At 38.3% G+C, this 57,671-nt stretch carries 46 protein-coding genes (2 of these 46 cut by a window edge); 33 read left to right on the forward strand and 13 right to left on the reverse strand.

Annotated elements, in window-relative coordinates; all coding sequences use genetic code 11:
• The 14 genes from H7U17_RS03820 to H7U17_RS03885 all read left to right on the forward strand — a co-directional run.
• Positions 1-385, forward strand: the 3' portion of a protein-coding gene (locus H7U17_RS03820; RefSeq protein WP_186755037.1) for a PepSY-associated TM helix domain-containing protein. 1,268 nt of this gene lie to the left of the window's left edge; the window shows 385 of its 1,653 coding nt (coding positions 1,269-1,653); the start codon falls outside the window, past its left edge; its stop codon occupies positions 383-385.
• Positions 386-732: 347 nt separating this feature from the next.
• Entirely contained in the window at positions 733-1,590 is an 858-nt protein-coding gene (locus tag H7U17_RS03825) for a COG1470 family protein (protein WP_186755039.1), read from the forward strand.
• 5 nt (positions 1,591-1,595) lie between these two features.
• The gene (locus H7U17_RS03830; protein ID WP_230981256.1) at positions 1,596-2,567 is read left to right on the forward strand and encodes an ABC transporter ATP-binding protein; all 972 of its coding nucleotides are present in this window, start codon (positions 1,596-1,598) and stop codon (positions 2,565-2,567) included.
• A complete protein-coding gene (locus H7U17_RS03835) occupies positions 2,564-3,568 on the forward strand; it encodes an ABC transporter permease (RefSeq protein WP_186755041.1) in 1,005 nt (334 codons plus the stop codon). The genes H7U17_RS03830 and H7U17_RS03835 overlap by 4 nt, the downstream gene beginning before the upstream one ends.
• Positions 3,569-4,779: 1,211 nt before the next feature.
• The gene (locus tag H7U17_RS03840) at positions 4,780-5,331 is read left to right on the forward strand and encodes an RNA polymerase sigma factor (protein ID WP_186755043.1); all 552 of its coding nucleotides are present in this window, start codon (positions 4,780-4,782) and stop codon (positions 5,329-5,331) included.
• Between the two features lie 263 nt (positions 5,332-5,594).
• A complete protein-coding gene (locus H7U17_RS03845) occupies positions 5,595-6,143 on the forward strand; it encodes an RNA polymerase sigma factor (RefSeq protein ID WP_186755045.1) in 549 nt (182 codons plus the stop codon).
• 248 nt (positions 6,144-6,391) lie between these two features.
• Positions 6,392-7,444 (forward strand): FecR family protein, encoded by a 1,053-nt coding sequence (locus tag H7U17_RS03850; RefSeq protein WP_186755047.1) that lies wholly within the window; start codon positions 6,392-6,394, stop codon positions 7,442-7,444.
• Positions 7,445-7,580: 136 nt separating this feature from the next.
• A complete protein-coding gene (locus H7U17_RS03855) occupies positions 7,581-10,997 on the forward strand; it encodes a SusC/RagA family TonB-linked outer membrane protein (protein ID WP_186755054.1) in 3,417 nt (1,138 codons plus the stop codon).
• 28 nt (positions 10,998-11,025) lie between these two features.
• On the forward strand, positions 11,026-12,552 hold the full coding sequence (locus tag H7U17_RS03860) for a SusD/RagB family nutrient-binding outer membrane lipoprotein (protein WP_186755056.1): 1,527 nt from the start codon (positions 11,026-11,028) through the stop codon (positions 12,550-12,552).
• Between the two features lie 30 nt (positions 12,553-12,582).
• Complete coding sequence (locus tag H7U17_RS03865; RefSeq protein ID WP_186755057.1) at positions 12,583-13,638, forward strand: metallophosphoesterase family protein; 1,056 nt, start codon at positions 12,583-12,585, stop codon at positions 13,636-13,638.
• 16 nt (positions 13,639-13,654) lie between these two features.
• Entirely contained in the window at positions 13,655-14,119 is a 465-nt protein-coding gene (locus H7U17_RS03870; protein WP_186755732.1) for a collagen-like protein, read from the forward strand.
• Between the two features lie 16 nt (positions 14,120-14,135).
• Complete coding sequence (locus tag H7U17_RS03875; protein WP_186755059.1) at positions 14,136-14,636, forward strand: hypothetical protein; 501 nt, start codon at positions 14,136-14,138, stop codon at positions 14,634-14,636.
• A 59-nt stretch (positions 14,637-14,695) separates the two neighbouring features.
• Positions 14,696-15,217 carry a collagen-like triple helix repeat-containing protein gene (locus H7U17_RS03880; RefSeq protein WP_186755061.1) on the forward strand — a complete coding sequence of 174 codons (522 nt, stop codon included), beginning with the start codon at positions 14,696-14,698 and terminating at the stop codon, positions 15,215-15,217.
• A 7-nt stretch (positions 15,218-15,224) separates the two neighbouring features.
• On the forward strand, positions 15,225-16,004 hold the full coding sequence (locus H7U17_RS03885; protein WP_186755063.1) for a glycerophosphodiester phosphodiesterase: 780 nt from the start codon (positions 15,225-15,227) through the stop codon (positions 16,002-16,004).
• Between the two features lie 178 nt (positions 16,005-16,182).
• On the opposite strand, the gene H7U17_RS03890 is transcribed toward H7U17_RS03885, so the two are convergent.
• The 7 genes from H7U17_RS03890 to H7U17_RS03920 form a co-directional block, all read right to left on the reverse strand.
• On the reverse strand, positions 16,183-18,957 hold the full coding sequence (locus tag H7U17_RS03890; protein ID WP_186755064.1) for a TonB-dependent receptor: 2,775 nt from the start codon (positions 18,955-18,957) through the stop codon (positions 16,183-16,185).
• 18 nt (positions 18,958-18,975) lie between these two features.
• Positions 18,976-20,061, reverse strand: coding sequence for a phytase (locus H7U17_RS03895; protein ID WP_186755066.1), 1,086 nt, complete (start codon positions 20,059-20,061; stop codon positions 18,976-18,978).
• A gap of 192 nt (positions 20,062-20,253) precedes the next feature.
• The gene (locus H7U17_RS03900; RefSeq protein WP_186755068.1) at positions 20,254-21,855 is read right to left on the reverse strand and encodes a tetratricopeptide repeat protein; all 1,602 of its coding nucleotides are present in this window, start codon (positions 21,853-21,855) and stop codon (positions 20,254-20,256) included.
• A gap of 201 nt (positions 21,856-22,056) precedes the next feature.
• The gene (locus tag H7U17_RS03905) at positions 22,057-22,584 is read right to left on the reverse strand and encodes a TlpA family protein disulfide reductase (protein WP_186755070.1); all 528 of its coding nucleotides are present in this window, start codon (positions 22,582-22,584) and stop codon (positions 22,057-22,059) included.
• Between the two features lie 21 nt (positions 22,585-22,605).
• Entirely contained in the window at positions 22,606-23,022 is a 417-nt protein-coding gene (locus tag H7U17_RS03910; protein WP_186755072.1) for a sulfur reduction protein DsrE, read from the reverse strand.
• Positions 23,019-23,426, reverse strand: coding sequence for a DoxX family membrane protein (locus H7U17_RS03915; protein ID WP_186755074.1), 408 nt, complete (start codon positions 23,424-23,426; stop codon positions 23,019-23,021). Before H7U17_RS03915 ends, H7U17_RS03910 begins: the two co-directional genes overlap by 4 nt.
• Before the next feature lie 654 nt (positions 23,427-24,080).
• Positions 24,081-24,698, reverse strand: a complete 618-nt coding sequence (locus H7U17_RS03920; protein WP_186755076.1) for a LysE family translocator — start codon at positions 24,696-24,698, stop codon at positions 24,081-24,083.
• 102 nt (positions 24,699-24,800) lie between these two features.
• Between H7U17_RS03920 and H7U17_RS03925 the strand changes: the two genes are divergently transcribed.
• Complete coding sequence (locus H7U17_RS03925; protein WP_186755078.1) at positions 24,801-25,694, forward strand: LysR family transcriptional regulator; 894 nt, start codon at positions 24,801-24,803, stop codon at positions 25,692-25,694.
• 154 nt (positions 25,695-25,848) lie between these two features.
• Here the strand turns inward: H7U17_RS03925 and H7U17_RS03930 are convergent, their stop codons facing one another.
• From H7U17_RS03930 to H7U17_RS03950, 5 genes are all read right to left on the reverse strand, one after another.
• Positions 25,849-26,076: a hypothetical protein gene (locus H7U17_RS03930; RefSeq protein ID WP_186755080.1), complete on the reverse strand. Its 228-nt coding sequence runs from the start codon at positions 26,074-26,076 to the stop codon at positions 25,849-25,851.
• A 35-nt stretch (positions 26,077-26,111) separates the two neighbouring features.
• A complete protein-coding gene (locus H7U17_RS03935; protein ID WP_186755082.1) occupies positions 26,112-26,537 on the reverse strand; it encodes a VOC family protein in 426 nt (141 codons plus the stop codon).
• 19 nt (positions 26,538-26,556) lie between these two features.
• Complete coding sequence (locus tag H7U17_RS03940) at positions 26,557-27,006, reverse strand: SRPBCC domain-containing protein (protein WP_186755084.1); 450 nt, start codon at positions 27,004-27,006, stop codon at positions 26,557-26,559.
• Between the two features lie 67 nt (positions 27,007-27,073).
• Positions 27,074-27,487 carry a VOC family protein gene (locus H7U17_RS03945; protein WP_186755086.1) on the reverse strand — a complete coding sequence of 138 codons (414 nt, stop codon included), beginning with the start codon at positions 27,485-27,487 and terminating at the stop codon, positions 27,074-27,076.
• 29 nt (positions 27,488-27,516) lie between these two features.
• A complete protein-coding gene (locus H7U17_RS03950; RefSeq protein WP_186755088.1) occupies positions 27,517-28,056 on the reverse strand; it encodes a dihydrofolate reductase family protein in 540 nt (179 codons plus the stop codon).
• A 356-nt stretch (positions 28,057-28,412) separates the two neighbouring features.
• Between H7U17_RS03950 and H7U17_RS03955 the strand changes: the two genes are divergently transcribed.
• The 5 genes from H7U17_RS03955 to H7U17_RS03975 all read left to right on the forward strand — a co-directional run bounded on the left by H7U17_RS03955 (position 28,413) and on the right by H7U17_RS03975 (position 36,828).
• On the forward strand, positions 28,413-29,393 hold the full coding sequence (locus H7U17_RS03955; protein WP_186755090.1) for a GlxA family transcriptional regulator: 981 nt from the start codon (positions 28,413-28,415) through the stop codon (positions 29,391-29,393).
• A 287-nt stretch (positions 29,394-29,680) separates the two neighbouring features.
• Positions 29,681-30,274 carry an RNA polymerase sigma factor gene (locus H7U17_RS03960; protein ID WP_186755092.1) on the forward strand — a complete coding sequence of 198 codons (594 nt, stop codon included), beginning with the start codon at positions 29,681-29,683 and terminating at the stop codon, positions 30,272-30,274.
• Between the two features lie 170 nt (positions 30,275-30,444).
• Positions 30,445-31,440, forward strand: coding sequence for a FecR family protein (locus H7U17_RS03965; RefSeq protein ID WP_186755094.1), 996 nt, complete (start codon positions 30,445-30,447; stop codon positions 31,438-31,440).
• A 132-nt stretch (positions 31,441-31,572) separates the two neighbouring features.
• Complete coding sequence (locus H7U17_RS03970; RefSeq protein ID WP_222439131.1) at positions 31,573-34,932, forward strand: SusC/RagA family TonB-linked outer membrane protein; 3,360 nt, start codon at positions 31,573-31,575, stop codon at positions 34,930-34,932.
• Positions 34,933-34,953: 21 nt separating this feature from the next.
• Positions 34,954-36,828 carry a RagB/SusD family nutrient uptake outer membrane protein gene (locus tag H7U17_RS03975; protein WP_186755096.1) on the forward strand — a complete coding sequence of 625 codons (1,875 nt, stop codon included), beginning with the start codon at positions 34,954-34,956 and terminating at the stop codon, positions 36,826-36,828.
• Between the two features lie 190 nt (positions 36,829-37,018).
• Here the strand turns inward: H7U17_RS03975 and H7U17_RS03980 are convergent, their stop codons facing one another.
• Positions 37,019-37,459, reverse strand: a complete 441-nt coding sequence (locus tag H7U17_RS03980; RefSeq protein WP_186755098.1) for a hypothetical protein — start codon at positions 37,457-37,459, stop codon at positions 37,019-37,021.
• 313 nt (positions 37,460-37,772) lie between these two features.
• On the opposite strand from H7U17_RS03980, the gene H7U17_RS03985 reads away from it, so the two are divergent.
• The 13 genes from H7U17_RS03985 to H7U17_RS04045 all read left to right on the forward strand — a co-directional run.
• Positions 37,773-39,431 (forward strand): sulfatase family protein, encoded by a 1,659-nt coding sequence (locus tag H7U17_RS03985; protein WP_230981257.1) that lies wholly within the window; start codon positions 37,773-37,775, stop codon positions 39,429-39,431.
• A gap of 246 nt (positions 39,432-39,677) precedes the next feature.
• Positions 39,678-41,561, forward strand: a complete 1,884-nt coding sequence (locus H7U17_RS03990; protein ID WP_186755100.1) for a glycoside hydrolase family 2 protein — start codon at positions 39,678-39,680, stop codon at positions 41,559-41,561.
• Positions 41,562-41,630: 69 nt separating this feature from the next.
• Complete coding sequence (locus tag H7U17_RS03995) at positions 41,631-42,692, forward strand: family 43 glycosylhydrolase (protein WP_186755102.1); 1,062 nt, start codon at positions 41,631-41,633, stop codon at positions 42,690-42,692.
• Positions 42,689-44,098 (forward strand): sulfatase family protein, encoded by a 1,410-nt coding sequence (locus H7U17_RS04000; RefSeq protein ID WP_186755104.1) that lies wholly within the window; start codon positions 42,689-42,691, stop codon positions 44,096-44,098. Before H7U17_RS03995 ends, H7U17_RS04000 begins: the two co-directional genes overlap by 4 nt.
• Positions 44,099-44,130: 32 nt before the next feature.
• Entirely contained in the window at positions 44,131-45,519 is a 1,389-nt protein-coding gene (locus tag H7U17_RS04005) for a sulfatase family protein (protein ID WP_186755106.1), read from the forward strand.
• Entirely contained in the window at positions 45,519-46,649 is a 1,131-nt protein-coding gene (locus tag H7U17_RS04010) for a family 43 glycosylhydrolase (protein WP_186755108.1), read from the forward strand. Before H7U17_RS04005 ends, H7U17_RS04010 begins: the two co-directional genes overlap by 1 nt.
• 149 nt (positions 46,650-46,798) lie before the next feature.
• Complete coding sequence (locus H7U17_RS04015) at positions 46,799-48,433, forward strand: arylsulfatase (RefSeq protein WP_186755110.1); 1,635 nt, start codon at positions 46,799-46,801, stop codon at positions 48,431-48,433.
• 406 nt (positions 48,434-48,839) lie between these two features.
• Complete coding sequence (locus H7U17_RS04020) at positions 48,840-51,881, forward strand: SusC/RagA family TonB-linked outer membrane protein (RefSeq protein ID WP_186755112.1); 3,042 nt, start codon at positions 48,840-48,842, stop codon at positions 51,879-51,881.
• A 91-nt stretch (positions 51,882-51,972) separates the two neighbouring features.
• The gene (locus tag H7U17_RS04025) at positions 51,973-53,499 is read left to right on the forward strand and encodes a RagB/SusD family nutrient uptake outer membrane protein (protein ID WP_186755114.1); all 1,527 of its coding nucleotides are present in this window, start codon (positions 51,973-51,975) and stop codon (positions 53,497-53,499) included.
• A gap of 205 nt (positions 53,500-53,704) precedes the next feature.
• Positions 53,705-55,216: an arylsulfatase gene (locus H7U17_RS04030; protein ID WP_186755116.1), complete on the forward strand. Its 1,512-nt coding sequence runs from the start codon at positions 53,705-53,707 to the stop codon at positions 55,214-55,216.
• 219 nt (positions 55,217-55,435) lie between these two features.
• Positions 55,436-55,972 (forward strand): RNA polymerase sigma-70 factor, encoded by a 537-nt coding sequence (locus H7U17_RS04035; RefSeq protein ID WP_186755118.1) that lies wholly within the window; start codon positions 55,436-55,438, stop codon positions 55,970-55,972.
• 81 nt (positions 55,973-56,053) lie between these two features.
• Positions 56,054-57,073, forward strand: a complete 1,020-nt coding sequence (locus tag H7U17_RS04040; RefSeq protein ID WP_186755120.1) for a FecR family protein — start codon at positions 56,054-56,056, stop codon at positions 57,071-57,073.
• 111 nt (positions 57,074-57,184) lie between these two features.
• Positions 57,185-57,671: the beginning of a SusC/RagA family TonB-linked outer membrane protein gene (locus tag H7U17_RS04045; RefSeq protein WP_186755122.1), read on the forward strand. It continues 2,801 nt past the right edge of the window; the window shows 487 of its 3,288 coding nt (coding positions 1-487); its start codon is at positions 57,185-57,187; its stop codon lies off the right edge, out of view.

Genomic DNA, 57,671 nt, shown 5'->3' on the forward strand with positions numbered 1-57,671 from the left:
ACATGATTTCGGTCCAGAGCGAATGACGGATATTTATCACATTTTCTTTTATAGTTGGCTGGCTTTTGCTGCTTTTTTTGTCTTTAAGCGGGACAATTATTTTACCAATAAGTATTCACTCATATCTGGAGCGCTAATAGGTTTATTGGTGCCATTAGCAAATGGAATTATTAGTGGAAATTGGCCATGGATAACTTTTCCAGCAGGTTATTATCACATTTTTATAATTGATGTTTTTTGGGTGCTGATTTCAATAACTGCATTGACTATAGGCTTGAGTCTTAAAAGAAAAGCTGCTGAAAAGTCGCCTGTTAAAATAAGAACCAATAAATCAAATGTCAATAAAGATGTTGGAGCTGACACTTTATCAGTGGGGGATCTGTAAGGTGAAGTCTCTTAACATTTGATTTTTTTCATCGTATTGAAAAGGTTTTTAGTAGGTTAAGGTTTGGGTAGGGTCCTCCTTTTGAAGGAGAGAGATGAAAAATGAGGTGCTTGTTACCAAAAAGTATATTCTTGATGCTAAGTGCTTGATAATTGAAAATAGGTTGTCCCACTAGGTATTAGGTCATTTTAATGAAATAATAGAATTGTTAAAAAAAGTTAATTTCTTGTAAATATTTTTCTTTCACTATAAAATTGAAGCCGTAATTCTTAAAAAGCTATCATACGATAAATAGGCTAGGATTTAACATTATTCATTTAATTTATAAATTTCACTTATTTATTATTATGTCAGTAAATATTATTGTCAAGAAAAGCCCCAGAAGAGGGTTTAGCCATCTTTTTACACTATTATTGGCTTTTGTTTTATACTTCAATTCATTGGAGGTATCTGCACAAAATTCAGCATCAACTTCTTCTTTTAATGCCAGGTTAATTAATATTGAAGCGCCAGTCAATGAAACCTTTCGCTATCAAGCCACGCTTCAAAATAATTCAGGGAAGTCCCAGCGCTATAAGCTAGAGGCAGAAACCCCAGATGGGTGGAGGGTAATATTTAAGGCCATGGGAAGCCAGCTGACTTCCATTAAGTTGGATGCAGGTAAATCGGAAAATGTTAGCATTGAAGTGCGTCCAGCCTATGGTGCTAAACCATCAAAGTACAATATTCCGGTTTACGCTGTTACTGAAAATGATTCCTTGGAACTTAAGCTTGAGGCCGTTGTGGAAGGAAATTATGATTTACAACTTACCACGCCTTCAGGCAGGCTAAGTGGAGAAATTACCGAGGGGGAGAAATCAGAAATCCACCTAAAGGTCAAAAATACTGGTTCCTTGTCTTTAAATGAAATATCCCTATCATCCAGTACGCCTCCAAAATGGGATGTGACCTTTTCTCCTTCAGAGATCAAAGAGTTGGCCCCTGGTAAGACTAAGGATGTTGTCGCTACTTTGACTGTGCCCGATAAGACCCTGGCAGGCGATTATGTGAGTAAGTTTACGGCAAAAAATGCTTCAAGTACAAGTACAGCTACCTATAGGATGACCGTAAAAACATCCATGCTTTCAGGAGGAGTGGGCATTCTGGTGATTATTATTGCCGTTGGTTTTGTGGTTTACCTTATCAGAAAATTTGGTAGAAGATAAAAAGTATGATGGATAACCCAATCATAAAATTGGAAGGCCTGACAAAATGTTATGGGGCTTTCAAGGCTGTGAATGGCTTGGACCTCAGCATCAATAAAGGAGAGATTTTTGGATTGCTAGGACCAAATGGAGCAGGAAAGACGACTACTATCCTAATGATGATGGGATTGACTGAACCTACGGAGGGTAAGGCCCATGTTTGTGGATTCAATGCAACAAATGACCCCATATCTGTAAAGAGACTTGTGGGCTATATGCCAGATAGTGTTGGTTTTTATGATAATATGACGGCACTTGAAAACCTGATGTATATAGGGGAATTAAATGGGATTCCAAGGGACGAAGTGAAGGGAAGGGCCCTTGAAACTATGGAAATGGTAGGACTCGAAGAGGAGGCGATTCATAAAAAGACAGCTGCTTATTCGAGAGGTATGAAACAACGTTTGGGTTTGGCCGAAGTGCTTATCAAACAACCTCAGGTTATCATTTTGGATGAACCCACATTAGGGATAGACCCAAGCGGGGTCAAGGAATTTCTCCAGCTTATCATGAAGTTGAGCAGGGAAAAGGGACTGACCGTTTTGCTTTCTTCTCATCACCTTCATCAGGTTCAACAGGTTTGTGACAGAGTAGGAATTTTTGTGAAAGGAGAGCTCTTGGTGGAAGGTAATATAGATACTTTATCAAAGCGTCTTTTTGAGGAGAAAACATATGAAGTGAATATTACCATAGAAGATGATGTTAAGTTCCCTTGGAAGGATGAAGAAGAGGTTCTTAAGTTGGATTTTGTTCAACATGTATCGGCAAAAGGTCAAAATATAGCTATATCGAGTAGCCGTGATGTGACGCCTGATATCGTTCGGTTTTTTGTGGAAAAGGAATATCGTGTAAATGGTGTTCAGAAGAAATCCTATGGACTGGAAGATATTTACCAAAAGTATTTTGATAGTAATTTAAAGAAGCAAATTGATCAATGAAAGCATTCATGAATTCGTTGGAATGGAGTTCTTTCTTAACAGTAGAAGGCCAACCTAAACCATTTTGGATTTTGGTGAGAAAGGAAATAGCCGGCCATATTCGTAGTTGGAGATTTGTTATTTTATTGGTGCTTATTGTACTTACATTTTGGGGTGCTACTTCAGTGGCCATGGGCAACTTAAGGGAAGTAGTAGCTAAAACAAAAGATGTTGATAAGCTTTTTGTGTATCTTAAAATGCTGACAACTACTGCTGGGACGCTACCTCCTTTTCATGTTTTTCTCAATTTTCTGGGCCCTTTACTAGGGATAAGCTTGGGGTTTGACGCCATTAATTCAGAACAACAAAATGGGACTTTGACAAGGATTATGGCTCAACCAGTATATAGGGACAATTTATTATTGTCAAAATTTGTGAGTTCCTTGATTTTGGTGGGGGCCTTACTGTTTTCTTTGTCCCTTTTGATGATCGGAGGGGGAATGGTCATTACTGGGGTTCTTATAGAAATAGAAGAGGTACTTAGAATTATGAGTTTCATAATTCTATGCACTATTTATGTTGGTTTTTGGTTGGGGCTATCTATTTTGCTGTCCATAGTTTTCAAGCAGGCTTCAACCTCGGCGCTAACGACCATCGGTGTTTGGTTGTTTTTTACCGTGTTTTACCAAATAGTCATCAATATTGCTGCAAAGACCTTTGCCCCAGCTGCCAATGAAGTATCACAAATGGAAATGCTGCATTTCAATGAATTAATACTGAATCTCTTAAGGCTGGCACCAAGTCAGCTCTATACGGATGCCACCACTACTTTACTTATGCCATCCGTAAGAAGTCTAGGACCGGTTACCATGGAACAGATGGCAGGAGCGATACCTTCTCCGCTTCCTTTTAGGGAAAGCTTGATGATTGTGTGGCCCCAGTTATGTGGCCTGATAGCAGCTACATTGATGTGCTTTGCGCTGTCGTATTATTTGTTTATGAGAAGAGAGATAAGGACTTGATAGTAGGGATTAATATAGATTTTGAAATTATATGATCAAGTGATATTTCTTTCATTAACGTTTTAGATCAAGCCGTTTTTGCTTTGAAGTTTAGGTATTCATAATAATTAATCTGTATATCCACTATTTCGCTGGTATACCTTACTCTTCATAATATTCTCTTAAAACAGTACAGATCTCATAGAAATGATTAATTAAATCTGTCCGCCGGCCAGCTTGGTCTGTGGGACCCCCGCGGTGGGCGGACAGGCTTTGAGAAATCAGGTTAATGGTATGAAAATGCTCCATATTAATGAATGTAACCTTTTTGACCTTCCTTCTTTAACCCCGCATTTAACCCTTAGTTAAGCCGTGTTTATCCCGTGTTTTAGCCGTGTTTCTCTTATCAGGGACTTAGGGTAGTCTATACCTTAAGTCCTCAAAAAGCAAGGAGACACACCTTTCAATATTTTGGCTATAGGAAGCTTCAAAACCCTTCTTGCCATCATCGCGATCAGTCAACATTTTTCCAATTATTTAGGCGCTGAATGGTTGATTTGATTTTCCGAATTGTTGGGGAATCAAATTGTTCAGATAGGATTTTCTTTCATGTAACAGATTTCCATGGACCCAAAGGTTTCAATCCTCACCTGGTCAAATTGTGGTAATGTGCTTTAATAAAGGTACTCTGAAGGAATAGCTATATTGTAAATGCTTGAATTAATCCATTAAACATAGGTTATTTTAAGGTTAAAATAGCTGTTATAATTAATATTAGGCTAAAGTACTTTTTTGGGTTTTGATTATTATAAAATATACATTTGAAATGCTATAAGGAAAAGAGCCTAATCAATAGGCCTTCAAAACAAATGATAGATATTAAAACCTATCAACCTATTAAAATAAAAGCAGATGAGAATTCTCGTCTGCTTTTGTTTTCAGCGTTTATTCTGATTGATTTAGAGAAGAAGTGAACATGTTAGGATATCAGATGGTTTGTAAATTGAGTTATAAGATCTGATAGTCAAGCATTTTTCAAAGAGTAGTGAAGTGGAGATGCTTTTGAAATCTATCCTAGGAGCCTCAATTTTTTCGAATATAAGATTATGTATTAAAAAAAATATTATTTACGAATGTGCATGGTGAATGATAATGATTTCATAAACAATATCATGGTGAAATCATTTTGACTTTTTCTAGTTTTACTGTTTTATCGTAAAAAGGAGATAGTGATGATTACTGATCAAGCGGATAATGCGTTGTTTGAAAAAGTACGATTGGGTGACCATATAGCATTTAATAATTTGTATGATAGGTTTTGGGAGCTAATGTATGGAGCAGCCTATGCAAGAGTGAAGTCTTGTGATTTGGCCAAAGATATTGTGCAAGAGATTTTTGTTGATATATGGAATCGGAAGAAAACGATCAAAATTAGATCCACTGTGAAGGTATACCTGCTTACCGCGGTAAAGTATAAGGTTTTTAGAGTAATAGATGAATTGGCCAAGTTGGAGCAATTGGACAGGGAAAATGGCGATTTGACTTATTATAATAGTAATGATTTACTAGATTTTGAGGAGATATATAATTTGATAGCGTTAAGTTTGGACAAGCTTCCAGACCACCACCGTGAGATATTTACTTTAAGTAAATTAGGTGGGCTAAGTGCCAAAGAAATCAGCCTCAGAGTAGAATTGGAACCTCAATCAGTCCATAATATTCTCTCCAAAACTTCGAAATTTATGAGAAAAGAACTCAAAGATCATTATTCGATTTTTCTATGATATTATTTATGTGATTTTTGTTGCTGTAATATGTTTGTTGTTTTGTTTTTTAGTATTTTTCTTTATTGTTTTATGTTTTTATTATTGTATTTTGGTTTTTTATTTTGAATTAATCTCCTTTTATGGAACCTTGTGAATGTTTGCTTTAAACGAACTCCGTCTTTGGAGAAGGTAGGTTATATTCATTTCCTGAAGGAAATATTAGTTTGCAAAGTGTTTTTGCGGTTATTTAAAAGGCGGCAAGTAGACGTTCAAGAAAAACAATGAAGGAATCCTCCATAGATATAGGACTTTTCGAAAGAGTGAGAAAAGGAGATAAATCTGCTTTTGATGCTTTGTATTATAAATATTGGGAACTATTGTATGGTTCAGCTTATGCAAGAATAAAGTCTGTGGACCTTGCTCAGGATATTGTTCAAGAAATTTTTATCGATATTTGGAACAGGAGGAATAAGCTTGTGATTATGTCAGATCCAAAGGTGTATTTACTGACTGCAGTGAAGTATAAGGTCTTTAGGTTTATTGATAAGATGAGGAGACAAGAGACTTTACAGAATAGTAGGATTGAACTGTTAAGCGAGGAGAATAATCTGTTAGAGTTTGAGGAGATATATGAACGAATCGAGGTGTGTCTGGAAAAGTTTTCAGAGACACATAAAACAATTTTTCGACTTAATAAATTAGAGGGATTTAATGCAAAAGAAATTGGACTTCAAGTGGGCATGGCCACGCAGTCAGTGCATAATATTATTAGCAAAACAACCAAGGTGGTCAAGAAGGAGCTGAAAGGCTATTATTCTATTTTTTTGTAAGGCTTGTCTTTTGTTAAGCTGATTGCTCAGTTTAAGATAGTTCTCTTTCGATTATTTACTCATGATTTTTTTTAATCTTTTTTCTTTCTGAAAAAAGATGTTTTAATAATTTTTTAATTACTTATAAATTGCTGACTATTAGTTTTTTGTGATTTTAAAGTTACCCGGTTATTAATAACTCCTTTTAATAGATAATATATAAATAACATGCTCTGAAAGTAAGATTGCGTACCGAGCTGTACTTATATATGATGACAAGAAAAAACGAACATATTCCAAAGTATATAGAAGAGTCAATAAGAAAGCTATTAAGGGGAGGGGGGATAGAAGCAGAGGAGCTTGAGCGACTAAATAATTGGTATGATAGCCAAATGGAGCAAGGTCTAGAGATTGATTCTATATTGACAAAAGAGGAACTAAGGGAACTGATGCTCTCAAATATCCATAGGCACTTGGAGAGAGCTGATGGACATGGGGCTGATCTGAATGTAAACCACAAGGTCACTAGAGAAAAGAATGAAGAAACAATATTTAGGCGTCTGGCTAAAAGTACTTTAGTGCGGGCTGCAGCAATTTTGTTGATTTTGATAGGTACTGTAGTAGTTCTTAGTCTCGATCGCCAAGCAGATACAGTAGCAGTAAGCCAAGAGCAATGGACTGTACATGCAAATCCAAAAGGGCAAAAGAGTAAAATGAAGCTGCCCGATGGTTCTACCGTAATATTGAATGCAGACAGTGAAGTTAGATATGTATCTGATTTTGGACAAAACAGCAGGGATATTTTTCTTAAGGGGCAGGCATTTTTTGAGGTGGAAAAAGACAGCATCCCTTTTAGGGTAATGAGTGCAGGGGTGGTTACAGAGGCATTGGGGACTTCCTTTGATATCAAGTCGTTTGAGGGGCAAGCACCACTAGTTCGTCTGACAACTGGTAGGGTTAAGGTATACCAACAAGAAAAAAATGATACTCAGGTCATTTTGGAACCTGGCGAGGAAGTCAGAATAATAGCTGGAGCCCTGACGGCAGTTGAGAATTTTGACATAGAAAAAGCAATTGGATGGCAAAAAGGGATTATTGTCTTTGACCGGGTAACTTTCAGTGAGGTATTTGAGGTTTTGGAACGCTGGTATAATGTGGAGATAGATATTGAAAATCTTCCAAATGCAGGTAAACTGGTGTCTGGAGAATTTAAAAAGGCTATGCTGGTAAATGTGTTAGAAAGTTTGTCTTATTCTTATGGGTTTGATTATCAGGTTTATAAAGATAAAAATAAAGTAAATGTTCAATTTAAAAAACCATAATACTATGTGAAAAAAATAAAAAAAGAAAAGCCAACAGGTAAACTGATGGCTTTTGAAAAGGAGAATAGATGAGTTTCTCAGGCCAATCTATTCGCCAACGTTTTAATGTCTCTTAACACCAAAACATTTCAAATTTATGAAAAAAATCTTACATGCGATCTGTATGATAGGCAAATTCTATTTGTATGGTTTTTTCGTACAGCTATTGTTTTTCAACTTGTTGTACGCAGAATCATCGAATGCACAAGGAGCTTTGGATATTAGCAAAGTTCAGTTAGATCTCGACATGGATAAGGCTACTTTAGAAGAAGTTTTCAATGCCATTAAGTCTAAAACCGAATTCACTTTTATTTATGATGAAATTCTGACAGAGGAAGCACCACCAGTTTCTATTAAAGTGAGAAATAAATCCTTAGAGCATATCCTTTTACAACTTTCCCGTTCTCATAGTTTGTCGTTTAAGCAGGTAGACGATCGTATCAGTGTAAAGACTTTGGATAGAGGAACGTTTACAGAGGTAGTGAAGGAAGTGGCTGTAAATGGCACCGTTGTGGACAAATTTGGGGAACCCATTCCAGGAGTGACAGTGGTCATCAAAGGCACAACGATGGGCGTTTCTACTGATATTGATGGAAAATATTCTTTGTTAGTGCCAGAAGAGGCCTCTTTGGTCTATTCCTTTGTTGGCTTTGTTTCCCAAGAGATTAATGTAGGGGATAAAAGCCAGATTGATATTATATTACTAGAAGATCTTACATCATTGGATGAAGTAGTGGTAACTGCTTTAGGAATTGAAAAGGCAGAAGCCAGTTTGGGCTATGCTGTCCAAGAAGTAAAAGGAAAACAATTTGAAAAAGTTAAAAGTGATCAATTCCTCGATATACTGAACGGAAAGATAGCCGGTCTAAGGGTAAATAGTCGTTCAGGCTTATTACAAGACCCTGGCATCTCCCTCAGGGGAAGGACGCCCCTCTACGTAGTAAATGGGATTCCTATTCGAAATTCTTTTAGAGGGATTGCACCTGATGATATAGAGAAGATTACTGTGTTAAAGGGGCCTCAGGCTTCAGTGTTATATGGATCTAAAGGTAAAGATGGTGCGATAGTGATTACCACAAAGAGTTCAGGGGAAGAGGAATTACTACTTTCAATTAATTCTTCAACCCAAGTTTCAACTGGATATCTTACAATACCTAAAGTACAGACGATTTATGGACAGGGTGAATTTGGCCAATACGCCTATGTAGACGGAAAAGGAGGGGGACTCTATGATGATATTTGGGTTTGGGGACCAAAAATGGATCAATCCGATCCTAATACTGAAAGTGGATATTGGGAGACCCCGCAATATAACAGTCCAGTTGATCCAGAAACTGGTGAAAGAATCCCAACTCCGTGGAGATCACATCCTGACAACCTCAAAAATCTATTAAGGAATGGACTTGTAACCAATAATAATATTAGCGTTTCACAAAAAATAGGTAAGGGAGCATTCAATATAGGTTTGAACCAGATGTATCGAAAGGGGATGATCCCTAATACTGATGTAAATCAGGTTGGAGTTAATATGGGTGGTAACTACGAGGTTACTGATAGACTTACCTTCGCAGCGAACCTAAATTATAGTAATCTTTTTACCAATAACTATCCTCCTGTAGGTTATGGAAATGATCAGGTATATTATAATACGGTCCTTTATATGGGAGCCAATAATGATATAATGGATTTAAAGGACTATTGGGTAGAGGGGCAAGAAGGATATTTGCAACGAAACTATAATTATGCTTGGTTTCAAAATCCGTGGTTTTTGGCATATGAATATCTTCGTCCATATTCCAAAAAAAGAGTTATTGCCTCTGCTTCCTTGGATTATAAGTTGGGAGAGGAGACGAGTTTATTGCTAAGGCTTGGGAACGATTACCAATTTACAAATAACGAATTCAAGAAGCCTTATGCATGGGTGAATGGAGAGACTGGGTCCTATTCCAAAAACACTTATGATGAATCTTTATTGGATGTCACGGCTATTATTAATAGTAAGAAGAAGTTTGGAGACTTCGGTTTTGATCTAATGGGAGGAGGAAACTGGAATGAAGAATTGACAAAAAGCCTTTCAGGAACTACAGTGGGAGGTTTGATCGTGCCAGATGTGTACAACTTTTCCAATTCCAAAAAACAAGCAACGGTAGAAAACTGGACAAACCATAAACGTATGTTTGGATTATTTGGGTCAGCTACTGTTTCTTGGAAAGAGTCCTTATTCTTTGGGTTTACAGGTAGAAATGACTGGTCATCAGCGTTGATACAAGGAAACCGGTCTTATTTCTATCCTTCAGTATCTTCCAGTATAATTGCTTCACGATTGATCAGGTTGCCAGAGCAAATTAGCTTCCTTAAGTTTCGCGGTTCCTGGGCAAGGGTGGGTAGAGATATGAGCCCATATAACTTGGCCAATTATTATTATCTCTCTAGGGTTTGGGGAAATAGTCCTTCGTTTGCACCAGTGGATAGGGCGATTGATCCAGATATCAAACCAAGTATGACCGATTCTTACGAGTTAGGCTTGGACTTAAGGCTCTTCGATGATAAGGTAAAAATCGATTTTGCCTACTTCAATACTTTGGATAAAGCTTGGATTCAAGAAGTAAGCATTCCTTCCCCTTCCGGATATGGAACGATGTTGACAAATGGAAACTCTTATTTAAGAGATGGCTTTGAAATAACATTGGGATTAAAGCCAATCCAGAGTAAGGATTTGGACTGGAATATTTCAGCGAATGTTTTCAAGTTTAAAACAGTCCTTTACGATATCTACAATGACCAATATAAATATGGTTATCTAAAAGTAGGGGACAGAACAGACTCGTTTTTTGCACCAGTATATCTAAAGCAACCCGGTACTGACAACTTTGTAGTAGATAATAATGGCTTGCCAATAGTTGATAATTTCAATAGAAATCTGGGAAACAAAGACCCAAAGCTGGAAACTGGGCTTAATAATTTCTTGAGGTATAAGAAATTATCAGTTGATATGCAGTTTACCGCTAGGTTTGGAGGTTTGATTTATTCACAGTTGAATGCAAGAATGATTGAGACAGGAAAAGATCCTAGAACAGCTACTCCTCTACGAGAAGAAGATTGGGATAAGATTCCTTCTTATATCCCTGAAGATGCAGTGGTGGTTACTGAAGGGGAAATCATATATAATTCCCAAGGGGATGTGATTAGTGACACCAGGAAGTTTGCCCCAAGTGAAATCCCTGTAATGTTCAAAGACTGGATGAGGAAAATGGGAAGCTTGGGAGGAAGAATGACGGAAGGGTGGAATGTGTATGATGCTTCTTTTATCAAACTCAGAAGTGTGTCACTGACTTATGATCTATCTGATTTTGTAGAGGAAACAGAATGGATAAAGGGGCTTGACGTGTCTTTGATAGGACAAAATTTATGGATGTGGAAAAAACTTCCACATGAGGACCCTGATGGAGCAGTAACAACTTTGGGCTATCCAACAGAACGGTATGTGGGGCTTAACTTTTCTGTAAAATTCTAACATTACAAATTGAAACAACATGAAAATCATGCAATCTATAAAAGGGTATTGTCTTATCGCTTTATTGAGCTTATTGGCTAGTTGCTCAATGAGTTTGGATGAGGTGAGTGAAAACCCAAATCGCTCAGAGGTGACCAACCCTGGAAACCTTCTGACTTATGTGTTATTAGATACTTTTGGTCCAGTATACTATGGTTACAATCGACAGATTGATAACTATTATATAGACTGGCGATTCGGCGGGTCTCATTTGAATTGGAATCGAAGGTCTTTTACGGCGGATTACCGTAGGCTTACTATCATAGATTTGATGAAGGAGGAAGCAGAAAGAGTTGATTTAAAGGCATATATTCCAATTGGCCAGTTTTTGGAAGCTTATTGGATGTTTAATATTACTAGGCTATACGGAGATGTACCTTTTTCTCAGGCCAATAAGTTAGACGAAGGACTTTCCAATCCTAGCTATGATCAACAAGAGGATATTATTTATTCAATTTTAAAAAAATTGGAAGAAGCTAATAATGGACTAGCTTCCTTGGGAGGAGAGCAAATTCAAGGTGATGTTATTTATGACGGAGATCTTGCAAAATGGCGAAAATTGGTAAACATGTTTCGATTAAGGGTCTTGATCAATCTAACCACAAAGACTAGTGTAAAGGATATTGATGTTCAAGACTTGTTTGCTCAGATTGTGGATGACCAAGCCAATAATCCATTGATGGGCCAATTGGATGACAGCCCAATACTCTATGAAGAAGATAATCCTGATAATTATTATATCTACAGTAACAATAACTTTATTTCGGGAATCAGAATCACCCAGTTTTTGGCGGAATATATGAAGGATCACCGGGATGTAAGGTTGATGGAGTTTGCTCAGCCAACTATATATGCGGAAGAAAATGACCTAGACCCAGATGATTTTAATAATTACTATGGGACTAATCCTTGGCCTAAGCAGTCAAATAATTCCAATTATCCCTTAGAGGATAGTAAAAAAGTTTCCAGGGTAAATAACAAGTACCATCGAAACCCTGTGGGACCTCCTACCATGGTAATAGGCTATCCAGAGCAACAGTTTATACTTGCAGAGGCGGCATTGAGAGGTTGGATTCAAGACGCACCTGATACTCATTTTGATCTTGGAGTTAGGGCTTCTTATGCTTTTTTTGGGATTGGAGAATCAGAGGCAGAAGCTTATTTATCTCAAGAAAATGTAAAGCTTTTAGGAGATGAAGAAGAGATGTTCGAGCGGATCATTTCTGAAAAATATCTTAATTTCTTTATGCAAGGAGGTTATGAGCCCTACTTTGAAATTAGAAGGACTGGCTACCCCGACTTTGGGAAGTATGTAGAACCCGATATTTCAACATTATATAATAATGGAAATCTTCCTTTGAGGTATTTGTATCCATTGGGTGAAGTTACTGATAACCAGTCTAACCTGGCACAAGCAGTGAGTCGCTTGGATCAAGGAGATAATATTTTTTCCAAAATGTGGATGATCCAAGGAGAAGATATACTTAAAAATCCTAGCCCATTTCCCTATCACTAGCCTCGTCTTTTACTAATATTTATTTATGTCATGAATAGAAAGAAATTTATTGCTAGGTTATTCGATTTAGCAGGAGGAATAATTGTGTTCCCATCTATACTTAGCTGCGTTCAAGATTCCGAATTGGATAAGGATTCAGAAAATAAATCAAATAGTCCGGTGTTGACAAGTGGTACGGTTAGGTTTGGAGTGATTACAGATGTTCATCAAGATTTGATACCCGATGCTGAAGATCGTTTAGGCAAGTTTATTACGGAAGCAAACAAATCCAATCTAGACTTCATCATTCAGCTAGGGGATTTTTGCTTTCCTGTAATAAAAAATTCAAATTTTCTTGAGATTTGGAACAGCTTTATTGGAGATAAGTTTCATGTTTTAGGCAATCATGATTTGGATGTAAACAGCAAGGAAACTTTTCTAAACTTTGTTTCCCAAAGTGATAGGGGAGCTTATTTTTCTTTTGACAAAGGAGGTTTTCACTTTGTGATATTAGACAATAATTATATCAAATCTGGAGAGGAATTCCTGCCTTATTCCCATCAGAATTACTACGATTATAGTAATAGTGAAATTAATCAGGTTTCACCAGAACAATTGGTGTGGCTGGAGAAGGATTTAGCACAAACTGATAAGCCTACCATAGTGTTTTCTCATGTCCCAATCAACAAACTAGTAAGTAATAGAAATGATGTGCTTGGGATTTTTAGAAAAGAAAATGAAAAAGGAAAGAAAGTAATTGCTGCCTTTAGTGGTCATCAGCACCTAAACTGGCATTTGGAATTGGATGGTGTAAATCATGTTCAAATCAACAGCGCAAGTTATAAGTATTCAGGAAGGGACCATGAAAAGGTTTTTGGAAGATATCCAGAAAGTGTGGAAAAAGAGTATCCCATCCTTCCCAGTGCGGATCCATATGATGATTCACTTTTCGCAATAGTTGAAATCAATGGAAATGTCAGACAGATCAATATCCAAGGAAGAGAGGCCAACTTTGTCCCGCCATCTCCATACGATCTAGGATATTATGAGTATACCGATCAAATGAGTCCATCATCAAAGATCGATTCTAGAAAAATCAAGTTTTAAATTAAACTTTAATGAAATGAAAACAATAATATATAAAATCATATGCCTTCTTGTAGTCACGCTATCCCTTAATAGTTGTATTTACAAAGAAGGCGAGGTGGGACCAAAAGGAATTCAAGGTGAGCAGGGTCCTCAAGGAGAAGTTGGAGAACTAGGGCCAAAAGGAGAAAATGGAGAATTGGAAAGTTTGAATGTATTTTACTCTGATTGGAAAAGTAACGAATTCATAGGTGAAGGAAGGGAGTGGAAATCTGAAATCTTGGCTCCAGAGATTACGGATGAAGTACTTAATTCTGGGGTAGTCAATATGTACTACTTTTTATCTGGAAAGTATATCTATAAAATGCCTTATGAGGGAACCTATACTTCTACAAATAAGGTGACCTACGAATTGTATGAGGGCAAGGTGGTTATTATAAGTACAGTTAAGTTAAATCCTAACAGTGCAAAGTTTAGGTATGTTATTTCTTCTGGAATCTAATTTAAATTAAAGTATTATGAAATATTCAATATTAATATTGTTGATATACGCGATTAGTTTTTCAAGCTGTGTTGTAGAGGGGCCTGAAGGACCTCAAGGCTTACAGGGCGAGGTAGGAGACGCTGGAGAGAAAGGAGAGCCCGGAGAACCTGGAGAACCTGGGGTAGGAATTACTGAGGGAGTGGTCGCATCTGAATGGATGACTATAGCGTTTTCAGGAGAAAACAGGACCTGGGTAGGGATCATGGAAAACCCATCAATAAGTCAGGAAGTCTTGGATAAAGGAGACGTTTTGGTTTACTATAAAACTTCTTCTGGTGCCGTGAGGGAACTGAATTTTTTCTCCGATCAAGATAATATCACACAACAATTACGACTTGGAGAAATAATTATCAGCAGCACCTTTGACGCGTCTGAATCCGAGTTTCGGTATATTATATTAAACAGTGGTGTTTCTGAGGCCATTGGAGCAAACTTGAATTACAAAGAGATTACCAATGTACTGCATATAAAATAATGGATGAGTTAAAGGTTAACAGAAGACAACCATATTTTTAATTTTCTAAAGATAATAAGATGAAAAAATCGATAAAATTATTATATCTATTCATAGTAACTATTTTGATGTTTACAAATTGTAGAGAACCAGAGCTCCCTGGGCAAATGGGAGAACGAGGGGATAAAGGAATAGTTGGCCCCAAAGGAGAAAAAGGCGAACAGGGAGAAAAAGGTGATGGTGGAGGACTTGATAATGTCTTTTATTCAGAATGGAGTAGATACTCTTTTGTAGGTTTGTCCAATGGTTTTTGGAGAACACAGATTCAGTCAGATTTCATAAATACTTCTATACTTGAAAAAGGTAAAGTAATAGTTTATTTCAAAAGGGGAGAAGATGTATTTAAGCTAGATTATGTAAAAGATGACGAAAGTATTACTCAGCGATTAGACGTGAGTTCTATTTGGCTTTATAGCAGTTTTGATCCAAGTGCTGTTCAATTTAGGTATATAGTTGTTCCGGGAGACATTGATAATAAAGTTGCATCAAGAATAAATTTTGATGACTATGATAATGTCCTTGAAATATTCTCAATTAAATAAAGCTGGCATGATTATAAGAAGAACATGTGTGCTTCTAATTTTTATATGGGTGTGTATTAGTTGTAATAGAAAGGAGAATAGTACCAAAATCATTGCCCATAGAGGGACCTGGGATGAACATAATGCACCCGAAAACTCGATAGCCTCTCTTAAAGAATCTATTAAGTTGGGACTGGATGGGTCAGAATTTGATGTTTGGATGACAAAGGACAGTGTATTGGTGGTAAACCATGCCCCTGAATTTGCTGAAAAATATATTGAAACAGCAACCTACGAGGAGTTAGCTGTTTATAATCTATCAAATCTGGAGAAGTTACCAAAATTAGAAGATTATCTGAAAACAGGTGTGGGACAAAATAGAACAAAACTTGTTCTAGAAATTAAAACTCCAAAGATCAGTCATGAAAGAAAAGGTTTTATAGCTCAGAGATGTGTTGAATTAGTTGAGCAGTTGGGGCTAGAAGACATTGTGGAATATATCTGCTTTGACTTTGATATTGGATTAAAAATTATAGAGTTAACCAAAAAATCACCTGTAAGCTATTTGGGGTGGAAGTTAGATAGGGAGTTGTTAGATCTGAAAAATGCAGGCTTTAGCGGAATAGATTTTCATATAAAAACCTATAAAGAAGATACAGCACTTATTGACAGAGCAAAGGCTATTGGTCTGGAAACAAATGTATGGACAGTTAATGATGAGGCGGATATGATTTGGTTTTTGGAAAAGGGAATTGATTTAATAACCACTGATAAGCCAGCTTTACTTAAGGAAGTTATGCAGAGGTGAGTTGGTTTGAGATTAAACAGAAAAACTTCTGGTCAGTCCTTTCTTTGAAATCATGAGGGAATACTTGATATTTCGAAGAACTTTCTGATAGTAGGTGAAGGGAAGATTGTTGAAATATGATAAGGGCATCCAAAACCTTGGTTTTGGATGCCCTTTATCTTTTTGATTTGTCTGAATTTTAATCAAATAAATCGAATTTTACTCCAAAGTTTAACCGTGCATTATAATATTCTTCTTGCATTGTTCTTGAGCGAATTCCTTGATAATACCTCAATGGCTGATTGGTCAAATTATTGCCTTCGAAGAAAAGTCTCCATTTAGGAGTGAAAGCATAGGAAGCATTGACATCCAAAAACAATTGCTCATCATAATACCTGTCCTCAAACTCATCGCCACCAAGTTCATCCAAATAATCTCCTGCATAATTTAAGGAAGCTCTCAAAACCAGTTTTTTTGTTTCATAAGAAAGAGAAGCATTGAACATATGCTGGGCAGTACCGGGGAGTTCTAGTTGGTCATTTTCTCTACCTTCTATGCCTGTGGTTTCAGATTTTGTGAAGGTGTAATTTAAATAAATCCCAAGTCCTTTCCATACTTGCTTCTGGATGGATGTTTCCAAACCATATACAGCCGCTGTACCACCATTTTCAGGTCTGGTATATTCCAGCCCATCACCAAATACTGGATCGTTATAGTTTAGGTCTGTTTTTTCATAGACAAATTGGTCAATGTCTTTATAGAAACCCCCAAAGGAAATTAAGCCTACATTATTAAAATACTTCTCGGCCATCAGATCAAAATTCATGGCAGTAGTAGGAACTAGGTCAGGATTTCCCCTTGACAGCTCATCGTCCTCTGCTACATATTCAGCATAGGGAACCAAGTCATAATAATTTGGCCTTGCAATGGTATTGGTCCAAGCAAATCTGAAGATGGTATTTTGATCCGCATCGTATTTTAAATGAACTCCGGGCATAAAGTTAGCATAGCTGTCCTGCTGACTGGTTGTGCTAAAAGTCTCATTGTCCACATCATAAAGGTTGCCCGTATAATCGATTTTTGTATGTTCCCATCTTAAACCAACAATTGTCGAAAGCTTTTCGGTTAATTGGTGGTCGGCCATTGCGTAGGCTGCGGTAATCGTTTCATTTGCTGTATAGTTACTTGGCAAAAACTCTTCATAAATCAATTCTCCCTCAAATTGACTTGCATCATTTAGGTTCAGTGTGCCCAAGAATTGAGGAGTAGCAAATGTTCCTATTTGGTATTGGCTGCCAGGTAAAAAATTGGGGTCAGATTGGTCAGCGTAAGTTATATCCCCCAAGGTGGCACCAAATGCATTTTCATCCAAAGGAGCATATTCATAATAGTTGTTGCTCCTATTTTTGTATTTTCCTCTGAAACGACCGCCAAACTGTAATATCCCTTTGTCATTGTAAGGTAATTTAAAGTCTAATTTGGCATTAAGGTCCTCATCAAAGGTGTATTGATATTCTTCAGAAAGGTTATCTAATTCAAAGGATAAATTATCTGATAAGTTAGACAAGGCTGCAAAAGGCTTTCGTGGGTTCCTGATATCAATGCTAACATTTTGATCTTCTTGTCGGTAAGCAATATATCTTTCATTAGGTCGCTCTTCAGATGCTTTGGCATAAGTTGCCGACCAATCCATTTTTAGTTTGTTGAATAAATGGTCTCCGCCCAATGTGAAATTCTGTACCCTTTGATCTTCTAATCTTCTAGCTTTGTTTCTGTTGGAATCTATCCCTCCTTTGGTCTCATATTCTACCCGTGCACCGGACGAGGTGAAAATTCCTTCTGAGATTTCTTCAAAATTACCATCATCAAAAACATCATCTAACTTATCTACCTTCATCGCAAAGCGATTCTCCCAATCATCACGGTGATTGTACATACTTGAGAAAAGGAGGGTGTGGTTGGGGTTGATTTCAAAATCCAGGGCTAATGATACCGATCTGCGTACCCTTTGCACCAAGTATTTTCTCATTTCAAACTCCTCAAGCGCCACGCCATTATCGGAATCATACCAAGCTGATTCGATGTTTTCCGAACCAAAGTTGTGGTTGTTATAAGAAGCCGAGACTATCGCTCCTAATTTCCCCCCTAAAAAACGGTCTCCAATGATCATTCCCCCAGTCCAAATAGGTTTATCGGATAATAAATTCACTCCTGAACCGGCTGTGCCTGAAACCCTCAAACCATTAGGAGCCTTTCGGGTCACCAAGTTTACGGATCCACCTATAGCATCCGCATCCATACTGGGTAAAACTGCCTTATTAACTTCGATGGTTTGGATCATATCTGATGGGATTAAATCCATCTGCACTCTTCTATTATCTCCTTCTGCGGATGGAATTCTTTCACCATTTAATGTTACTGAATTTAAATGAGGAGCCATTCCACGAATGATAATGTCACGTGCTTCACCTTGGTCATTCTGCATGGTTATACCAGGGATTCGCTTTAATGCATCACCTATATTTGCATCTGGAAACCTTCCAATCTGATCTGAAGAAACAATATTGGTGATATTTGAATTGTTTTTTTGTTGGTTCAAGGCTTTTGCTTGTCCTTTTAACCTATCTCCCATGACTACAAATTCCATACTTTCTATGGTCTTTTGATCTAGCTTAAAATTTAAGACGGTCGTTTTTCCATCTTCGATTTTAGCAGAATGGACAATAGAGCCATAGCCCAAATAGGAAACGGATACTTCGTAATCACCCGCAGGTAAATCCACAATTGCATAATCACCGGTTTGGTCGGTCACTGTCCCCATAGTGGTTTTTTGTAAGATCACATTGGCTCCAGGCATAGCGAGGTTTTGGGCATCGATAACCCTACCGCGGAGTATTCCTTGTGCTAGCACAAACTCGTAATCTAGGCAAAAAGCAGCTAGCAGAATAAAAGTTCTCAGTAATAATTTTTTCATAATTGTGAGATTGAAAGATTAGTTTTTTGATTTGAGGATGTCTTTGGCCATGTCTTCCCATTTGTATATTTGGAAGGTTCTGTCATCTGACATGGCTATAAAAATTCCCTTAGGAAAATCAGGCCCCAGGGCTATACTGCTGGTTTCAGAGCCGTCACTGGAAACCGTGCTGGTGGCTATTTTTGTGATTAATTTGTGCTCATGAGGGTTAGAGGGAGATCCTTCTCTTGGGAAAACATGGAATAGATTGGCTTCTTGATCAGAAACTAGAATATATCCTGATTGGCTATCCAGTTTGTAAAGGCTGATTCCTTCGTGGTCTTTGGTAAAGCCATCTGTAGCAAATAGTGCCAGTTGCTCATTGCCCTTTTCTGGATCTGCATGGTATTTACGAACTCCCACTCCCTCATCTGAATAATAGATATACCCCAGTTCATTATCCACAGCAATAGCTTCTATTTCCTTTTTCCCACTGAAGTCGCCAAACTTTCGGACTAAGTCCAGGCTTAGCTTGCCCTCCAGGCTTTTGATTTCATATTGCCATAAATAGGTGCCATCCTGAGGTCCGTTTTTTCTACCTGCTATTACATATTGTTTGCCGTTTTTAGGATTTTGATAGGTGGCTACACCCATCAAATCTCGATATTCGGGTCCATCTTCATTATGAAAGATTTCTATACCATCCGCATGCATCTCTTTCATGTCGGGAAGACTGAAAAATCGGAGTTTCGATGTCATGCGCTCTCCAGTTACAGCAAAGTCAACAGTCCTATCTCCTAATTTTAGGCCATAGCCTACATCTACATTATTGGGGCGTTGAATATTCCTTACGATTAGTGAATCGATGGCTTTACCTTTCAAGTCAAAAACATAAAGTGCACCATCAGCGTCTTTGTCTGTTCCGATTATCAAGCTTTTAGCAGGATCCATAGGGTTTATCCAGAGTGCAGGGTCATCTGTATCATGGATCACTTGGTCTGTTATATACATTGGCTTGACCAAGTTTGGTGCTGTAACTTTTTCATTCGATTGACTTCGGCCACTGCAAGCTCCGGTAATAATACCAAGTGCCCATAGCCCATTAATTAGTTTGTTTCTTGACATAAGAATTTAAATGTTTTGATGCTACAATTTTAGCGTGGACAATTATTGATGGCTAGAAATGACTGTAATCAAATAGGCAACAATTCAAAAAGTGACCGTTAACAAAACCTATACAGAAATCTTGTTTTTCGATTTAAGTTCCTGGTTTTTAGTTTTTTGAGAAATGTTATCGATGGATTAACTAATTGTAAACTATATACAAAGGATAAATTGCTGTAAGCTATCGCCCTTTTCAAGGTTTAATTTTTTTCGAAGCCTGTAGCGTGATATTCTAAGGCTGTCCATGGAAATACCTAAGGAAGAGGCTATCTCTTTGGAACTTAAATTGAGTCGCATTAGGCTGGCGAGTTTCAATTCTGCAGGGGTCAAGCCTCCTGTTCTGTTTTGGATGTTTCGGAAAAAATCCTGATGAACCTTTTCGAAATTTTGCTTGAAATCGTCCCAATCTGTATCGTTGGAAAAGTTGAAATCAATTTCTTTGATCAAGTTTCTAATTTTCTTTTTTTGTTCTTTAGGATTTTCCTCCAAGATCTTTTTCAATTTGACTTGAATGCCTTCCAGCATTTGGTTTTTATCTATCAAGTGTAGTGTTTGTGCCGTCAAGGATTTAGAATGGGATTGCTCCTCAGTTTCCATTTTTAATTCCAATAATTGCCTGTTCTCCTTTTCTGTGGCAATCAATTGTTCCTTTACCTGGAGGATCTCTTCCTGCTGTTCTAGCATTTCCTTATTGCTTTTAATTTTAAGTTTTTGTCTGTTGAAGATTGCCCAACCCAGAATGCACATCAAACCGACTAGAAAGATCAAAAGCCATTTTACTTTTGTATCAAAATCACGCATTTGTTCCAATTGCTTGATCTGTTGGTTTTTGGTGTAGAGGTGGTTTTGTGCTTCCTGAATGGCGATTTGCCGGGCAGATTCTTCAGAATAGACCATTTCACTCAGTTGGCGGCTCTGTTCCAAATATTTATAGGCCTTTCCAAAGTCGCGGATTGCTGCATAGGCTTTTGAAACATCTACAATGGCACTGTTTTGTTGATCTAAAAAGCCTAGTCTAGCGCTCATTTCTGCAGCTTTTCTGGAGTAGATTATGCCTTTTTCAGGATCTCCTGTTTTTCTGAATATGTCACCAAGGTTGTTCAGATTGCCTACTAAACGAAGACTGTCTCCGATCGAAAGATTTATAGTATATGCTTTTTGGAAATTGGAGTAGGCAGAATCATACTGTTCCAAATCTTCAAAAATGCTGCCCATATTTTCTCTGACAAAAGCCAGATGGCTTTTTAGGTCAAGGTCTTCAAAAAGCTCCAATGCTTCACCTTGGTATGCCAAGGCCTTAGGGTAATTCCCCATCTTTTCGTACATCCCGCCGATAAAACTTTTTGTCTCCGCCTCTCCCTCTTTATTTCCTAGTTTTTTGTAAATGGTCAAGGCTTTCTCATGACGTGCCAATGCTTCTTCTGGCGTTTTGATTTTGTAGTAGACTTCTCCCAGTGAATTGTTTATTTGGGCCAAGTAAATAGATGTTTCCTTGGTCTCAAAAAGATGTTCTGCTTCATAAAATGCCTCAGAGGCTGCTTGGTACAATCCATATTGTAAAAGGATTTTTCCCCGGATCAATTGCGTTTTTCCGATAAGGGTGTCCACTCCATTGAGTTGGCTTTCCTCTAATACCTCGTTGGCCAACAAAAAAGCTTGTTCAGGATTGCTGTTGGCGAGCTCTTGGGCAATAGTTAAGGTTTTGTCTGCCTTTTGCGGGCTTTGCGCATTAGACTTCAGTATAAAAAGGGTCAAAAATAAGCAAGCTGATATAATTAAGGTCGGTTTTTTCATAACAAACTAATATCAGCCTTGCAGGCATAAAATAGGTTATTATAAAGTTTCCTTTTTATTAAGATTTAAGTGTTTTGTATCATGTGATCGATATGTTAGGTTATAAAAATCAAATAGAGGAAAGATTTCCTCTATTTGATTAATGATTTTATTTTTATGAAGTTATTCTTGGACAGAAGCAGCCTGAACCTTGTTCAAAAAGGTTTCGGACATAAAGTCGGTCATACCTGAATGTAAGCCAATAACCTTTCCCTTCTTATTGATTATAAATGTTGCCGGAATGGCATTCACGGCAAAGGGAGAAGGTAGAGGTGAAACAGGTTTATAATAGGGCATATTGTATGCTTTTCTATTCATGAATGCTATGGATTTATCAAAGTCCCTGTCCAGCGAAAGCATTATAAGCTCTACTTCATCAGTGTCCATTTGGTCATGAAACTTCTGGAGACTTGGCATTTCAGCGATACAAGGGGGACACCAACTTGCCCAAAGATTTAATACCACCACTTTACCAGTAAAGTCTTTTAATTGTATTTCAGCCCCGTCCTTATCCTTCATTTTCAGGCTAGGAGCGGATTTGATGTTTTCAGGTTCAGCTTGTTTTGAATTTTGGGGTTGGGGTAAGACAAATGCTGAAATGATAGCCGCAGTGATAAAAGCTACCAGAAGATAATTTATGTTCTTTTTCATTGGATTGATTTTTTCTTTGAATTATAATTCTAAGCTTAAAAAGCCTTTTTGTTGTAGTTGGAGGTTATACAGAATCCCATTATCGATGATTTTTATTGGAACTTCTTCATAGGCTACACCGAATTTTTTTAAGGAAAAGCCACAGGCATTTAGTACCACACCTAGTCTTTTGGCCTTTTCGATATGCGCTTTCATTTTGTTTTCATCTTTTAGGTTGACTACTTCCTTGCCGCATATAATTACCTCAAAGTTTCCAAAGGATGTTGCTTTTGATAAACTTTCAGCAGCCAAAAGTATGGGTTCAAGCTGTGCAATCTTTTTTGTAAGGACGACATAGTCAACCTTGGTGTTAACATCAATTTCTTGGGCAGATATATTGGAAATGCCCCATATTGTCAATAGTAAAACCAGTAATAGGTTTTTTAATTGGTTATTCATTGTTCTAGTTTTTGTTTCTTGAAATCAGGATTGATAATAAAGAATATAAGTCCTCCTATAATGGCGATGTTTTTGAATAAGGGGCCTATAGTAGATATTTGGCCAGTTTGTACCGTGATGGTAATAGGTACTATCACTGACAGTAAGAGAAGACTTGACCATCGGGTTTTAAATCCCAAGAGGAGCGCAGCACCCGCGAGTAGCATTATTGCTCCAGAAAGAATGATCAATAGTTCAGGCTTGCCAAAGAAATAGGCAATCTCTTTAAATGCAGCGGTATCTATTCTTTTGTGTACGGCCTCTACATTCAATAGATGGTTAGTTGATGCCACTAGAAAGATGCCGCTCAGAAGCACCCGCAGTATTAGGACTGAGTATGCCTTTACCGGAATGGTTTGGTTCATAGAAGTTTTAGTTGATCAAACAGAAAAAAACATAGGCATATGCCTTTTAGAGGCTTTTAAGCCCAAAAGATATAGTGCCAATAAAAGATTCGATCAAGATTTTGGCGGTGGAGAGCTTGGATGTAAAAATAGATTTAAGCTACTTTCCTTATATTCTGTTCGGTGTAGCGTAGTAGAGAAGTGCTCAGTTAATTGGAAATAATATCCTGTGAGTATGAAAGCAGGGGCATTAGTACAATATCCCGTATTTGATTCGCTTTGAGGAGTGTCTTGGCTGGAGGAGTGTTTTTTGTCCTGTGGAGTAGTGAGATGATTATTTTTGTTTGTGCAGGTTTTTACAAAGTTTTGATGGCTTAAGAATATATCCCCAATCATATAAGCATTAAAGCCATGTCCTCCAGCACTGAAAAGGAAAAGGCCTAATAAAATCCAAGATATATGCTTTTTTAGCCACATCATCATTCAAAGGTATCTAGCGCAATAGTAAATGTTTGTAATAAAAGTCACATAAAACCGCAGTATTCAATTGTTATTTTTTAACGGGATACTTTTAGGATTATTATTTACTATGGCTGATTTTCCCAAGCCAGGACAGCTGTATATACAGTGCCTTGGCTTGGGGGAATTAATTAGGTATAAAGATTCCTGTCATCGTTAATAGCTTGTCGCCAACTGTAAGCCTAAAATAATAAAGACTATACCTGATAATTTTTTCAACCAAAGATCAGTATTAGGATTTTCTTTGATTTTGGATGAAAATGAACCAGCAAATAAGGTTAAAAGACTGTACCAAACGCAGCCTATTAGCGCATAGGTTAATCCAAGCTGTAAAAATGGAAGTGGGTCTTTTAGGCTTTCTTTCCGTATAAACTGTGGAAATAAAGCCAAAAAGAATAATGCGTTTTTGGGATTAAGGATATTGGTGATTAAGCCGGTAGTAAAGCTATTGTTTTTCGAAGTGTTTGGGTTTTCAAGGTTAATCATCGGCTTTTTACTGATGATACTTACAAACCCCATATAAATAATATAGGCAGCTCCAAGGTATTTGACTAGAGCAAATGCCATGGGATATTTAATGATTAAGCTGGTAAGGCCAATGGCAGCAAAAAATGTGTGAAAGATGATTCCTGAATTTATCCCTAAAGCTGAATAGATGCCAGATAGTCGTCCTTCTCCAATGGATTTTTTCAATACGAAGACGGTATCTATGCCCGGTGTCATGATAAAAAAGGTCGCTGTTGCAATAAAAGTGTTGTAATTGATGATCCCCATAAATATTTTATTAATTCGTTTTTTGTATTTGTTGCAAATAAAACAGGGTTAATTGTTCTTAAAAATGTTAAATTCGAATGTATTAATGCGTAAATTGAATTAATGGACCTTCAACAGATTCGCTATTTTCTAGTATTAGCTAAGGAACTACATTTTTGGAAAACTGCAGAGCAGGTTTATATAACCCAATCATCTTTGAGCCGTAAGATTCAGGCCTTGGAAGAGGAGGTAGGTACTCAACTGTTTGAAAGGAATAAAAGAAATGTGAAACTTACAGATGCTGGAGTTTTCTTCAAGGAACGTTGGGAATATCTCATTGATGAAATAGATCGTACCCATCAACACACAAAGACAATAGGGGAGGGAAAATCAGGTAGAATAAGCATAAGTTATCCTGGTTCTATCGCCTATGTATTTTTACCATCATTATTAGATAAACTTTCTAGCAGTTTTCCCAAATTGAAGGTGGAGTTGATGGAACCAGTGGATATCAGTCAGGAAAAATTATTGCTTGATTATCAGGTTGATTTGGCATTAAGTAGGGACAGGATCCAAAATATGGGAATAATAACCCTTCCATTGTTTTCTGAACGTATTTGTCTGGTCGTTCCAGAAGGATATTGGTTAAATGAGGGGAACTTTAACAGTTTAGAGGATTTGAAAGGTGAAAAATTCATTTTGTCCGGATTACATCATTCCACTTATTTTGCTTCCTTATTAAGGGGTATGTTCAATAGGTATAATTTTGAACCTGATATCCATATTGAATCTGATTTTGGAGGAATGATACTCAATTTAGTGGCCAAAGGCCTGGGGATTTCTATCCTTCCATATTCATTTAAGTTTGCGGCAAGAGCGAATGTCAGGTTCATTAACTTGCCTGAAGAGGTCCAACTATTTGTCAATTGGAGAAAGAATGATCATCGGGCCATTTTGGAGAATGTAATAAAATTATCTAAAGAAGTCGCTGCCGATTGGGATATCAATGAAGAATAAGGTACCTAGTTATATATAAGTTGAATAATTGTTTGCTTAATTTAAGCAAGAAGGAGCAACGTTTAAAAGTTATAGGGGTAAGTGATTTTTGGTCAAGCCTCTTTAGGATTGATTCATGGTAAGCAATGATCAATAGTTCAGAATTATCAAATGTTTATGGTAATTCATCTTGGAGTATTTCTATTTCAAAACCATGATTTTTTATCAAGTCCATGATGGATATTGGGTTTAAGGAAATCTCTTTTGTTTCAATGCGAAGAATTTTATCACAGTCCTCCAAATCAAAATTTATTTTACAGTAAGGGTATTCCTTTTGGAGCTGGTCCAAAAGGAATAATTTATCATCTACTGTCTTTACACTTGTTTTAAATACTTCTACCATTCAAAGGGCTTAAGATTATATATTTATACTGGAGTTTAACTAAAGTCTTTATTGTAATTGATCATCCAATGGATACCAAATTTGTCAATAAAGCTGCCGTAATAATCACCCCAAAACTGGTCAGCCATGGGCATTTCTATAGTACCACCCTCAGAAAGACCATTAAACAAACGGTCTGCTTCCTCTTTACTGTCGGGATGGATGGAAATATAGGAATTATTGCCTTGTTTTAAGGAATGTCCCATGGATGGAAGGATGTCAGATGCCATCAGAATGGTGTTAGGGCTGATGGGCAATGAAATATGCATGGTTCGGGATTGTTCCTCTTTTGCGAGTTTGTCTGTGTCCGGAGCGTCGCTCATCTTCATATTGGCCGTAAACTCTCCTCCAAAAACGGATTTGTAAAATTCGAATGCTTCTTCAGCCTTGCCATCAAAATTTAAATAAGGATTGACTTTCATTGTTTTTGTGTTTTAAGTTTTATTGTTTTTCTGCTAGTTCTTTGACTTTTTGAAGGGCTTTGGGCCAAGTTTCCAAAAAGAAATTTTTATAGGAATCAATGATGTCCATTTCAATCATAATTTCGGTTTTTCCTTCTTCAGTTTTTTTCAAAGTATAATTCTCCATTGCTCCGGACCACTTTTTGGCTTCTGGACTCTGTGTATTTTCTTGACCGTTTTCTATTATGCCCAAGTGCTCGATAGACATGAACTTAAATGGATTATTAGCCTTTATTTTGCTGATCATTCCCATGCCATCAGGTGTTAAGAATCGGGCTTTACCGCCCACTTTCCAGTCTGTCTCAGCAAAGGAACCCTCTGAAAATATTGAAGTCCATTTTCGATAGGACTCATCCTCCCATAGTATCTCCCATACTTTTTCTGGAGTAGCATTAATCGTTTTATTGAAGGTTTGTCTTTTTGTATTCATAATAATTGTATTTTCATTTTGACACTTTTTCCATATTCATATAAGGCCTATTCCATGATATTATTATTTAGTTCATATTATAGAACAAATTAAATAGGTGCCCATCAGGGTCTTCAAAGACACATACATAATACCCGTTTTCATCGTAAAATTTTTTCTTGTCCTTTTTGGGATTATAACGAATAGTTCCTCCAGATTTTCTGACTTTTTCGGCAAATAGATCAATTTCTTCTTTGCTGTCTGCAGCTAGAGTGAACATGATTTCATTTCCCCGTTTAAGGTTGGCGGTATCTCCTTCAATGCTTCTCTTTAATGCATCTTTTTCAAAAAAGTGGATGACAAACTCCTCTTCACCAAATAAGAAACTAACCAGCTCCATGGAAGGGGTTCCGTTTAACTTAAAGCCTAATTTGAGGTAGAAGGCCTTAGTCTTTTCAATATCTTCAACGGCTAGGTTTGCCCAGATTTGCTTTAGTTTCATTGTTTTAAGGTTTTGATATGGAATTCGTTTTAAAATTTTCCGGCTTGGTATATAAGTAGCACATTACCACATTGAAAAGTTTTAGTTTCTGATAATGTCAAGTTGAGGGTCTTATCGATTTGAAATAATGGATTGCCACTTCCTAAGGCGACAGGGCTAATAATTAATCTGTATTCATCGATCAGGTTTTTAGCGATGAAGGTAGAAGCAATATTTGCTCCAGCAAACAAGACCATATTCTTTCCAGGTTTTCTTTTTTCTTTTTGAATGGTTTCGGCTACGTCACCATTTACTATTTTGGAATTCATCATTCCATTTTTTAAGGTTTTGGAAAAAACTATCTTGGGCATCTCATTCATGATATTTGCAAATGAGCCTGTTTGCGATGGCCAATAGTCCAACATCAATTCATAAGATTTCCTGCCATAGATAAAGGTGTCTACAGTCTTGAAAAAATCCATCATATAGGCATCCATCTCATTATTCCAAAGATGCCAACTGATGTCTTTATTGGTGCCTTCAATATAGCCATCGATAGAAGTTAACATGGATAGGATGACTTTTCTCATTACAGTATTTTTTTGGTAATCATTCTAATGCTAGCCTAGTTGAAATAGCCTAATTCTGTCATTGAATAACTGATAGTCCTTTTAGCTTCAATAGATAGTTTGTTTAGGATTATTTTTAGATATTATTAGGCTTGTTTTTTGTTAGTAAGCTCTTGTTTTTCATAATTGTAGACGTCGAAAGTATTTATACATATTGCCAATGTTTTTTTGGTAATTATTTGATTAATAAAGGTATAGGTGTTTTTTTTGAATTCAAAGGTGTGATTACGTCATTATAGTGGGTTGATTGCGACATTGAATACTGTTAAATTGTATTGTTTTCAAAATCCATTTATTAGGATAAAATGTAGAATTATATGAAACATATTTCAATACTTGTACCTGATGGTGATTCAAGTCTTAGTAATCTAGAAGCCACCTTTAAAATGTTTAATATGGCCAATGAGTCCTTTTTGAAAAGGGGGAAATCACCTGCTTTTGAGACCCATCTTGTAGGAGCACACAAAGGGGCCAGCTTAAGTAATGGGGTATTCAGTATTCAGCCCAATAAGACGATAGCGGAAATAGAAAAGACGGATTTAATTATTATTCCAGCTATACATGGAGATTATAAAAAAGTAGTAGAAAATAACCGAATATTTATTCCTTGGTTACAAAATCAATATAGTAAAGGAGCTGAAATAGCCAGCCTTTGCATCGGGGCATTTTTATTGGCGAGTACAGGGCTTCTTGATGGTCGGGATTGCGCCACACATTGGCTGGCTGCAAGTGAGTTTAAGGAGATGTTTCCCAATGTCAATTTAACAGATGATAAAATTATCACAGATGAAAATGGATTATACACCAGTGGGGGGGCTTATTCTTCTCTCAACTTAAATTTATATCTTATTGAAAAGTTTGCCGGTCGGAAAATGGCAGTTTTATCTTCAAAAATTTTTGAAATAGATATCAGCCGCAATAGCCAGTCACCATTTATCATTTTTAAAGGACAGAAATCCCATGATGACCATGAAATTTTGGAGTCGCAAGAATATATTGAGGAAAATTATACTCAAAAAATAACCGTAGAGCAGCTTTCGGATAGGGCATCAGTAAGCAGACGAACATTTGAGAGGCGGTTTAAAAAAGCCACCTCAAATACAGTTATTGAATACTTGCAACGTGTAAAAGTGGAAGCGGCAAAGAAGGAACTCGAAGAAGGACGGATGACCATCAATGAAGTGATGTATCGGGTGGGCTATACCGATCCCAAAGCTTTTCGGGATGTATTTAAGAAATTTACAGATATGACCCCCAGGGAATACCTTAATAGGTATTGTAGAATTGCTTTGGTGTAATAATTATAATGGGGGGTATATCATTTCCACAGTCCATATCAGGATATATTGTACTTTTTTGGGATTGATATCTGGGAGATAGTTAGGCTATGTTAAAAGTTTTTTTAGCATTCTTAAAATACTCTCTCGGTAAAATATTGTTTTGGTTTATAATGGAATAATTGGTAAAATTAAACTTTGAATTGCTGTTTATCAATGATAAGTTTTGTGCTTTAGCTATGTATATGTTTACATATAAATAAATCTATCTGATAAAGTATTAAATTTTATGTTTAAACTTTCCCTAAATGGCTGTCCGTAATCTGGAACATTCCTTAATTGATTCCATTAAAAATGGAGATAGAGAAGCGTTTACCTTTTTTTATGAAAGTTATTATAAAAAGGTGTTCGTCTTTGTACTTTTTATTTCAAAAGATAAGGACCTTTCGGAGGATATTGCCCAAGAGACTTTTGCTAGGTTGTGGGAGAAAAGAGATCAACTAAAGGATTCCTATTCATTGAAGGGATTTGTTAGACAAATAGCGAAGAACTTAGTGAATGATCATTTTAGAAAGCTTGCCGTAAGAAAATCTTTCCAGACGGAGGGAGTGATGGATGAAAATATATTGGGATCAGTGACCCTAGAAACAGTATATTTTAATGAGTTGAAATCTGTTATGGATAAAGCTTTGGATCAACTTCCCGAGAAGAAGCGCATGATTTTTAAACTTAGTAGATATGAAAATCTAAGCTATACCGAGATAGCATCGAAGCTTGGGACCACACCTAAAGCCATAGAAAGGCATATGGCCAAATCTACTCATATGATTAAGGAATACTTGAAGGAGCATGCTGGATATACCGTGCCATATCTTATAGTTTGGAGTCTGGTTTTTTTATAGGCTTCCATATTATTTTAGACTTTTACACTATGTGAAGATCATAGTTTCCTTCTACATTAAAGCGTCTCTCTAGCTCCTATCAATAGAGAGTTCAACCAATTAATTTAAAAAAACTAATATTGAAGGGGGGAAAATACTGCCTAAAGCGTATTAGTTGTAACAATATGAAAATGGAGAGATCAGAATTAAAAAAACTTTTATCAAGGTATTCCAGCGGAAGGGCCACCGAAGCTGAGAGGGAAAGATTGATTAATTGGTATCAAAATGCCAGTGACAAAGATGCAGATGAGTTTTTGGAGCATCTTGGGGGAGTAATTGATGGTATGGATAATAGCGAGCTTCTTCGATTGGAAGACCGATTGCTAACTAAGGAAATAAAGGATGATTTTAATAGCTCCAAAACCAAAAGTATTAATACGTTGCCATTGATGAAGGTTGCAGCCGTAATGGTGATTTTTCTGGTATCCACATTTGTATTTTTTCAATATTTCCAAGAGCAAAATAATAATATACAAGAATATAGGACCAAGGTAGGAGAGATCAAGGAAATTATTTTGCCGGACCAATCAAAAGTAATCCTTAATTCGGTGAGTGTGCTCAGGTTTCCAGAGAAGTTTGTAACTGATTCAAGGGAGGTGGCATTAGAGGGCGAGGCCTTTTTCGATGTAGAAAGAGATGAGACAAGGCCTTTTACTGTACACACAGAAAACGGTATTAAGGTTAGTGTTTTGGGAACCTCCTTTAATATAAATGATTATAGCAATGGTGAACAAGTGGAAGTCGCTGTGTCTTCGGGAAAGGTGGCAGTTGGTAAGGGGAGGCGACTATTTGGAAAGATCACCAAGGGGCAACAAATCACTTATGATAAAATTACGGAGGAATTTTATCAATCAAATGTAGCACATGTCGATTCTTGGATTGATGGGAAAATCGTGTTCAGCCAACACACTTTAAAAGAGGTATCCAATATTTTAAATAGAATTTTTAAGAAACAACTTGTACTCAAGGAAGGAGTGGATCAAGGCTTATTTATCAAAGGGAGTTTTGATAAGAATCAGGGCATAGAAGGTATAGTTGATATTCTTTGTATACTTCATGGTTTGGAATATGAAAATAGAGAAAACAAAATCATCATTAAGAATAAATCGAAAGATCAACTAAAATAAAAAAAATGTCTAATGTAAAAAAACAAAGCCGAGCTCCATAAGAAGCCCAGCTTTAAGCCTTTGGGGAAATAACGCCAATTACCATCCCAAAGATCCAGTCTAAATATTAACAATTTAAACCCTACCAAATTTATGGAAAAAATTCGACCTGTTGATATCTTCCAGCGGAAGATTGGTGGAAAACCAATGTCAATTTTAATAACCTTGGTCTATTTGATTTTTGTTCCTGCCTTAATGACTGAGGTCAAGGCACAAAAACTTAAGCAAGTTCAAATCAGTATTGATGCTGCAGGTAAATCAACTGCAGATGTTTTGGACTTAATAGAGAAAAAAACCGATTTAACATTTGTATATGATCCTGAAGAAATAGATCAGCATAAGGTAAAGGTTAACAAAAACTTTACTAATTCTTCTGTACAAAATATTCTGGACGATTTAGAGCTTAAGGGAGAGGAGAAAGGAAATCACGTGATCATCCATAAAAAATCGATCCTAAGTACTTCTGAGGAAATTTTAGCCGTCACGGGAACAGTCTCGGATATAGATGGGGAGCCATTACCGGGGGCTTCTGTTTTGATTGAGGGCGAGCCAAATAAAGGAACAGTTACGGATATAGATGGTAGCTATTCCATTGATGTAAACCAAGGCAAAACCCTTGTCTTTAGTTATATCGGATTTGAAACTAAGAAGGTGCTAGTAGGGGCTCAAAACCAAATTAATGTGGTACTTGAGGTCAATGCAGAATCCTTGGATGAAGTAGTTGTTGTAGGCTTTGGTACCCAAAAAGAATATTCAGTAGTTGGGTCTGTGACTACCATCAAACCAGACAAGCTTCAGTTAGGAACATCCAGGTCTTTAAGTAATAATCTTGCAGGCCAATTGTCAGGAGTGATTGCTGCCCAGCGCTCTGGAGAACCTGGATATGACAATTCGCAATTTTGGATTAGAGGGATTTCTACTTTTGCTGGTAACCGCAGCCCTTTGATTTTAGTGGATGGGGTTCAGCGTTCATTGGACAATATCGATCCTGCCGAAATAGAGTCCTTTTCTATACTTAAAGATGCCGCTGCAAGTGCAGTTTACGGTGTACGGGGTGCCAATGGGGTGATTATTATCAATACGAAGAGAGGGCACGTAGGCAAACCAACAGTGGATATTCGATACGAAAGGGGAATTACGCAACCTGTAAAACTTCCTGATTTTGTTGGTGCAGCTGATTACCTTGAAGTTTTGAACAGTATTTCGGAGGAGTCTGATAAACCCAAGCTTTTCTCGGAAGAGAAAATTGAGGAAATCAGAAGCGGTGCAGACCCCGATTTGAGTCCAGATGTGAATTGGCTGGATGAGATTACTAGGGACTATGCTTCCAATAACCGGGTGAACTTAACGGTTTCAGGGGGTAGTGATGTATTAAAATATGCTTTCGTAGGTTCATATTATGGAGAAGATGGTATCCTCAGTCGTGATGAAAGACAAAGTTGGGATTCCTCCATTAAGCTTAGAAGGTATAATGTCCGATCAAATATTGATCTTAATATTACTCCAAGCACATTGATGCGTGTGAATATTGGCGGGTACCTTCAGGATAGAAATACACCACCACAGTCCATTGATGATCTTTTTAATAAAGCTTTTGAAATACCTCCTTATGTCCATCCCACTCAGTATTCCTCAGGGGAGATCCCCGTTACCCCTCAAAGGAGCAACCCTTGGGCATTGGCCACCCAAAGAGGTTATGAAAGACACAGTTCCAGTAAATTGGAGTCTTTGTTTTCTTTAGAGCAGGACTTAAGTGATATAACTGAGGGTTTGGAGATGAAATTAAGTTTTTCATTTGACCGCTATTCTGGAAATAGCGTTTCCAGAAGTAAGTCTCCTGATTACTATAATCCAGCTACAGGGAGGAATGAAGATGGTACACTTGATTTGGTCATATATCAATATGGCCAGGATTTTTTGGGTTACAGCACGGGTTCCGATTGGGGCAACAAAAGTGTGTATTTGGAAGGAAACCTCAATTATAGAAGGAACTTTGAAAAGCACTATGTGGATGGCATGTTCATGTATAATCAGCGGCATTATGATAATGGAGATCGTTTGCCTTTTCGGACCCAAGGGATAGCAGGCCGGTTTTCCTATTCCTATGATAGACGGTATATTGCCGAGGTGAATTTTGGGTATAATGGTTCGGAGAACTTTGCCAGAGGCCAACGTTTCGGTTTCTTCCCCTCCGTAGCCGTAGGTTGGTTGGTCAGTGAAGAAAGTTTCTTGATGCCATATAAAGAAACGCTGTCCAAGTTAAAATTAAGGGCGTCATTGGGCTTGGTAGGAAATGACCAGATTGACGGTAGACGATTTGCCTATATAACCACTATTGGTGATACTGGCGGATATTCTTGGGGTATAGAAAATAATTATAGCAGATCAGGTAGAAGGGAAGGAGATTATGGAGTCGAAAACCTCACTTGGGAGACTGTGATGAAATCTAATATAGGCATAGAATTAGGTCTTTGGAACAGTTTGGACCTACGGGTAGACCTTTTTAAGGAGGAACGACGTGATATTTTTATGCAGCGAAGGACCATTCCTGGTTCAGCAGGTTATATCAATACACCATGGGCTAATTTTGGAAAAGTCAATAATAAGGGGATTGACATGTCCTTGGATTATAGCAAACAAGTCTCACCAAATGTGTATGTGTCGGTGCGGGGAACATTTACTTATGCCAAGAACAAAATCATAGAACAGGATGAGCCAAGCTCAGTAGTGGGAACTCCCCGGTCTTCTACCGGACAGCCTGTAGGCCAATTATTTGGGCTTATAGCTGAGGGGCTTTTCAAAGAAGAAGACTTTCTTAATGTAGAAGAGGGGATTTTAATCGAAGAAATTCCTAGTCAAACCTATGGTTTGGTGCGGCCTGGAGATATCCGCTACAAAGATTTGAATGATGATGGCGTCATTAATGATTTGGATAAAACGGCTATAGGAGGAACAGTAGATCCACAGATGGTGTATGGTTTTGGTTCGAATATCCGCTATAAGAACTTTGATTTTGGACTGTTTTTTCAGGCTAATTCCAGAACATGGAGGGTCATTGGAGACGGAACCACTTACTTTATCCCCGGATCTGGTGCAGGAGCTTTAGGTAACATCTTTTCCAATGTGGATGACCGGTGGACAATGGAAAATCCCCGACAGGATGTTTTTTGGCCGAGACTTGCCGATTATGTGCATACCAATAATAACCAGGCTTCCACATGGTGGCTAAGGGATATGAGCATGGTTCGCTTGAGAAATGTAGAATTAGGTTATAATTTTTCCAATCAAATGTTGAGTAAGGCCAAGTTGGGTCATGCAAGGATATTTATAAGAGGGAATAATCTGGCTACTTTTTCAAAGTTTGACTTATGGGATCCTGAATTAGGCTCCAATAATGGATTTAGATACCCAATCATGAAATCTTATTCCATAGGTGCTAATATCAATTTCTAATTACCTATTAAACCTGAGATAATGAGAATATTAAAATATATACTAGTTGTCATTTCCATGTTTTCACTTGTTGCTTGTGAAAATTATCTGGATAAAGCGCCGGAAGACCTGTTGACCTTGGAAATGGTTTTTAATGATAAAACCAGGACTGAGGATTGGTTAGCAGGAGTTTATAACGGAATTCCTGACCCTTATTGGGGGTTTACCAGGGATATTGGTTATGATCCTTTGTCAGATGATATGGCCCCTTCCACAGGTTGGGAGCAGTTTGGATGGACAGTAATAGCCAAACAGACAGGCAATTGGAATCCAACGAGTTCCTGGGGGCCAAACTATTGGTCTACTATTCCACAAAGGATAAGGTCTGCTTATATTTTTATTGAAAATGTTAAGCCCAATGCTGCGCAAAAGGTAACTGAGCAAGACGTAGAATATATGCGGGGAGAAGCAAGGTTTCTAATTGCTTATTATTACTGGTTAATGATAGAAGCTTATGGGGTAGTTCCGTTTAATTTGGGAGTAGTGCCTTCTGATGCTACTCAAGAGGAGCTGATGAAGGGGCAAAGTCCTTTTGATGAAATAGTTAGTTGGATAGATCAGGAACTTAAGGAAGTTGCAGAAATTTTACCTCCGAAATATTCCGAGGCGACCAAATATGGTCGTGCTACCTCTATCATGTGTTTGGCAGTACGTGCCAGAGTACTACTTTTTGCAGCCAGTCCTTTGGTCAATGGCAATCAGGATTATGTGGGCTTTGTGAACAATAATGGTGAAGAGCTTTTCAATAAGGCCTATGATCCCCAAAAGTGGGTGAAGGCCAAAGATGCCTGCGAGGAACTTATAGATGCAGCCCATGATGCTGGACATGAACTATATTATGAGTATAACCAAGATGGGAGCATAGACCCTTTCTTATCCTATCAGAATATGATATTGGAAAAGGGAGATGTTAACAAGGAAATACTATTTGCGAGACCTGGCTCAAATACTTGGGAATATGATAGACATTCCCAGCCAAGAGGAACTGGTGGGAATGGAGGTTTAGGGGTTACCCAGTCATTGGTGGATGCCTTTTTTATGAAAAATGGATTACCTATAGATGATCCCAATTCTGGTTATGTGGAGAAGGGATTTTCTACAGAACCTGAATTCAGAAATACCAATTGGATTGAGTCCCAAGGAAATCAAGAAGGCAAAGAAGGTCAAGTAACATTAGAAGGAACCTATAATATGTATTGTAATAGGGAGCCGCGATTTTATATCAGTGTATTATATAATAGGGCATGGTACAGAAGAGAAGGGAGACGTACCCACTTTCTAAGCGGAGAAGCTGATGGTGGCCCCACACATGATGCTCCCCAAAATGGATATTTGCTAAGGAAGAAAACCCATCCGGACCATGACCCCAGAAACGGGACTAATCCTTATAGGCCAGGAATTTTGTATAGGCTTGGGGAAGCTTATCTAAATTACTGTGAGGCGCTTAATGAAGTGGAGCCAGGCAATCCAGATATTCTTTATTATCTGAATTTGATCCGAGAGAGGGCAGGAGTACCTGGTTATGGCTCTGGAGTTGGGCAGATTTCCCTTTCTGGTCAGGATGAAGTCAGGGAAGCTATCCGAAGAGAAAGAAGGGTGGAACTGAACAATGAAGGGGTTCGGTGGAATGATATAAGAAGGTGGAAAATTGGAGAGGAAATGCTCAATAGGGATTTTTATGGTATGAATTATCTTGGAAATGAACTCAGTGATGATGTTAATAATCCCAATGCCTTCTATAAAAGGACGGTTTATCAAAGGAGGCGTTTTTCCAAAAAGAACTATTGGTTTCCTGTCCCTCAGGGAGAAATCGACAAGAATCCAAATTTGGTGCAAAATCCATTTTGGTCTGAATAGGGTTTTATCCTAATTGATTTTAATAATAATCTGGCCAATTCTATATTGAATAGAATTGGCCAATTTTTTTTCAATTATTTAAACGATCTGCTTATGTTGAGCGGGGAACGTTAGGCTTTTATGTGAAAAATGAAATTTGATAGTAGCTGTTAAAAGAAAAAAATTCCAGGTCATTATTTTTGGTTGGATTTCAAATGTTTTTTAAATCTCTCTTTAGTGCTTTTTCTTGTTCAATAGGATTTAGGTCAAGGCTTAGTTTCTTCTCTAAATCTTCTATCGTTGACTGATCCAGTTTGAAGGTGTCCATGATAGTGAGTAAAAGTTGCGCCGCAGCAATAGAAGCTTCATAAGTACCATCAATTAAAAGGTCTACAAAAAATGGAAGAGCGGTCTTGCATTGGGAAAGGGAATATTGGGCACAGGATTGCACTAGAAATGAATGGATGTGATCCAATGATTGGTCTTTTAACTGTATTTGCAACCATGGGAATATCCGGTCATCTTTAAAGTTGTTCACCAATGTTGTGATCAATAAAGTTTTTTTTGCTGCCTCTTTTGTTGTGGCAATTTGCTCCATTAATGTCTTGACCAAATCATTTTTCTGAAATATAATTTCTTTTGTATGGCTCATACTTTGTTAGTTGAACTAAATAATACGTAAGCTGATAGTTAGGGTTTTAGTTTTTGACTTCTGAATGCGATTTATACATATAGTAGATGGTTTGAACGATTTTTTAGGTTTTATGAAGGATTTTAAACATTTGGATTGCTAATATTTCCCTAAAATAGCAATTAGTTTATAGGGGTGTCCAAGGCTTATGGGAAGTTTTAAATTTGACTGTAAGAGGCACTGTTGAGTTTATACCATAATTGGAATGATAATTCAGAATAACAAGGCCCCTAAGAAGACTCTCAATTGTAAATTAAATAATAAACCTTTTAAAATGACCAGATCAATATTAGTGCTGATGATTGTTTTTTTGCATTCATCGGTTTTTGGACAAGGGAATAATAGTGAAAAAACCAATATTGTTTTCTTTTTGGCAGATGACTGTACCAAATGGGACTTAAGTACCTATGGAAGTAAGGATGCCATAACCCCCACAATTGATTGGTTAGCAGAAAATGGATTGAAGTTTAATAGGGCCTACCAAAGTGCTCCAATGTGCTCCCCTACTAGGCATGCAATTATGACGGGAATGTATCCTGTCAGAACGGGAGCCTACCCAAATCACACCTATGTCCGCGAAGATGTAAAATCAACAGTGGATTATTTAAATCCATTAGGTTATAGAGTTGCCCTTTCAGGGAAAAGGCATATCCTTCCCAAGGAGGTTTTCGATTATGAGTATTTGGACGGGAGTGAAACAAGGGAGTTGAATCCTGATTTCAATAAGATTGATGCTTTTTTAAAAGATGCAAAAGCCAAAGAGGATAATTTTTGTCTGTATGTGTGTTCGACAGAGCCACATAGCCCTTGGAATCGAGGGGACACTACCTTATTTGACAAAGAAAAAATTACCTTACCACCTTATTTAGCAGATACAAAATCTACACGAGAGAGTTTTAGAAACTATTTGGCTGAAATCAATTATATGGATGGCCAAGTAAAAAGAGTTTTGGAATTGCTTAAGGAAAATGATTTGGATGAGAATACGCTTTTCGTCTTTTCCAGTGAGCAAGGCAATAGTTTCCCCTTTGCCAAATGGACATGTTATAATGCTGGGTTATCCACTGGGATGATTGCCTATTGGCCAGGAAAAATCGAAAAAGGAATGCAGTCGGATGCGCAGGTGGAATATATTGATTTGCTGCCGACCTTTATTGAGCTTGCTGGAGGAGAAAATCCAAAGGGTTTAGATGGAAAATCATTAGTCCCTTTGTTGAAAGGAAAAGATTCTAGTGATTTTAGGAAATATAACTTTGGTATACAGACCAGCAGAGGGATCTATTTTGGACCAGAATATTATGGGATCAGAAGTGTCTCAGATGGGGAATATCGTTTGATCGTAAACCTTTCACCTGAAGTTCCATTTAAGAATTCAGTAACAGAAAGGGATAAGTTTTTTAAAGAATGGATCGCTTCTGATGATATCCAATACCAAAATTTGGCACATAGATACCAGTATAGACCGAAAATCGAACTTTATAACGATCAAAAGGACCCTTATAATCTAAATAACTTGGCAATACAAGCAGGGTATGGAGAGAAAATTAATGAGCTGTATGGATCCTTGATGGAGTGGATGGCTTATTGTGGTGATCAGGGATTAGAAACGGAATTGCGCTCATTAAAGCATATGCGCTTTAATATAGATGATGAAAAAATGATCGTGAAGATGAACTTCAGTCCCAAACAAAAGAATGGCAATATTACTGTGGAAAGGAAAGGCTATTATACTTTCTATGTGGAAGGAGATGCAAGTATTTATGTGGATGGAGAGCTGATTGCCAAGGGGCAGGAGGGAAAGTTGAAATTTGGAAGGTACGGGGTGATAGGCCTTGATCAAGGGAACCATATAGTCGAAGTAAAAGGAAGTGAGGAGCAGGCTAAAATCTTCTGGTCGGGGCCTGAACTAGCTAGAAAAAATCTCAAACTATAGTTGAAAAATTAAACCAACATATGGCATCATTAACCTGATTGTTGATAGTCCAAAAGCCAAGGAATTGGATTGGAAGAAGAAAAATGAATTTTATAGAATGACTAAAAACAGCATTAAGAAGATCAGGATAGAGGGGAAAAGCTAAGTAAGAAGCTCTATAATTTAAATAATCACCATTTAGAAATGAATCCATTTTGGGGCTTTATTTCAATTAAAGAGCAATTAATAATTAACCTAAAAATTACGATGATAAGAATCTTAGTTTCAGTTGTCCTTTTGGTATTTTCCAGTTTTGGTCTGAAGGCCCAAAGTTGGCAACCAGTAGGAGATAAAATTATCACCAAGTGGGCGGAAGAAGTTAGCCCCGACAATGTTTGGCAAGAATATCCACGTCCTCAAATGAAAAGAGATCAGTGGCTTAACCTGAACGGACTTTGGGAATATGCGATTACCTCAAATAGGGCTGTAGCACCTAAGGAATGGAAGGAAAATATTTTAGTTCCCTTTGCTTTAGAAACCCCGCTTTCCGGTGTAGGTCTTCGAATCAAGGCTGATGAAGTGATTTGGTATAGAAGGACATTTGATTTTGATCCCAAAAAGGACGAAAATCATTTATTGAATTTTGAAGGTGTGGATTATAAGTGTATGGTCTGGGTCAATGGACAGTTAGCAGGGTCACATATCGGCGGTAATTTGCCCTTTTCCTTTGACGTTTCCAAACTGATGAAGGAAGGGGAAAATGAAGTGAAACTGAGGGTAATTGATGGTACGGACGATCCAGATCTTTACCAGCTCCGAGGAAAACAGAAGCGGGATGGTCGAGGAATTTGGTATTCCCCATCATCGGGTATATGGTCTACTGTGTGGATGGAAAGTGTTCCGAAGACTTATGTCCAATCAGTAAAAATCCTGGCCGATATGCATGGAGAATTGATAGCAGAAGCAATCGTAGGTGGCCTAAAGCAGCCATCAGGCCTGAGGATTACCGTATTGGAGGATGGAAAAGAAGTCATGAAGAAAAATAGCTCTAGCCATGAGGTAAGAATGAGCGTGAAGAACGTGAAGTTATGGTCGCCTTCATCTCCGCATTTATATGACCTTTTGGTAGAGTTGGTTGGGGAAAATGGTGAGATTTTAGATAGCATAACCTCCTACGCCGGATTTAGAAGCGTGGGCAAGGAATGTGATGAAAATGGCAACTGGCAGTTTACGCTCAATGGAGAGAAGATTTTCCATTTAGGTCCATTGGATCAAGGATGGTGGCCAGGAAGCTTTTTGCTCCCCCCTTCAGATGAAGCGATTGTTTGGGAGATGGACTATCTGAAAAAGGCAGGCTTCAATATGATCAGGAAACATAAAAAAGTCGAGCCTCGTCGCTATTATTACCATGCTGACCGGATGGGATTCCTGATCTGGCAAGATCAGACCTCCGGAGGTAGTGGAGGAAGTGAATGGCCAAAATGGAAAAAGCTTAAAGCCCTTTCCAAAGATTATAGCCCAAGAAATAATAATTGGTGGGATGGGAACGAAGATGTATTGAATGCTGATTGGCCGGATTGGGCCCATGAACAATATATGACTGAGCTCAAAACGATGATTGATGTTCTTTATAATCATCCTTCAGTGGTTGTATGGACCACTTTTAATGAGCGTTGGGGGCAGCATCGTAGTATGGAAGTTGGGAATTGGACCAAGAAATATGATCCTTCCAGATTGCTTAATATCGCCAGTGGAGGCAACTTTTTCGAAGTTGGGGATATTGCCGATGAACATAATTATCCTCATCCATTATTTCCATTGGAAGTACCTTTGTATGATGATTATATCAAAGTAGTTGGTGAATATGGGGGACATGGATGGCCAGTAGAGGGGCATATTTGGGACACCTCAAAGGACAACTGGGGCTATGGAGGACTTCCAAAGACCAAAGAGGAATATATCCAGCGTTACGTGAAAAGTAGCGAGATCCTTGGGGGCTTAAAGAAAAAAGGAATCAGTGCTGGTGTTTATACGCAAACCACCGATGTGGAAGGCGAGATAAACGGCCTGATTACTTATGATCGTAAGATTATGAAAATTAGTCCTGAGGATTTATATAAAATTCACAAAGAAGCTGGACTTGTAGATTAAAAGCTATTATTCAAAGGAAAGTAACTACTTCTTCATGAATTAACTGAAGATGAATATTATAGCTAAAATATGAAAAGAAAAGCATTGATGATATGGGGCCTTATAGGTCTTTTGCTTATCCAGGGAAATTGCTTTGCCCAGTCCCAAGTACCAGATCCTTTATTTGTGGATCCCAATTGGCATGGCTCCTGTGATCCAGAAGTGATTTACAATCCTGCGGATGGACATTATTATATCTATTATACCTCCAGAAAACCTCTCCAAGAGAACACCTACTTGGGAACACCCTTGGGAGTCATCCGGTCCAAAAACTTATCTGATTGGGAATTTTTGGGCTATTGCAAATTTGATGGCGTCGGTGGAACTAAAAATGCTGAAGCAACTTATTGGGCCCCGGCCATTATTGCTCATGATGGATACCTTCACATGTTTGTGACGTGGAAGCCTGAATATGAACTGGTCAATGAATCCTATTTTGGAGGTCCCGGAAAAATCATTCACTATAAAACAAGCCAGAAAGACCCCATTGATGGCTGGGAAAGAATTGGCGAGGTGCATGATCCGGCTTTGAATTCATTAGACGCGACGGTGTACAAAAAAGATGGAAGTTATCATTTATGGTACAAAGCAAAGAAGCCAAAAGAAAAAAACCAGCTCTATCACCTTTCCTCTAAAGATATGGACACTTGGGAAGATCAGGGTTTTTCTAAAAGTGATGTTTTTAATGCCAGTGCAACTGGTTCGGGATTTGAAGAAGCGCCATATGTTTTTAACTGGAAGGGAAGCTATTGGTTGATTACCGATCCTCATAAAGGACTTTTTGTATATAAAAGTAATGATGCTGAGAACTGGAAATTTCAAGGAACCATTTTGTTAGAAGATGGAAAAAGAAAATGGGATAATTCAAGGGCACGTCATCCAAGTGTAGCGGTGATAAATGACCGGGCCTTTATTTTTTATCATGTAGAGCCGTGGCGAGAATACAAAGGCCAGCCAGCAACCAAGCAGGCCTTGTCCAATAGAAGGTCCGTAATTCAAATGGCGGAGTTGAAAATAGAAAATAGTATCCTAAAGTGCGACAGGGATTCAGAAATAAAATTGAATAAATTATTTAGAATAAATAAAGAATGAAGCAGTTATTGAAAATTTTAAGTCTATTTTTAATAGGCTTTTTTGGAAAAAATGAGGGTGTTTGGGCTCAGGAAAAACCTAATGTGGTCATCATATTTATTGATGACATGGGGTTTGGGGATTTATCTTCATTTGGTAATCAAGTAGTAGCAACTCCCAATATGGATGCTTTGGCAGAAAGGGGACTGAAATTAACCAATTTTTATGTCAATTCGCCTATTTGTTCTCCAAGCCGGACGGCATTGAATACTGGATTTTATCCATTGAAGTATAAAATTCACTCATATCTGGACAATAGTACAAGAAACGCCCAAAGAGGAATGAACAATTGGTTGGATGCAGATGCCGAAACCATGGCAAAGGTATTCAAGGAAAATGGTTATCGAACCGGGCATTTTGGTAAATGGCACTTGGGTGGAGGCCGTGATGTAGGAGATGCACCATTGCCTCAGGCCTATGGTTTTGATCAATCGCTGGTAAGTTTTGAAGGGCTTGGGGATCGTTTGTTGTTTAAAAGGGATGGACTTTCAAATGCGAGCAGCAAGCTAGGAAAAGGCCAGATCAATTGGGTAGAAAAATACCAGTCAACAGGGATTTATGTAGACAGTGCACTGAGTTTTATTGGAGCCAATAAAAAGGATCCTTTTTATGTACACCTTTTCCCCAATGACGTGCATGATCCACATTTGCCTATGAATGGAAGCGTAAAGAAATATAAGAAGATAGCCCGTTCAGATGCTGAGGCAAGGTTCTTTGCCATTTTGGAGAATTTGGATGAGCAAGTAGGTCGCTTTGTAGATGGCTTGGAAAAGATGGACAAATTGGATAATACCATTATCGTTTTTACCAGTGACAATGGTCCTACTGATTGGGCAAGCTATTACAATAACGGAGAATATCCTCCTGGATTTACTGGTGGCTTTCATGGAAGAAAGTGGAGTCTTTATGAGGGTGGTATTAGGATGCCTTTCATTATCAGCTGGCCAGACAAAATCCCAATGGGAGCGCAAGATAATAAGACAGTGATGAGCGCAGTGGACTTAAAACCGACCTTGTTGAAATTGGCGAATCTGAGCAATCCCCAAGTTGGAGATGGCCAGGATAGGAGTGCAGCGATGCTTGGGGATCCAATGGACCAGCATAAAGCCATTATGTGGGAGTATGCCAGCTCTGTAGGTGGTAGTATATTGCCGGGACATGATAAAAATATCTCTCCTAATCTCGCCATTTTGGACAATGGATGGAAATTGCTCATCAACGCAGACTCTACCAAGGCGGAATTGTACCATTTGGAGAAAGATCCATTTGAAGCTAGAAATTTAGTCCAGCGGGAAGTAGAAAAAGCAAAGACCTTGGCCCACAAATTACTGCAATGGAGAAGGGGATATGAAGTCCCATTAAAATAGAAATAATCAATTAATTAAGCCCAAAATCCAAAATGAAAAAGAGTTCAATAGGAATTTTGTTTGTGGTCTGTTTTCTGCTGTGTATTGCACCTTTAATAGCACAGCAGGAGAAACCTAATATTATTGTATATTTATCAGATGATCTGGGGTATTTGGATACTTCTCCCTATGGGGCAGAAGTAGTGGAGACGCCCGTCTTGCAAAGCCTCAGTCAGGAAGGTATGAAGTTCCATAATGCCTTTGTGGCAACCCCTTCTTGTGCACCAAGTAGGGCCGCTTTGCTGACAGGTTTGTTGCCAGCGAGAAATGGAGCCGAAACCAATCATTCATTTCCAGATGAGGGAATTCCCTACCTTGTCCAAAACTTCCAGGACAATGGATATAAAGTGTATGCTTTTGGGAAAGTGGCTCATTATAAGGGGAATAGTAAATGTGGCTTTGACTACCATCATGATGAGCAGGTAAACCTTGAGAAGAATATCAGGCACTTTTTTGATTCAGTGAAGGTGGATGGACCTGTCTGCCTATTTGTGGGGGATAGAAGGCCGCATGTGCTTTGGACAAAGCAGATGGACTATAGTCCCGAAGAAGTAGATTTACCACCATATTTTATTGATACCAAATCTACAAGGGAGCACAGGTCCCGATATTATACGGATATAAGTGGATTGGATAGTGAAATGGGGAGGGTATTAGACTATCTGGACCCGAAATTTGGGGTAAATACCCTGACACTTTTTACCAGTGACCACGGCGCACAATGGCCTTTTGGAAAATGGAATTTATATGATGCTGGGATCAGAACACCTTTGATTATTAAATGGCCAGGAGTCATCCAAGCAGGTTCCGAAACTGATGCAAATGTGAGTTGGATAGATATCTTACCAACATTACTGGACATTACTGGTGCTGAAACACCAAAAGGTTTGGATGGCCAGTCTTTCAAGAAAGTTCTTGAAGGCAAAAAAAATCATTTTAGGGATGTCATCTACACTACTCATAGTGGCGATGGAAAATTCAATATCTATCCTATTAGAAGTATAAGAACAGACCAGTACAAATTGATTTGGAACCTGGTCCCTGATGCTTATCATACCAATCACTCTGATATCTTAAGAAACGATGGAGCAGGAGCCTTTTGGAACTCTTGGGATGAACAGGCTAAAAAGGATCCAAAAGCTGCTGCAATCATTAAAAAGTACTATCAGCGGCCTGAGTGGGAGTTTTATGATCTTCAGGCGGATCCCAATGAGCAAGAAAACCTGATCAATGATCCGGGTTACAAAAAAGAGATTAATAAGCTCAAAAAGAAATTAGACCAATGGTTGGATGAGCAAAATGATCAGATGAAAATTTATAGGGAGTCCTACCGTGTCGGAGCACCTAAACCTAATGCCCAATCCATAAAAACCATCAAATAATGAACCTATTGAACAGATCTTTTGCCTTTTTCACCCTTCTAATATTACTTTCTTGTAAGGGACAAAATGAAATGATGGAGGCCTATAAAAATCATGATAAAGCCATTTATGTAAAGAAAGGCTGGATCAGAGATCCATTTATCTATTTGGATGGGGATGGTTATTATTATTTAACAGGAACTACACCTGTGCCTAATGACCCTCAAGAAAAAGAAGAGCCCTATAATACTGGTCTTGATAAGTCGAATCAGGAAATTTTTGGCACCCCGAGTGTCGTGGGAGGAAAATTGCGGGTCTGGAGAAGTCTGGATTTGATGGATTGGGAATATTTGGGAGAGCCATTTACACTGGATAAAGGCTATTGGGCTGAAAAGTTTCCTGAAAAATTTGAGGAAAGTTCACCGGATGAATGGAGAATTTGGGCTCCAGAACTTTATCATGTAGATGGAAAGTGGATATATGTGCATACTACACCAGGTCCAGTTAAGGGAGGTGCCAATTTAGCTATTACAAAAGACAAGGAAATGAATGGTCCCTTTTCTTTTCCTATGGGTGATGATATGAAATTTAAACACGATCCATCACTTTTCAAGGATGATGATGGGATATGGTATCTTTTATGGGGTAATACCACAATAGCTCCGATCAAACCGGGATTTCAAGGCTTAGCTGCTGAGCCTGTTCGGATAGATCCCTCAGACAGGGTAATTGGACATGAAGGGGCAACTATCCGTAAAATTGGTGATAAATATGTGCATTTTGGGACGGCATGGTCAACAGATGAAATGCGAAAAGGATCTTATAACCTTTATTATTGCACTGCTGATAAAGTAACTGGACCCTATGGCCCAAGGCAGTTTGTCGGCCGCTTTTTAGGACATGGTACACCTTTTCAGGATAAAGAGGGAAGATGGTGGTGTACCGCTTTTTATAATGGGAATGTGCCTCCTGTTAGTAAGGATGGGATTCAGGATAGGGATTTGGGAGAAACTGCCCAAACCATCAATGAGCAAGGAACGACTATTGTCCCACTGGAAGTTAAAATATTGGATGATGGTGAAATTTATATTCGGGCAAAAGATCCTGATTATGCCAATCCCGGTCCAGATGAGGCCCAGCAATTTCAATAATTAAGGATTACCGAAAAAACAATGAAAGAAAAAGGCAATTAAGCCACTGTTTCTGATGAGCAATTTTACTGTCTTGTTATTATGGTGTATTGACCTGATTCTTAGTTGGATATTTGAATTTTGATAAGTTATTATTACAAGTTTGAAATATGAAGAAGAATAAAATTTCATCAAGTTTTTTAGCAGTATTACTACTATGTAATTTTGCATGTTCTAAAAGTCCTCAGAAGGGATTACAGCAAAAGAAACCCAATATTATACTGATCATGTCAGATGATATGGGCTATTCAGATTTAGGCTGTTATGGAGGAGAGATCAATACGCCCAATCTTGATAAATTAGCTAAAAACGGATTACAGTTTACACAGTTTTATAATTCTGCTAGATGTTGTCCCACTAGGGCTTCCTTGATGACTGGTTTGCATCCCCACCAAACTGGAATTGGTCATATGACCAATCCACCGGGTAATCCAACAGGGCATAATTATGGGATTCCTTCCTATGAGGGAAGCCTTAACGAGCAATGTGTAACCATAGCGCAGGTCCTTAAGCCAGCAGGTTATCATACTTTGATGACGGGAAAATGGCATTTGGGAACTGATTTTGAAGATTGGCCATTGCAGAGGGGATTCGATAAATTTTATGGGTTTATTCCAGGTGCAGGCAACTTTTTTAGACCTAAGCCACCTAGAGGGATAACTTATATGAATGATACTATAAGTATTACCGACCCTGATTACTATACCACGGATGCCTTTACCGATAAAGCGATGCAATTTATCGATGAAGCCCAAGCTGAAGATAAGGAAAAACCTTTCTTTTTGTACTTGGCCTATAATGCGCCTCATTGGCCTTTACAGGCTCCAAAGGAGGATGTGGAAAAGTACAGAGGTAAGTACATGAAGGGCTGGGGAAAACTAAGGGAAGAGCGATTTGCTAGAATGAAAGAAATGGGCTTGATAGATCCCAAATGGGAGCTGACTGCCCAAGATGCCAGAAGCTGGGATGAGCTCGCTGCAGATAAAAAGGATGAAATGGATTACCGAATGGCTATCTATGCCGCTATGGTAGACAGGATGGACCAGAATATTGGGAGACTGGTGGACTATTTAGAGAAAAAGGGAGAGTTAGAGAACACCATGATCGTGTTCCTCAATGATAATGGAGCATGTGCAGAATTTGATGAGCTGGGTAGTGGACCTGCCGCCCAGCTAGGTACGAAGGAAGGGTATATATTGTCATATGGACGTGCATGGGCTAATGCTTCAAATACCCCTTACAGGGAATATAAACACTGGATGCATGAAGGAGGAATGGCAACTCCTTTTATAGTTCATTGGCCAGCTGGAATAGAAAAAAGGGAGGGTAATAAGGTCAATCAATATGCTTATTTACCAGATGTTATGGCCACTTTTAGTTCACTCGCAGGAGCGGAATACCCTAAGGAATTTAAAGGAAATACGATAGCTCCATTACAGGGTAAAAGCATACTTCCCACATTAAGTGAAACTTCTAAACCTGTGCATGAAGAAGCAATTTTCTTTGAACATGAAGGGAAAAAAGCTGTACGAGATGGTAAATACAAGCTGGTTTCTAAATGGAATAAGGAAAGTGAATACAATTGGGAACTCTATGATATGGAAGCTGATCGTACTGAAACAAATAATTTGGCATTAAGCATGCCAGAGAAGGTGAAACAAATGAGTGAAATGTGGATGGAATGGGCAGATGAAAAGGGGGTAAAGACATGGACAGAGATTAACGAATTGCGTAAGAGAAAATGAACTAAGGTCCTTTTCATGGATCTTGATCCAATAAAAAAAGGCTTGGGAAATATTTCCCGAGCCTTTTTTTGTTTTTGATGATGTGATTTTTCGACGTGAAATAGGCCAATAGGAATATCTGATCTAGTATTAATATAATGATGAAATAAATGCTTATATTAATCATTGAAAAGTATAATTATTTCATGCTATTTAAATATTAAATAGCTTTCAGCTAATTCTCGATTTTACATTTTTTCAATTTGTTTACAGGCTGGGGGCCATGCGTATTTTAGCCCCTATTGGACTTAAGGTCTTATCAAATGTTTTTGGGTTTGAATTAGTCTTCCCAAGGATATGATTACAATTATTCCCAAGCATTAAACGGGGAATTAATCATTTAACTTTCAATCTCAAAATAACCATTATGAGCAACTTTACACAAAAGTATTTGCTGGCTGTGGTATTATTGTTTTATGCAGCGACAGCCTATGCGCAAAACATTACTGTTTCAGGAACGGTGACTGATTCGGAAACAGGAATGACCATTCCCGGTGTCAATGTTATTGAATTATCTACCAAAAATACGGATAATGTTAACGGAACTGCCACTGATATTGATGGGCGCTTTGAAATTTCCGTGCCTTCAAATGCAAGCCTTAGTTTCAGTTATTTAGGGTATGCTACACAGAATGTTCCAGTAAATGGAAGAACCACCGTTGATTTGGCTTTGAGCCCTGATCTTTCTAACCTTCAAGAAGTAGTGGTGATTGGTTACGGCCAAGTGAATAAGAAGGATTTAACAGGCTCTGTCAGTAAGGTGGAGGGAGCACAGTTGGAGAATCTACCTGCCGCAAGGGTAGACCAGACCCTTCAAGGAAGAGCTGCAGGTGTTCAAGTTTCACAGATTAGTGGAGAACCCGGCGCGGCTCCTACCATCCGGATTCGTGGAGGTAATTCTATTCAAGGTAATAATGAACCCCTGTGGGTTATTGATGGAATTATTGTTGGTACGGATTTTAACCTGAGTAATATCAATACCAATGATATACAGTCCATAGATATTCTAAAGGATGCAGTAGCGGTATCTATTTATGGTACTAGGGGAGCAAATGGAGTGATTTTGGTCACCACCAAAAGCGGCGCTGGAGCTGGAGGAGGGACTAAAGTTTCCTTTAATGCTTATTATGGGGTTCAGTCCATGGTGACGAAAGTCGACTTTTTGGATGGACCACAACATGCCGCTTATGCCAATGAGGATGCTGAATTCAGGCAATCTGCACTGCCTTTCATAGACCTGGATAATGTGCCCAATGTAGATTGGATAGACCAGGTTAGTCAAAATGGTGCCGTTCAAAATATTGATGTTTCCATTTCAGGAATGTCGGAAGACAGAAAGGTGAATTATTATGTCTCAGCCAATTATTTTGATCAAGAAGGATTGATAAGAGAGACAGGTATTAAAAAGTATATTTTCAGGGCCAATATGGATAATCAATTGTCCGATTTGGTGAAAGTTGGGTTTCGGGTAAATGTGTCAAGGCTGAAAAATGAAAATAGCAAGATTAGCTTTTCCAACTTGTACTTATCTACCACACCGACACGGGCCATTTATGATGATGAAGGTAATTTTACGGCACTGGACCCTATTACTGATGGGGTGACAAGGAATTTTGAAGCAGATTTACAAATGCGACAAAACTATAATTTGGTAACCAATATCCTAGGGAATATTTATGTTGAACTGGAACCTTTGAAAAACCTTACTTTCAAAACTACTTTTAGTCCTGAAATCAATAATTTCAAACAAAATGTTTTTAACCCTGGGGCCCTACCCAATAATTTGATCCTTCAAAATGGCGGGGATGCAGCAGTAAGTACCTCATTGAGGATGGGCTATATTAATGAGAACACGCTAAATTATATCAAGGATTACTCCAATGGCAATAGACTGACCGCCTTGGCTGGGTTTACCCTGCAGAAAACTGAGTTTGAATCCAGTGTGTCCAGGGCTTTTAGACTGTCCAATGATGTTACTGGTTTTAATAACTTGGGCTTTGGGTCCGATCCAACAAGGAATGAGGTAGGATCCAGTTATGATGCCTTCCAATTGGTTTCATGGTTGGCTAGGGTAAACTATTCCATAAAGGATAAATACTTATTTACAGTAGTAGGAAGGGTAGATGGTTCTTCAAGATTTGCTCCTGAGAATAAATATGCGTTTTTCCCTTCTGGAGCTTTTGCCTGGCGGTTAGGTGATGAAGAGTTTATCAAGAACCTAGGTATTTTCAGTGACTTGAAATTTAGGACCAGTTATGGATTATCAGGAAGCCAGGCAATTCCTTCTTATAGGACATTGGCTATCTTAAATGCTGCCAATACCACTTTTAATGGGATAGAGAAACCAGGTGTGGTACTTGGAAGACCTGAAAACCCAGAGCTAAAATGGGAAACAACCCGACAGCTTGATATTGGTCTGGAAATGGGCTTCTTAGAAGGAAGATTAAATTTCGAGATGGACTTTTATCAAAAGAACACCCGAGATCTGCTCCTTAATGCTCAGCTGCCAAGACAGACCGGCTTTGTAAGCAAATTACAGAATATCGGTAAGGTGCAGAACCGCGGGGTAGAATTTTTGATCAACAGTGTCAATATCAGCAAACCAGACTTCAAATGGTCCACTAATTTGACCATTTCCCATAATAACAATAAGGTAGTTGACCTTGGAGGGGTTGATTTTATAAACTTGGCTACTCCAGCCCAACAAGGGGGAACCGGAGCAAGATTGATTGTAGGCGAAACCACTCCTGTATTTACCGGTGTGCGCTATCTGGGAACGTGGAAATCACAGGAAGAAATTGATGAAGCTGGAATAGGCGGAGATCATGATGTGGGAGGTCCAAGGTTTGAGGATACCAATGGAGACAAGCAAATCACTGAGGACGATTTTATCGTCTTGGGAAGTCCCCAACCTGATTTTTATTTCGGTATAGGAAATACTTTTTCCATTGGGAATTTTGACCTGGATTTCTTTTTTCAAGGAACTTATGGCAATGAAGTTTTTAATAGTTTAACACAGACGGCACTATTTGGCCGGCCAGAAACCACCAAATATGCAGAAACACTTGACCGCTGGACGCCAGAAAACCCAACTTCTGATATCCCCAGAGCAGGTACTGTTGCCGCACTTTCAGAGGTTTATAATAACTCAGCGATGATCGAAGATGGTTCCCATATCAGGTTAAAGAGTTTGAGAATGGCTTATAATTTCCCTATGGAAACCAGTAAGTTGGGTGGACTTACCGTGTACATTACAGGAAATAACCTGTTTGTACTATCGGATTTTAGACTGAAAGATCCTGAGACTAGCCAATATGGTAGAAACAGTGATAATCTTTCCATGGGATTCTCGCAGGGACAGTACCCTACATCGAGGACAGTGGCCATAGGAGCTAAGATCGATTTTTAAGGGTGAGAATAGCTGAAATGACCATTCCAGATTGTTTTAATCGATTGAAGTCCCCGATTAATGGGACGATGGACCAAAAAAGATCTAAAAAATGAAATATATAATAAGAAACGGAATAACAGCCATAATAGCCTTGATAATGCTCATTGGTTGCGACAGCTTTTTGGAAGAAAAGCCAAAGGACATCGTATCTCCTACAAATTTCTTCAATACACCCGCTGAATTTGAGTTGGCGGTCGTAGGATTGTATAATATTTATAAGTTAAACTCATTGCATGGCAAAGTGGGGCTGGACAGGTATTATGAAAATGGTGCTGATATCATTGGTCCCAATAGGGTTTTTGACCAAGTTGAGCCTACGCAGAACTATACCTTGAGCGAAAGTAATATCAGTGCTATTTCCCAAGGAGGTGGAGCACCATTGACATGGCAAAACCTGTATGCCATAATACTTAATTCAAATACCATATTGGAACAGTTGGATTTAAATGAAGCCTTAAGTGATGATGAAAGGGATTATTTTCGGGGGCAAACCTTGTTTTTAAGATCTTATGCCTATTATCATCTTACGAATCTTTGGGGAGATGTGCCCTACTATAGAGATAACTTGCCCATTTCTGAAATCCAAGGCTTAGGAAGAACTGATGCTAATCAGATTAGGAGTGATATTCTCAATGATCTCCAGGCAGCTCAGGATTTATTGCCTGATAGTTATACTGGTGACGATTTGGGGAAAGCAAGTAAATGGACTGCAGCTACAGTAATGGTTAAACTTTACCTAATTCTGCAAAACTGGCAAGCAGCTAAAAACAAAGCAGAGGAAATCATTAATAGCTCTCCGCATCAATTGCTAGATGATTATGCAGCTATATTTGATCAGTTCAATGAATACAATTCAGAGAATATTTGGGAAATAGATTTTGTGAAGGATGTTCGTTCGACTGATTGGGTGGATCACTTTACACCGCGTATTAGGGACGAACCTAAGGATCCAACCCAAAGGGCTGCGCTCAGTGCAGCCTTGGCAGCAAGAAATGAAGGGTTCACAGGATATGGCCTTGCGATACCACTGCCTGGTTATGTCAATGATTTTCCTCAGAATGACTTGAGAAGGACTTCCAATATTACTACTAATTACCTGGGGTTTGAAATGAACTTTCCATATATGCCTAAAATGTGGAATTTGGATCAGATCAACTCCCCGAGGGGAAACCATGGGGATAATAAAATTATTTTCAGATTGGCGGATGTTTATTTGATGGCGGCAGAAGCCGAAAACGAATTAAATGGACCTACTGCTATTGCTTATCAATATATCAACCGGGTTAGGGAAAGGGCTTATGAACCAGACATGCCCTTGTCAGGTTTGACACAAGCTACTTTCCGTCAGGCCATATATGATGAGAGAAGATGGGAATTAGGTGGTGAAGGGCATCGCAGGCTTGACCTTATACGCTGGGGGATTTTAGAAGAAGTCGTGAAGAATACCGAGTACCGGGTTTGGAATCCTGCTGATAATATTCAACCCTACCACGTGCTTTTACCCATTGCTACTGAAGAGTTTGTGCTGAATCCAGCATTGTTGGAATCTGATCCTAGCAATAATGGGTACAGGTGATTTATAGAAGAAAAACTAGATAACAGAATAGCCTGATTTAAAAGAAATCAGGCTATTCTGTTAGGGTAATTTTGTTATTGCTGGAAAATGATTTAGGTTATTTTTTTGGCAGAAATAATTCATAATATTTATACAGATACTAAAAATCAATTATCCCAATAAAGGGTACATTTGATTGGTTAACGATTACAAATTTCAATAAATCATGAAATATATTTTGATCAATGCCTCCAAGTCTTTACTGGTGGCCGCACTTGGTAGCTTCATTTTAGCTAGCTGTTCAGGAAAGCAGCAGGCAGAAGAAGAGAACAACTCTCCAGTCAAACCTAATATTATTTATATCCTTGCGGATGATATGGGCTATGCAGACATAGGGGCTTATGGGCAAGAAAAAATAGAAACGCCTAATCTTGATAAACTGGCTTCCACTGGGATTAAATTTACAAATCACTATACAGGGAGTACAGTCTGTGCCCCATCCAGATCAGCATTATTGACAGGGCTTCATACTGGACACACACCTATCCGTGGAAATAAAGAATATCAACCAGAAGGCCAGGAAGCCATGCCAGATTCGGTTTTTACGATCGGGACCATGATGAAAAAAGCTGGATATATAACCGGGACTTTTGGTAAATGGGGTTTAGGGTTCGTAGGCACTACTGGAGATCCCAATAATCAGGGAATGGATTATTTCTTTGGATATAATTGCCAGCGTCAGGCCCATAGATATTATCCTAATTACCTATGGGAGAATGACCATAAAGTTACTTTGGAGGGCAATGGATGGATAAATAAGGAAACCTATGCCCAAGATGTAATCCATGAAAAGACACTGGCCTTTATAGATCAACATAGGGGCGAACCGTTTTTTATGTACGTTCCTTTGGTAGCTCCCCATGCTGAATTGGCCTCGCCAGATACAGCTACCATCAATAAATACCGAGAAAGATTCGGTGATGAGAAAGCCTATGTGGGAAAAAAAGGTGCTGACTATGGAGAGGACTTGGTAATAGGTATGTATCAGTCCCAAGAATACCCTAGGGCCACCTATGCGGCCATGGTGGAAAGGATCGACCAATATGTGGGAGAAATCATTGGAAAACTGGAAGAAAATGGATTGACAGAAAATACCATCATCATGTTTGCCAGTGATAACGGCCCTCATCAAGAGGGGGGCAATGACCCGGATTTCTTTGATTCCAATGATGGCTATAGAGGTTATAAAAGAGATTTGTATGAAGGAGGAATCCGTACAGCTTTTGTCGTAAAATGGCCGGGAAAAATTGAAGCTGGTAGTCAAACTGATCATGTGTCCGCCTTCTGGGATGTTTTGCCGACCATAGCCGAGATTATTGGTTACGAGCAATTGCCAGCGCTAGATGGGATTTCATTTTTACCTACCTTACTTGGAAGAGAAGAACAAAAAGAGCACAATCATTTGTACTGGGAATTTGTGGAGCAGGGAGGAAAACAAGCTGTTCGAAAAGGGGATTGGAAAGCTGTAAAACTTAATGTGAAGAAAAATAAAGATGCACCTATTGAGCTATACAATTTAAAGAATGACCCTGGGGAAGAGAGTAATATAGCTTCGGATCATCCAGAGGTAGTGAAAGAGATGAAATCATTAATGGAATCATCACATATTACCAATCCTACTTTTCCTTTGTTCGCATCTGAAGGGGAGGAGGATCAAAACCTATTTATAGTAGATTAAATCTCGAAGTTTGTTATAGCTTTTACCGAATAAAATGGATTGATCTGAAATCTAAAAATTAAAGAAGCCAACCTGGATTTCCAGTTTGGCTTTTTTGTGGTATTTATTCGAATTAATGATACTATCTGATACTAGTAATATTCAAATTTTCTTAATAGTTGTAATTTCGTTTTCTTTTTATTTTATTTCGTTCCATTTTGACAAATAGAGCGTAAACTCATGGTAGGCGAATCGGAACAAATAGTTGATGGATTAAGACGGGGGGATAGGTCTGTATTTAAGCGCCTATTTGATCATTATTACACCTTGCTGGTGCTTTTTGCCCATAAGTTTGTGACAGATTTAGATACAGCAAGGGAGTTGGTTCAAGACTTTTTTGTTTATCTCTGGGAGTTTAAAGAAAAACTCGTAATCAAGGTTTCCATCAAATCATATATGTACACTTCGGTGAAAAACCGATGCTTTAATTTTTTAAAGTTAAAAAGAAAGTCTGTGAGCTTGGAAAACATAGACCATGACCCTGGGGATGGTAACCATTTTTTTGAAAATATGGTATATAGTGAGTATGAAAACGCATTTTTACAGGAAATCAAAAATCTTCCGCCTAGGTGTCAGGAAGTATTTCGCTTAAAGCGGTTTCAGCATAAAACGAATCAGGAAATAGCTGAAATTCTGAGTGTTAGCATCAAAACAGTAGAGGCCCAAATGAGTATTGCCTTAAGGCGGCTCAGGGACTTGTCAGAAAGAATCACATAAAATTTCAATTTTTTTTCAATTCCCTTTAGGGGTTGCATCATCATTTTTTGTCTTAGGCATAAGTAACAAAAAATACATCTCTTGAGTACAGTTGAATTTGACCATTTATTAGCTCAGGTGTTGAGCGGAGAAGCATCTGAAAGTGAAGTTGCAAGATTGGAGGAATATGTTTCCCAAAATCCTGAGGCTATGGAAAAGTACCGCCATGCAGAGCGGGCTTGGAAATGGACCGGTCAATTGGATGAAGAAATGTTGTTCTTGGAAGATGATTGGGAGAAAATCCAAAACCGTATTCAAGTTTCAGGAACAACACGTTTGATTTCCAGAAAGAGGCAACTAGCTGTAGCAGCAACCTTAGCTTTGATATTGGCATTGGGAGCACTCTTTTACCATTTGCCTTTTGGTTCTGGAGAGAATGGAGTACAGCATTTTATCACGGTGAGCAGCCCAGAAGGTAGCAGAAGTCATATTGTTTTGGAAGATGGAACAGAGGTTTGGCTTAATGAAGGAAGTAGCCTAAAGTATGGCAATCATTTTAATGAAGATATCAGACAAGTATTCCTTTCAGGTGAGGGTTTCTTTGAAGTGACCAAATCGAAGTTGCCCTTTTTGGTTACTGCCAATGAGGTTGACCTTAAAGTATTGGGGACTTCTTTCAACGTGAGATCATATGAGGATGAGGAAGAGATAGAAACCACATTGTTGACAGGGAAATTGATGCTCAGCAGTAATGCTTATGAGGATATTAAGCCAGTATTATTGGACCCTGCTGATAAAGTGGTGTATCAAAAAGCAGATCCTTCATCAGGGAATCATAGGCCGAAAATCACCAAAGAACGTCTTAGCAAGGATAATATGCTCGGAGAAGCATCATGGAAAGATGCCCAGTTTATATTTGATGCTGCCCAACTTGGTGATATTGCCAAACAATTGGAGCGTCAGTTTAATGTGCAAGTAAGCTTCCAATCTGAGGAGTTAAAAGAACTCAGATTTACAGGGAAAATATCCAATGAATCATTGGAATACTTGATGAGGGCTATCAAGCTTTCTACAAATGTACAGTATAGCCTTAAGGACGATGAGTTATTCATCTATCGATAGATCAGTAGATTAAAATTAATTAAACCCATGTAACATGATTAGATTATTCAATCAAAGGGGCAAGCTATGCCCAAGGAAATCTTCATCCACACCAACCATGATGTTTTAACTATGAGCAAGACTTTACTGAGAATATTTGGGGTTTTGTTTTTACTGCAATCTGAATTAGGATTTGCACAGGACCTTAATCTTATCGCTTCCAACAATGGAAGGTCGATCAAACAAATTATAAAAGAAGTGGAGCAAAAGACGGAATATACCTTCTTTTTCCACGAGGATGCTAACGGACTCGACAAAAGGGTAAACCTAACCACGGATGTTTCGGATATAGCTGGTTTTATGAACCAGTTGCTGAACGGAACTTCACTTACTTATAAACTGATGGAAGATGGCTTGATTGTCATCAGTCCCAAAAGAATAGTGGAAAAAACCATTAAAGGAAAAGTGACTGATGCCAACAGCCAATTACCGATTCCAGGTGCTTTGGTAACCATCAAAGGAGGAACAGAAGGAACGGTTACTGATATGGATGGTAATTTTTCCATTGTAGCCAAACAAGAAAGTGTCACCCTGATCTTCAGTTTCATCGGTTACCAGT

The sequence above is a fragment of the Echinicola salinicaeni genome, from assembly GCF_014280965.1.
Taxonomy (GTDB): Bacteria; Bacteroidota; Bacteroidia; order Cytophagales; family Cyclobacteriaceae; genus Echinicola; species Echinicola salinicaeni.

Bases quoted from the DNA above. Each gene is read 5' to 3' on its own strand.
- H7U17_RS03860 (WP_186755056.1), top strand. From the start codon at position 11,026: ATGCAATCTATAAAAGGGTATTGTCTTATCGCTTTATTGAGCTTATTG.
- H7U17_RS03855 (WP_186755054.1), top strand. From the start codon at position 7,581: ATGAAAAAAATCTTACATGCGATCTGTATGATAGGCAAATTCTATTTG.
- H7U17_RS03825 (WP_186755039.1), top strand. From the start codon at position 733: ATGTCAGTAAATATTATTGTCAAGAAAAGCCCCAGAAGAGGGTTTAGC.
- H7U17_RS03880 (WP_186755061.1), top strand. From the start codon at position 14,696: ATGAAAAAATCGATAAAATTATTATATCTATTCATAGTAACTATTTTG.
- H7U17_RS03965 (WP_186755094.1), top strand. From the start codon at position 30,445: ATGGAGAGATCAGAATTAAAAAAACTTTTATCAAGGTATTCCAGCGGA.
- H7U17_RS03975 (WP_186755096.1), top strand. From the start codon at position 34,954: ATGAGAATATTAAAATATATACTAGTTGTCATTTCCATGTTTTCACTT.
- H7U17_RS03870 (WP_186755732.1), top strand. From the start codon at position 13,655: ATGAAAACAATAATATATAAAATCATATGCCTTCTTGTAGTCACGCTA.
- H7U17_RS03895 (WP_186755066.1), bottom strand. From the start codon at position 20,061: ATGTCAAGAAACAAACTAATTAATGGGCTATGGGCACTTGGTATTATT.
- H7U17_RS03930 (WP_186755080.1), bottom strand. From the start codon at position 26,076: ATGGTAGAAGTATTTAAAACAAGTGTAAAGACAGTAGATGATAAATTA.
- H7U17_RS03950 (WP_186755088.1), bottom strand. From the start codon at position 28,056: ATGAGAAAAGTCATCCTATCCATGTTAACTTCTATCGATGGCTATATT.
- H7U17_RS03940 (WP_186755084.1), bottom strand. From the start codon at position 27,006: ATGAATACAAAAAGACAAACCTTCAATAAAACGATTAATGCTACTCCA.
- H7U17_RS03935 (WP_186755082.1), bottom strand. From the start codon at position 26,537: ATGAAAGTCAATCCTTATTTAAATTTTGATGGCAAGGCTGAAGAAGCA.
- H7U17_RS03875 (WP_186755059.1), top strand. From the start codon at position 14,136: ATGAAATATTCAATATTAATATTGTTGATATACGCGATTAGTTTTTCA.
- H7U17_RS03840 (WP_186755043.1), top strand. From the start codon at position 4,780: ATGATTACTGATCAAGCGGATAATGCGTTGTTTGAAAAAGTACGATTG.
- H7U17_RS03890 (WP_186755064.1), bottom strand. From the start codon at position 18,957: ATGAAAAAATTATTACTGAGAACTTTTATTCTGCTAGCTGCTTTTTGC.
- H7U17_RS03920 (WP_186755076.1), bottom strand. From the start codon at position 24,698: ATGGGGATCATCAATTACAACACTTTTATTGCAACAGCGACCTTTTTT.
- H7U17_RS03865 (WP_186755057.1), top strand. From the start codon at position 12,583: ATGAATAGAAAGAAATTTATTGCTAGGTTATTCGATTTAGCAGGAGGA.
- H7U17_RS03915 (WP_186755074.1), bottom strand. From the start codon at position 23,426: ATGAACCAAACCATTCCGGTAAAGGCATACTCAGTCCTAATACTGCGG.
- H7U17_RS03885 (WP_186755063.1), top strand. From the start codon at position 15,225: ATGATTATAAGAAGAACATGTGTGCTTCTAATTTTTATATGGGTGTGT.
- H7U17_RS04015 (WP_186755110.1), top strand. From the start codon at position 46,799: ATGAAGAAGAATAAAATTTCATCAAGTTTTTTAGCAGTATTACTACTA.
- H7U17_RS04030 (WP_186755116.1), top strand. From the start codon at position 53,705: ATGAAATATATTTTGATCAATGCCTCCAAGTCTTTACTGGTGGCCGCA.
- H7U17_RS03945 (WP_186755086.1), bottom strand. From the start codon at position 27,487: ATGAAACTAAAGCAAATCTGGGCAAACCTAGCCGTTGAAGATATTGAA.
- H7U17_RS04010 (WP_186755108.1), top strand. From the start codon at position 45,519: ATGAACCTATTGAACAGATCTTTTGCCTTTTTCACCCTTCTAATATTA.
- H7U17_RS03910 (WP_186755072.1), bottom strand. From the start codon at position 23,022: ATGAATAACCAATTAAAAAACCTATTACTGGTTTTACTATTGACAATA.
- H7U17_RS04035 (WP_186755118.1), top strand. From the start codon at position 55,436: ATGGTAGGCGAATCGGAACAAATAGTTGATGGATTAAGACGGGGGGAT.
- H7U17_RS03955 (WP_186755090.1), top strand. From the start codon at position 28,413: ATGAAACATATTTCAATACTTGTACCTGATGGTGATTCAAGTCTTAGT.
- H7U17_RS04025 (WP_186755114.1), top strand. From the start codon at position 51,973: ATGAAATATATAATAAGAAACGGAATAACAGCCATAATAGCCTTGATA.
- H7U17_RS03850 (WP_186755047.1), top strand. From the start codon at position 6,392: ATGATGACAAGAAAAAACGAACATATTCCAAAGTATATAGAAGAGTCA.
- H7U17_RS03985 (WP_230981257.1), top strand. From the start codon at position 37,773: ATGACCAGATCAATATTAGTGCTGATGATTGTTTTTTTGCATTCATCG.
- H7U17_RS03925 (WP_186755078.1), top strand. From the start codon at position 24,801: ATGGACCTTCAACAGATTCGCTATTTTCTAGTATTAGCTAAGGAACTA.
- H7U17_RS03990 (WP_186755100.1), top strand. From the start codon at position 39,678: ATGATAAGAATCTTAGTTTCAGTTGTCCTTTTGGTATTTTCCAGTTTT.
- H7U17_RS04005 (WP_186755106.1), top strand. From the start codon at position 44,131: ATGAAAAAGAGTTCAATAGGAATTTTGTTTGTGGTCTGTTTTCTGCTG.
- H7U17_RS03970 (WP_222439131.1), top strand. From the start codon at position 31,573: ATGGAAAAAATTCGACCTGTTGATATCTTCCAGCGGAAGATTGGTGGA.
- H7U17_RS04020 (WP_186755112.1), top strand. From the start codon at position 48,840: ATGAGCAACTTTACACAAAAGTATTTGCTGGCTGTGGTATTATTGTTT.
- H7U17_RS04000 (WP_186755104.1), top strand. From the start codon at position 42,689: ATGAAGCAGTTATTGAAAATTTTAAGTCTATTTTTAATAGGCTTTTTT.
- H7U17_RS03960 (WP_186755092.1), top strand. From the start codon at position 29,681: ATGGCTGTCCGTAATCTGGAACATTCCTTAATTGATTCCATTAAAAAT.
- H7U17_RS03905 (WP_186755070.1), bottom strand. From the start codon at position 22,584: ATGAAAAAGAACATAAATTATCTTCTGGTAGCTTTTATCACTGCGGCT.
- H7U17_RS03830 (WP_230981256.1), top strand. From the start codon at position 1,596: ATGATGGATAACCCAATCATAAAATTGGAAGGCCTGACAAAATGTTAT.
- H7U17_RS03835 (WP_186755041.1), top strand. From the start codon at position 2,564: ATGAAAGCATTCATGAATTCGTTGGAATGGAGTTCTTTCTTAACAGTA.
- H7U17_RS03845 (WP_186755045.1), top strand. From the start codon at position 5,595: ATGAAGGAATCCTCCATAGATATAGGACTTTTCGAAAGAGTGAGAAAA.
- H7U17_RS03980 (WP_186755098.1), bottom strand. From the start codon at position 37,459: ATGAGCCATACAAAAGAAATTATATTTCAGAAAAATGATTTGGTCAAG.
- H7U17_RS03995 (WP_186755102.1), top strand. From the start codon at position 41,631: ATGAAAAGAAAAGCATTGATGATATGGGGCCTTATAGGTCTTTTGCTT.